The sequence below is a fragment of the Streptomyces sp. NPDC088785 genome (assembly GCF_044750685.1).
Lineage (GTDB): Bacteria > Actinomycetota > Actinomycetes > Streptomycetales > Streptomycetaceae > Streptomyces.
On record NZ_JBIVKH010000003.1, the window covers coordinates 507,977 to 553,429 of the forward strand.

The 45,453-nt window shown below is 73.6% G+C and carries 42 protein-coding genes and 1 pseudogene (1 of these 43 running past the window's edge); 24 read left to right on the plus strand and 19 right to left on the minus strand.

Annotated elements, in window-relative coordinates:
* Both ACIP5K_RS12930 and ACIP5K_RS12935 read left to right on the plus strand, forming a co-directional pair.
* Positions 1-317 carry the 3' portion of an alpha/beta hydrolase gene (locus ACIP5K_RS12930; protein ID WP_401408475.1) on the plus strand. The gene continues 748 nt to the left of window position 1, outside the view, so 317 of the gene's 1,065 nt are visible here — the last part of the coding sequence; the start codon falls outside the window, past its left edge; it ends in the stop codon at positions 315-317.
* Complete coding sequence (locus ACIP5K_RS12935; protein WP_401408477.1) at positions 310-1,506, plus strand: acyltransferase; 1,197 nt, start codon at positions 310-312, stop codon at positions 1,504-1,506. Before ACIP5K_RS12930 ends, ACIP5K_RS12935 begins: the two co-directional genes overlap by 8 nt.
* Here the strand turns inward: ACIP5K_RS12935 and ACIP5K_RS12940 are convergent.
* The gene (locus ACIP5K_RS12940; RefSeq protein WP_401408479.1) at positions 1,470-1,679 is read right to left on the minus strand and encodes a DUF397 domain-containing protein; all 210 of its coding nucleotides are present in this window, start codon (positions 1,677-1,679) and stop codon (positions 1,470-1,472) included. The genes ACIP5K_RS12935 and ACIP5K_RS12940 overlap by 37 nt on opposite strands.
* Positions 1,676-2,503: a Scr1 family TA system antitoxin-like transcriptional regulator gene (locus tag ACIP5K_RS12945; protein WP_401408481.1), complete on the minus strand. Its 828-nt coding sequence runs from the start codon at positions 2,501-2,503 to the stop codon at positions 1,676-1,678. The genes ACIP5K_RS12940 and ACIP5K_RS12945 overlap by 4 nt, the downstream gene beginning before the upstream one ends.
* A 166-nt stretch (positions 2,504-2,669) precedes the next feature.
* Between ACIP5K_RS12945 and ACIP5K_RS12950 the strand changes: the two genes are divergently transcribed.
* The 5 genes from ACIP5K_RS12950 to ACIP5K_RS12970 all read left to right on the plus strand — a co-directional run bounded on the left by ACIP5K_RS12950 (position 2,670) and on the right by ACIP5K_RS12970 (position 6,635).
* On the plus strand, positions 2,670-2,864 hold the full coding sequence (locus ACIP5K_RS12950) for a hypothetical protein (protein ID WP_401408994.1): 195 nt from the start codon (positions 2,670-2,672) through the stop codon (positions 2,862-2,864).
* Between the two features lie 8 nt (positions 2,865-2,872).
* Complete coding sequence (locus tag ACIP5K_RS12955) at positions 2,873-3,256, plus strand: hypothetical protein (protein WP_401408483.1); 384 nt, start codon at positions 2,873-2,875, stop codon at positions 3,254-3,256.
* Positions 3,257-3,361: 105 nt separating this feature from the next.
* On the plus strand, positions 3,362-4,681 hold the full coding sequence (locus tag ACIP5K_RS12960) for a sensor histidine kinase (RefSeq protein WP_401408485.1): 1,320 nt from the start codon (positions 3,362-3,364) through the stop codon (positions 4,679-4,681).
* Positions 4,678-5,352 (plus strand): response regulator, encoded by a 675-nt coding sequence (locus tag ACIP5K_RS12965; protein ID WP_401408487.1) that lies wholly within the window; start codon positions 4,678-4,680, stop codon positions 5,350-5,352. Before ACIP5K_RS12960 ends, ACIP5K_RS12965 begins: the two co-directional genes overlap by 4 nt.
* Before the next feature lie 50 nt (positions 5,353-5,402).
* Entirely contained in the window at positions 5,403-6,635 is a 1,233-nt protein-coding gene (locus tag ACIP5K_RS12970) for a cytochrome P450 (RefSeq protein ID WP_401408489.1), read from the plus strand.
* Between the two features lie 65 nt (positions 6,636-6,700).
* Here the strand turns inward: ACIP5K_RS12970 and ACIP5K_RS12975 are convergent, their stop codons facing one another.
* Together ACIP5K_RS12975 and ACIP5K_RS12980 are read right to left on the minus strand one after the other, a co-directional pair.
* Positions 6,701-8,308, minus strand: a complete 1,608-nt coding sequence (locus ACIP5K_RS12975; RefSeq protein WP_401408491.1) for an ABC transporter permease — start codon at positions 8,306-8,308, stop codon at positions 6,701-6,703.
* Positions 8,305-9,198, minus strand: a pseudogene (locus ACIP5K_RS12980) (ATP-binding cassette domain-containing protein). Before ACIP5K_RS12980 ends, ACIP5K_RS12975 begins: the two are co-directional and overlap by 4 nt.
* A gap of 103 nt (positions 9,199-9,301) precedes the next feature.
* On the opposite strand from ACIP5K_RS12980, the gene ACIP5K_RS12985 reads away from it, so the two are divergent.
* Complete coding sequence (locus ACIP5K_RS12985) at positions 9,302-9,811, plus strand: GbsR/MarR family transcriptional regulator (RefSeq protein WP_401408493.1); 510 nt, start codon at positions 9,302-9,304, stop codon at positions 9,809-9,811.
* A gap of 45 nt (positions 9,812-9,856) precedes the next feature.
* Here ACIP5K_RS12985 and ACIP5K_RS12990 read toward each other — a convergent pair whose 3' ends face one another.
* Entirely contained in the window at positions 9,857-11,314 is a 1,458-nt protein-coding gene (locus tag ACIP5K_RS12990; RefSeq protein ID WP_401408495.1) for an MFS transporter, read from the minus strand.
* A 216-nt stretch (positions 11,315-11,530) separates the two neighbouring features.
* Here ACIP5K_RS12990 and ACIP5K_RS12995 point away from each other — a divergent pair, with 216 nt between their 5' ends.
* Complete coding sequence (locus ACIP5K_RS12995) at positions 11,531-11,950, plus strand: MarR family winged helix-turn-helix transcriptional regulator (RefSeq protein WP_401408997.1); 420 nt, start codon at positions 11,531-11,533, stop codon at positions 11,948-11,950.
* Positions 11,951-12,701: 751 nt separating this feature from the next.
* Here the strand turns inward: ACIP5K_RS12995 and ACIP5K_RS13000 are convergent.
* On the minus strand, positions 12,702-13,541 hold the full coding sequence (locus tag ACIP5K_RS13000; RefSeq protein WP_401408497.1) for a diacylglycerol kinase: 840 nt from the start codon (positions 13,539-13,541) through the stop codon (positions 12,702-12,704).
* Between the two features lie 181 nt (positions 13,542-13,722).
* On the opposite strand from ACIP5K_RS13000, the gene ACIP5K_RS13005 reads away from it, so the two are divergent.
* Complete coding sequence (locus ACIP5K_RS13005) at positions 13,723-15,006, plus strand: adenylosuccinate synthase (protein ID WP_401408499.1); 1,284 nt, start codon at positions 13,723-13,725, stop codon at positions 15,004-15,006.
* 93 nt (positions 15,007-15,099) lie between these two features.
* Here the strand turns inward: ACIP5K_RS13005 and ACIP5K_RS13010 are convergent, their stop codons facing one another.
* Positions 15,100-16,938 (minus strand): serine/threonine-protein kinase, encoded by a 1,839-nt coding sequence (locus ACIP5K_RS13010; protein WP_401408999.1) that lies wholly within the window; start codon positions 16,936-16,938, stop codon positions 15,100-15,102.
* A gap of 254 nt (positions 16,939-17,192) precedes the next feature.
* On the opposite strand from ACIP5K_RS13010, the gene ACIP5K_RS13015 reads away from it, so the two are divergent.
* Complete coding sequence (locus ACIP5K_RS13015; RefSeq protein WP_401408501.1) at positions 17,193-18,548, plus strand: aspartate aminotransferase family protein; 1,356 nt, start codon at positions 17,193-17,195, stop codon at positions 18,546-18,548.
* Between the two features lie 66 nt (positions 18,549-18,614).
* Here the strand turns inward: ACIP5K_RS13015 and ACIP5K_RS13020 are convergent, their stop codons facing one another.
* The 3 genes from ACIP5K_RS13020 to ACIP5K_RS13030 all read right to left on the minus strand — a co-directional run bounded on the left by ACIP5K_RS13020 (position 18,615) and on the right by ACIP5K_RS13030 (position 20,995).
* Entirely contained in the window at positions 18,615-19,265 is a 651-nt protein-coding gene (locus ACIP5K_RS13020) for a hypothetical protein (RefSeq protein WP_401408503.1), read from the minus strand.
* Between the two features lie 116 nt (positions 19,266-19,381).
* Entirely contained in the window at positions 19,382-20,077 is a 696-nt protein-coding gene (locus ACIP5K_RS13025) for a GntR family transcriptional regulator (protein ID WP_401408505.1), read from the minus strand.
* 198 nt (positions 20,078-20,275) lie between these two features.
* On the minus strand, positions 20,276-20,995 hold the full coding sequence (locus ACIP5K_RS13030; protein WP_401408507.1) for an SLATT domain-containing protein: 720 nt from the start codon (positions 20,993-20,995) through the stop codon (positions 20,276-20,278).
* A gap of 241 nt (positions 20,996-21,236) precedes the next feature.
* On the opposite strand from ACIP5K_RS13030, the gene ACIP5K_RS13035 reads away from it, so the two are divergent.
* The 7 genes from ACIP5K_RS13035 (at position 21,237) to ACIP5K_RS13065 (ending at position 27,657) form a co-directional block, all read left to right on the plus strand.
* A complete protein-coding gene (locus ACIP5K_RS13035; protein ID WP_401408509.1) occupies positions 21,237-21,587 on the plus strand; it encodes a YbaB/EbfC family nucleoid-associated protein in 351 nt (116 codons plus the stop codon).
* Between the two features lie 57 nt (positions 21,588-21,644).
* Positions 21,645-22,244, plus strand: coding sequence for a recombination mediator RecR (gene recR, locus ACIP5K_RS13040; protein WP_116511760.1), 600 nt, complete (start codon positions 21,645-21,647; stop codon positions 22,242-22,244).
* Positions 22,237-22,902, plus strand: coding sequence for a DUF5063 domain-containing protein (locus ACIP5K_RS13045; RefSeq protein WP_401408512.1), 666 nt, complete (start codon positions 22,237-22,239; stop codon positions 22,900-22,902). Before recR ends, ACIP5K_RS13045 begins: the two co-directional genes overlap by 8 nt.
* 234 nt (positions 22,903-23,136) lie before the next feature.
* Positions 23,137-24,420, plus strand: a complete 1,284-nt coding sequence (locus ACIP5K_RS13050; RefSeq protein ID WP_401408514.1) for an aspartate kinase — start codon at positions 23,137-23,139, stop codon at positions 24,418-24,420.
* Positions 24,420-25,499: an aspartate-semialdehyde dehydrogenase gene (locus ACIP5K_RS13055; protein WP_401408516.1), complete on the plus strand. Its 1,080-nt coding sequence runs from the start codon at positions 24,420-24,422 to the stop codon at positions 25,497-25,499. Before ACIP5K_RS13050 ends, ACIP5K_RS13055 begins: the two co-directional genes overlap by 1 nt.
* Positions 25,500-25,867: 368 nt before the next feature.
* A complete protein-coding gene (locus ACIP5K_RS13060) occupies positions 25,868-26,542 on the plus strand; it encodes a SigE family RNA polymerase sigma factor (protein ID WP_401408518.1) in 675 nt (224 codons plus the stop codon).
* A complete protein-coding gene (locus ACIP5K_RS13065) occupies positions 26,539-27,657 on the plus strand; it encodes a hypothetical protein (RefSeq protein WP_401408520.1) in 1,119 nt (372 codons plus the stop codon). The genes ACIP5K_RS13060 and ACIP5K_RS13065 overlap by 4 nt, the downstream gene beginning before the upstream one ends.
* Before the next feature lie 33 nt (positions 27,658-27,690).
* Here the strand turns inward: ACIP5K_RS13065 and ACIP5K_RS13070 are convergent, their stop codons facing one another.
* Entirely contained in the window at positions 27,691-28,479 is a 789-nt protein-coding gene (locus ACIP5K_RS13070) for an SURF1 family protein (RefSeq protein WP_401408522.1), read from the minus strand.
* Between the two features lie 68 nt (positions 28,480-28,547).
* Positions 28,548-30,344: a prolyl oligopeptidase family serine peptidase gene (locus ACIP5K_RS13075; RefSeq protein WP_401408524.1), complete on the minus strand. Its 1,797-nt coding sequence runs from the start codon at positions 30,342-30,344 to the stop codon at positions 28,548-28,550.
* Positions 30,345-30,860: 516 nt separating this feature from the next.
* Here ACIP5K_RS13075 and ACIP5K_RS13080 point away from each other — a divergent pair.
* Positions 30,861-32,954 (plus strand): MMPL family transporter, encoded by a 2,094-nt coding sequence (locus ACIP5K_RS13080; protein WP_401408526.1) that lies wholly within the window; start codon positions 30,861-30,863, stop codon positions 32,952-32,954.
* A gap of 528 nt (positions 32,955-33,482) precedes the next feature.
* On the opposite strand, the gene ACIP5K_RS13085 is transcribed toward ACIP5K_RS13080, so the two are convergent.
* On the minus strand, positions 33,483-33,782 hold the full coding sequence (locus tag ACIP5K_RS13085; protein ID WP_401408528.1) for a hypothetical protein: 300 nt from the start codon (positions 33,780-33,782) through the stop codon (positions 33,483-33,485).
* Positions 33,783-33,805: 23 nt separating this feature from the next.
* Entirely contained in the window at positions 33,806-35,434 is a 1,629-nt protein-coding gene (gene ctaD, locus ACIP5K_RS13090; RefSeq protein ID WP_401408530.1) for a cytochrome c oxidase subunit I, read from the minus strand.
* 134 nt (positions 35,435-35,568) lie between these two features.
* Between ctaD and ACIP5K_RS13095 the strand changes: the two genes are divergently transcribed.
* A complete protein-coding gene (locus tag ACIP5K_RS13095) occupies positions 35,569-36,120 on the plus strand; it encodes an RNA polymerase sigma factor (RefSeq protein ID WP_401408532.1) in 552 nt (183 codons plus the stop codon).
* Complete coding sequence (locus ACIP5K_RS13100) at positions 36,110-36,436, plus strand: hypothetical protein (protein ID WP_401408534.1); 327 nt, start codon at positions 36,110-36,112, stop codon at positions 36,434-36,436. Before ACIP5K_RS13095 ends, ACIP5K_RS13100 begins: the two co-directional genes overlap by 11 nt.
* Before the next feature lie 16 nt (positions 36,437-36,452).
* Here the strand turns inward: ACIP5K_RS13100 and ACIP5K_RS13105 are convergent, their stop codons facing one another.
* The 4 genes from ACIP5K_RS13105 to ACIP5K_RS13120 form a co-directional block, all read right to left on the minus strand.
* Complete coding sequence (locus ACIP5K_RS13105) at positions 36,453-37,289, minus strand: SDR family NAD(P)-dependent oxidoreductase (protein ID WP_401408536.1); 837 nt, start codon at positions 37,287-37,289, stop codon at positions 36,453-36,455.
* Complete coding sequence (locus ACIP5K_RS13110; RefSeq protein ID WP_401408539.1) at positions 37,286-38,974, minus strand: FAD-binding dehydrogenase; 1,689 nt, start codon at positions 38,972-38,974, stop codon at positions 37,286-37,288. Before ACIP5K_RS13110 ends, ACIP5K_RS13105 begins: the two co-directional genes overlap by 4 nt.
* On the minus strand, positions 38,971-39,579 hold the full coding sequence (locus ACIP5K_RS13115; RefSeq protein WP_401408542.1) for a TetR/AcrR family transcriptional regulator: 609 nt from the start codon (positions 39,577-39,579) through the stop codon (positions 38,971-38,973). Before ACIP5K_RS13115 ends, ACIP5K_RS13110 begins: the two co-directional genes overlap by 4 nt.
* Positions 39,580-39,740: 161 nt before the next feature.
* Positions 39,741-40,325: a TMEM165/GDT1 family protein gene (locus ACIP5K_RS13120; protein ID WP_401408544.1), complete on the minus strand. Its 585-nt coding sequence runs from the start codon at positions 40,323-40,325 to the stop codon at positions 39,741-39,743.
* 364 nt (positions 40,326-40,689) lie between these two features.
* Between ACIP5K_RS13120 and ACIP5K_RS13125 the strand changes: the two genes are divergently transcribed.
* Both ACIP5K_RS13125 and ACIP5K_RS13130 read left to right on the plus strand, forming a co-directional pair.
* Positions 40,690-41,256: a LemA family protein gene (locus ACIP5K_RS13125; RefSeq protein WP_401408546.1), complete on the plus strand. Its 567-nt coding sequence runs from the start codon at positions 40,690-40,692 to the stop codon at positions 41,254-41,256.
* Positions 41,253-42,833 carry a DUF2207 family protein gene (locus tag ACIP5K_RS13130; RefSeq protein ID WP_401408549.1) on the plus strand — a complete coding sequence of 527 codons (1,581 nt, stop codon included), beginning with the start codon at positions 41,253-41,255 and terminating at the stop codon, positions 42,831-42,833. The genes ACIP5K_RS13125 and ACIP5K_RS13130 overlap by 4 nt, the downstream gene beginning before the upstream one ends.
* A 187-nt stretch (positions 42,834-43,020) precedes the next feature.
* Here the strand turns inward: ACIP5K_RS13130 and ACIP5K_RS13135 are convergent, their stop codons facing one another.
* Positions 43,021-43,302 carry a hypothetical protein gene (locus tag ACIP5K_RS13135; RefSeq protein WP_401408552.1) on the minus strand — a complete coding sequence of 94 codons (282 nt, stop codon included), beginning with the start codon at positions 43,300-43,302 and terminating at the stop codon, positions 43,021-43,023.
* Positions 43,303-43,579: 277 nt separating this feature from the next.
* Here ACIP5K_RS13135 and ACIP5K_RS13140 point away from each other — a divergent pair, with 277 nt between their 5' ends.
* Positions 43,580-45,319 carry a sulfite oxidase gene (locus ACIP5K_RS13140; protein WP_401408554.1) on the plus strand — a complete coding sequence of 580 codons (1,740 nt, stop codon included), beginning with the start codon at positions 43,580-43,582 and terminating at the stop codon, positions 45,317-45,319.
* Positions 45,320-45,453 lie beyond the last annotated feature (134 nt).

Here is a 45,453-nt window from a genome sequence, read left to right on the forward strand (position 1 = left end):
GGGCGGCGCGCGGCGCCGGAGACCGGATCGCGGACGTGCCGCACGTGCGGGCCGGGTTCCTCGGCACCACGATCGGCTTCGGCCCCGATCCGGTCTCCGCCGCCTTCGGCGCCCGGGTCTTCGCGGCGGGCGACGGCGGCCACAGCGACTACTTCCGCCCCGGCACCCGCTCCCTCGCCAACCTCACCCGGATCGTCCTGGGCCGGTACGCCGAGGTCACGGGCGGCACGGGTGGCACGGGTGGCACGGGCGGCACGGGCGGCACGGGCGGCGCGGGCCGTGCCCGCGACGCGTCGCGGGAGGCCGGCCATGGCTGAACTGCGCGCCGCCGTACGGGCGTTCACGCATCGGATCGACGCGGCGACCCCCGCGCACCGGGACCGCGCGGTGGACGCGCTGCGGGCGTTCGCCGTCTGCGGTGTCGTCCTGGGCCACTGGTGCGTCACGGCCCTGGTGCCCGGCGCCGACGGCACGCTGCACACCGCCAGCCCGCTGCGCGCGCTGCCCCGGCTCGCCCCGGTCTCCTGGCTCCTCCAGACCCTGGCGGTCTTCTTCCTGGTCGGCGGGCACGTGGCGACGAAGAGCCTCACGGCGGCCCGGGCCCGCGGCGACGGGCACGCCCGGTGGCTGCGGGCGCGGCTCGGCCGGCTCTTCCGGCCGGTCGGCGCCCTGCTCGCGCTGTGGACGGTGGCGGCGGCCGGGATGCTGCTCACCGGAGTCCCCCTCGCCACGGTCCGCACCCTGGGCAAGCTCGCGCTGTCCCCGCTGTGGTTCCTGCTGGTCCTCGCGGGGCTGACGGCGGCGACCCCGCTCGTGGCCCGGCTGCACCCGCTGTGGCCGCTCGCCGTCGTGCTGCACGTGGACCTCGTCCGGTTCGGGTTCCACGGCCCGGCCTGGACGGGCTGGATCAATGTGGCGGCGGGCTGGCTCGTCCCGTACACGCTCGGCGCCGCCTGGGCCCGCGCCGAGCCGTCCCGGCGCCACGCCCTGCTGCTGCTCGTCGGCGGGGCCGCGGCGACGGCCGGGCTGGTGCTCCGCGCGGGCTATCCGGCGTCGATGGTCGGCGTCCCCGGCGCCCCCGTGTCGAACCTGGACCCGCCGACGCTCGCCGCGGTCACCTTCGGCCTCGCCCAGTGCGGGCTCGCGCTGCTGCTGCTCGACCGGCTGCGCTCCTGGACCCGGCGTCCCGCGTTCCGGGCCGCTGTCGCCCTCGCCAACGTCTCGGCGATCACGGTCTTCCTCTGGCACCAGACGGCCCTGATGGCGGTCACCGCGACGGGCCTGCTCGCCGGGCGGCTGCCGGGGCTGCACACGGCGCCCGACTCGTGGGCCTGGGTCGCGGTGCGGACGGCCTGGCTGCCGGTGTTCGCGGCGGCGCTCGCGGTGTGCTGGGCGGCGTTCCGCATACCGGAGCCCCACCGTGCCGGGCACGATGGGGCCGCTGTGCGGGGGGCGGACGGGCCGCCGGGTCAGACGGCGCCGAGCGCGCCGGACTTGACGCTCTGAACGAAGGAGGCGAAGGAGGGGGCGGCGACGTCCAGGACCGGGCCCCCGGGGTTCTTGGAGTCACGGACAGGAACCACACCGCGCGCCCCGGCGAGGTTCGCGGCGACCTCGACGCACTGGCCGCCATTGTTGCTGTACGAGGACGTGAACCACTGCGGGTGTTCGGTCGTCACAAGGTGCCCTTTCGTAACGTGCTGATCATGGCTACCGCCTCCGCCTGGGAGCCGGATTCGGCCTGTAACTGATGGTAGGACGTCAGCAAGGGCAGCACGAACGACGATTCGCGCTCCAGATGGCCCCGCTGCGCGGACTCGGCGTAGGCCATCAGGGACCGGTCCGGCAGGGTCAGGACGGTGACGGGCAGGTCGAAGGGGCGCCGGGCGCCCAGGGCGAACGGGGCCACCTGGAGCACCGTGTGGGGGAGCTCCGCGAACTCCAGGAGCCGGTCCAGCTGGGCGTTCATGACGTCGGGTGCGCCGATGGGGCGGCGCAGGCAGCTCTCGTCGAGGACGACGAACACCAGCGGCGGTGGGGTGCGCGCGAGAGCGGCCTGCCGCTCGGCGACGAGCGTGACGCGCTCCTCCGCCTGCTCGTCGGTGATCGCGCCGCGCCGCACGGCGCCGCGGGCGAGGACCGTGGCGTACGCCGGGGTCTGGAGCAGGCCGGGCACGACGCCGACCTCGTAGAGCCGGATCTCGGCCGCCCGGCCCTCGTGCTCCACGAACTGCGGAAAGCCCTCCAGCAGGCCCGCGTTGCGCACGTTCCGGAACGCGCGCTCGAACAGGTCGTCCGTCCCCAGCGCTCCGTCAGCACCACGCGCCAGGCGCAAGGTCGGAAGTTTGCGGCCGGTTTCCACCGACGAGACATGCGTGCTGGAGTACCCGATCCGCTCCGCCAGCTCCTCCTGGGTCCAGCCGCGCTCCTCGCGTGAGCTGCGCAGACGTGCGCCGAAGGCGGCCTGGGGCGAGCTGTCGGGACGCAGGTCCTTGCGGTTCACGGGGGCCGGGCCAACCTTTCGTCCACGTCTGACAAGTTGAAGGGTTCCCCGCGCGGGTCCACGCTGAACCCTGAGAGTAGTCACAGCGCTACGGAGAGGAGCGGCGGTGTCCGCACGGAACATTCCCCCGAACGAGTCCCCCGACGTCCCCGCACCCGGCACCCTCATGGTGGACACCAGCCGGGCCGACCGGGTGGGGGAGTTCCGCGGTGTCGCCGGCCCCTACTGGTCCCTGCGCCCGGTCTGCGGCGGCACGGAGTGGGAGGCGGCCCCCGAGCACGTCCGCCCCGCGGACCCCGGCGAGCGGCTGCACGCCAACAACGCGCGGTGCAACGCGCGGAGCCGGGGCGATGTGCTGTGAGGTCACCGGTGTCCGAACCGCCCGTGCTGTTCCGCGCGGAGGTGTACGCGGGGGACGCCCGCACGACGACGTTCCTCGGCGGCCTCGACGTGCGCGGCCCGCGCCGCGCCCTGCGCTTCCTGCGCCGCCAGGCCCACCGGTTCGCCGACGCCCTGGACCCGTCCCCGTTCACCGAGTGGGTACCGGCCCAGGCACTGCGCCCGGCCGCCCCCACCGAGCGGGACGCCCCCGCCGAGCTGCGCCGCTGGGCCGAGGACCTCGCCCACCAGGACGCCGCGCTGCGTCAGCTCGTCGCCGGCGGCACGTTCGCGTTCACCGCCCGCGACGACCTGTGCTGGTACGTGCTCACCGCCCACGGGCTGCGCCGCCCGGCGCACGGCGGCGCCGGGTAGGACTGGCGCCGGGTAGGACTGGCGCCGGGTAGTACTCAAGACGGATCCCCGTGACCCCTCTCCCTGGGGACGACCGGGGCCGGGCGCGGACCGTACCGTCGTGCCATGACCGAGACGACCACCACCGCGGCTCCCCGGGAGCGCAGCCCCGAGTTCAGCTTCGTGCAGTCGGCGCTGCGCGGGCTGCGCGCGGACCTGTTCCAGGACGTGCGGGCGTACCGTCCGCTGCCCCGCGCCGCCGTCGACGGGCCGCTGGCCCAGCTGCTGCCGGAGCGCAGGCGGCGGGAGCTGGAGCTGCTGCCGCACGCCGTCGTGCTGACCCTCGCGGTGCTCAGCCTGGCCGTCGGCGCGCTCGCCCCGGTCACCGAACTCAGCATGCTGATGGCCGGCCTGCTGGCCGCGACGGCCGTCGCCCTCACCCTGGTGCGGCCGGTGCTCGCCTGGTGGATATCGCTGGCGGCCGCCCCCTGCCTCGCCGTGGCGGGCGGCGACCTCTACCCGTGGGCGGGCGGCAGCATCGTGGCGCACACGACGGTCATGGCGGTCGTCGCGGCCCGCACCCGGCCCCGCACGGCGGCCTGGATGTGGGTGCTCAGCGGGGTGTACGGGGTGTTCGTCGGGGAGGCGCTCGGCGGCTGGTACGACAGCGACGCGCTGCCGATGGCGCTGCTGTCCGGCATCGTGCTCGCCCTCGTCGTGCTGATCCAGGCCAACCGCACCACCAAGCGGCAGGTCGTCGCCGAGCGCACCGTCACCGCCGTCGAGCGCGACAGGCGCACCCTGCTGGAGGAGCGCACCACCATCGCCCGCGAGCTGCACGACGTCGTCGCCCACCACATGTCGGTGGTGGCGATCCAGGCGGAGGCGGCCCCCTACCGCGTCGAGAACCCGCCGCCGGAGCTGGCGCAGGCGTTCGCCACGATCCGGGAGAACGCGGTGGCCGCCCTCACCGAACTGCGCCGGGTCCTGGGCGTGGTCCGGGTGGACTCCGCCGCGTACGCGACCGCGCCGGACGCGCCGCAGCCCACGCTCGCCGACCTCGGCCGGCTCCTGGAGAACGTGCGGGAGGCGGGCCTGACCGTCACCAGGACCGTCACCGGAGCGGTCCGCGAACTGCCGCCCGGCGTCGAGCTGTCGGCGTACCGGATCGTGCAGGAGGCGCTGAGCAACACCCTGCGCCACGCGCCCGGCGCCGAGGCCGCCGTCGAGGTGAGCTACGTGCTCGGCGGGCTCGGCCTGCGCGTCGTCAACGGCCCGCCCACCGGCCTGGTCAAGCCGTCCCCCGGCGCCGGGCACGGCATCACCGGCATGCGCGAGCGGGTCTCCATGCTCAGCGGCGAGATGACGGCGGGCCCGAGCGCGGACGGCGGCTATGAGATCACGGTCTTCGTGCCCGTCGCCGCCGCGCCGGAGGCCGCCGCATGATCAGGGTGCTGATCGCCGACGACCAGATGATGGTCCGCGAGGGCTTCTCGGTGCTGCTCAACGCGATGCCCGACATCGAGGTCGTCGGCGAGGCGGTCAACGGCGTGGAGGCGGTCGCCCGGGTCCGCGAACTGGCCCCCGACGTCGTCCTGATGGACATCCGGATGCCCGAGATGAACGGCCTCGACGCCACCCGCGCGATCGTCGCCGCCGCACCGGCGGCGAACGGCCCCGCCGTCCTCGTCCTGACCACCTTCGACCTCGACGAGTACGTGTACGAGGCGCTGCGCGCCGGCGCCTCCGGGTTCCTGCTCAAGGACGCCTCCGCGCGCCAACTCGCCGAGGGCGTCCGGGTGGTGGCCGCCGGTGAGGCGCTGCTCGCGCCGTCCGTGACCCGCCGCCTGATCACCGAGTTCGCCAAGCTGTCCGACACCCCGGGGCTCCCGGCGGCGCGCGACCCGGGCGCGTACGGCGAGCTCACCGACCGCGAGACGGAGGTCCTGGTCCTCATCGCGCAGGGCCTGTCGAACGCGGAGATCGCCGAACGCCTCGTCGTCGCCGAGTCCACGATCAAGACCCATGTGAGCCGGATCCTGGTGAAGCTGGGCCTGCGCGACCGCACCCAGGCGGCGGTCTTCGCCTACGAGGCACGGCTGGTGACCCCGGGCTAGCCCGGGCCCGAGGCTGTCGCGGCGGCGGTGAGCAGGACTAGCGTCCCCGCATGGAAGCGACTGACACGACGCCCGCGACCGACACGCCCTTCGACCCCTGGTCCCCCGCCTTCCTCGCCGACCCCTACCCCGCGTACGCGGCGCTGCGCGCGGCCGGCCGCGTCCACCCGTACGCGCCGACGAACCAGTACCTGATCCCGCACCACGCCGACGTCTCCGCGCTCCTGCGCGACCGCCGCCTGGGCCGCACCTATCAGCACCGGTTCGCCCACGAGGAGTTCGGGCGGACGGCGCCGCCGCCGGAGCACGAGCCGTTCCACACCCTCAACGACCACGGCATGCTCGACCTGGAGCCGCCGGACCACACCCGGATCCGCCGGCTGGTCTCGAAGGCGTTCACCCCGCGCACGGTCGAGCGGCTGCGGCCGTACGTGGAGCGGCTGGCGTCCGACCTGGTGGCCGGGCTCGTCGCGGACGGCGGCGGCGACCTGCTCACCCGGGTCGCCGAACCCCTCCCGGTCGCGGTCATCGCCGAGATGCTCGGCGTGCCCGAGGCCGACCGGGCGCCGCTGCGCCCCTGGTCGGCGGCGATCTGCGGGATGTACGAGCTGAACCCGCCGCAGGACGTCGCCCGCGCCGCCGTCCGCGCCTCCGTCGAGTTCACCGCCTATCTGCGGGAGCTGATCGCCGAGCGGCGCCGGGCGCCGGGCGACGACCTGGTCTCCGGGCTGATCGCGGCGCACGACGACGGCGACCGGCTCACCGAGCAGGAGATGATCTCGACCTGCGTGCTGCTCCTGAACGCGGGCCACGAGGCGACGGTCAACGCGACGGTGAACGGCTGGGCGGCCCTGTTCCGCCACCCCGAGCAGCTCGCCGCGCTGCGCGCCGACCACTCCCTGGTGCCGTCGGCCGTCGAGGAGCTGATGCGCCACGACACCCCGCTCCAGCTCTTCGAGCGCTGGGTCCTGGAGGACATCGAGATCGCGGGCACCACCATCCCGCGCGGCGCGGAGGTGGCGCTGCTCTTCGGCTCGGCCAACCGCGACCCGGCGGTCTTCACCGATCCGGACCGCCTCGACCTGACCCGCGCCGACAACCCGCACATCTCCTTCTCGGCGGGCATCCACTACTGCATCGGCGCTCCGCTGGCCCGGCTCGAACTCGCCGCGTCCATGCGGGCGTTGCTCACCCGGGCGCCCGCCCTGCGGCTCGCCGCCGAGCCGGTGCGCAAGCCGAACTTCGTCATCCGGGGCCTGGCGGCCCTGACCGTCGAGGTCTGAGCGGCCGGCTCGCCGGGCCGCGGCGGCGCGCGGGCCCGGGACCGACGCGGTGTCCCGTGCCCGGCTCAGCCGGACAGGTCGCGCCGCCGCAGCCCGGCGAGCCCCGCCGCCACGAGCGCCGCCGCGAGCGCGCCCAGCGCCAGGACCGGGCCCCAGGCCATCGCCCCGCCCGGCATCTTCGGCAGGTGCCCGAACGGGGACAGGTCCAGCAGGGCGGGCGGCAGGTCGAGCGCCGGGCCGAGCCAGCCGAGCAGCAGCGCCGCGCCCGCCACCGCCCAGCCGCCGCCGACGGCGGCGCGCGGGGCGACGCCGTGGAGGAGGACCGCCGCCGCGCCGATCGTCCACACGGCCGGGACCTGGACCAGGCAGGCCCCCAGGAGCGGGCCGGGAGCGCCCCCGTGACCGGCGGCCAGGCCGAGCCCGCCGAGCAGCATGAGCAGCACGGCCCCAGCGAACGCGACGACGAGATGGCCCGCCGCCCAGCGCAGCCGGCCCACCGCGCCGGCCAGCACCGGCTCGGCGCGCTGCGCGCTCTCCTCGGCGCGCATCCGCAGGACGGCCTGCACGACGTAGAGCGCGGCGACCGTCCCGAGCAGGCCGGACATCCCGGCGAGGAACGCGTCGGTGAGCCCGGACCGCCCGCCCATCCGCTCGACGATCGCGCGGGTGGCGGCGCTGCCGCCGACCAGGTCCCCGGCCCCGCCGCTCACCCCGCCGAGCACCGCGCCCGCCGCGAGGAACGCCGACGACCAGCCGAGGACGGCGCCGCGCTGGAGCCGCCAGGCCAGCGCGGCCGCCGAGCCGAGCCGCCCGTGCGCCGGTCCCGGCCGGGCCGGCCACAGCCCGGCGCCGGTGTCGCGCCGCCCGGCCAGGACGTGGGCGAGGGCGCCCAGGGCGAGCGCGGCGGCGGCGAAGAGCAGCAGCACCCACCAGCGGTTCCCGGCGTAGGGGCGGGTGTTCTCCAGCCAGCCGACGGGGGAGAGCCAGGTCAGCACGGACGAGCCGGTCGGGCTGCCCGCGTCCCCGGCCGCCCGGAGCGCGAACGCGGCGCCCAGCAGGCCCGCGCTCAGCCCCCGGGCGAGCCGCGCGCTCCCGGTGCACTGGGCGACGACCGCCGCGAGCGTCGCGAACACCAGGCCCGTGCCGCCGGTCGCGAGGCCCAGGGCGAGGCCGCCCGCGAACCCCGACCCGGCGGTCAGCGCCAGGCCCGCCGTGATCAGGACGGCCACGGCCGCGGCGGCGGCGCCCGCGGCGAGCAGCGCGGCGGCCAGCGGCGCCCGGCGGCCCACCACCGCGGCGGACACCAGCTCCTGACGCCCGCTCTCCTCCTCGTCGCGGGTGTGCCGTACGACGATCAGCAGGCTCATCGCCGCCGCGAACAGCCCCGCGTACGCGCCGACCCGCCAGGTGGTGAGACCGCCGAGCGAGTCGTCGAGCGCCGGGCCGTACAGGGCGCGCAGCGAGCCGTCGGCGCGCAGCGTCGACAGCACCCCGGCGCGCTCGGCCGCCGTGCCGTACAGGCCCTTCAGGGTGCGCGGCATGGAGATCACGGTGAGCGCGACGGCGGCGACCCCCAGCGGGAGCACGATCCGGTCGCGGCGCAGGGCGAGCCGCAACAGGGCGCCGGTCCCGGCCAGGTGCCGGGCGGTCCGGCCCGGGGCGGCGGCGCTCACCGGGCGTCCCGGTAGTGGCGCAGGAACAGCTCCTCCAGGGTGGGCGGGGTGCTGGTCAGCGAGCGGACGCCCACGCCGGTGAGCGAGCGCAGCACGGCGTCGATCCTGTCGCCGTCGACCTGGAGGCTGACCCGGTGGCCCTGGACGTCGACGTCGTGGACGCCGGGCAGCGCGGCCAGTTCGGGTGGCGCGCCCGCCAGTTCGGCGCGGACGCTGGTCCGGGTCAGGTGCCGCAGTCCGGCGAGGGTGCCGCTCTCGACGGTCCGCCCGTTCCTGACGAGGGAGACCCGGTCGCACAGCGCCTCGACCTCGCCGAGGATGTGGGACGACAGCAGCACGGTCTGGCCGCGCTCGCGGACGGCCTCCGTCACGCACGACCGGAAGACCTCCTCCATCAGCGGGTCGAGGCCGGAGGTCGGTTCGTCCAGGACGAGCAGGTCGACGCCGGCCGTGGCGAGGGCGGCGACGAGGGCGACCTTCTGCCGGTTGCCCTTGGAGTACGTGCGGCCCTTCTTGGCGGGGTCCAGCTCGAACCGCTCGATCAGCTCGGCCCTGCGCGCCGTGTCGATGCCGCCGCGCAGCCGCCCGTACAGGTCGATGACCTCGCCGCCGCTGAGGTTGCGCCACAGGGTCACGTCACCGGGGACGTACGCGATCCTGCGGTGCAGCTCGACCGCGTCGGTCTAGGGGTCGCGGTCGAAGACCCGGGCGGTGCCGGAGTCCGCGCGCAGCAGCCCGAGGAGCACCCGCAGGGCGGTCGACTTGCCCGCGCCGTTCGGCCCGAGGAAGCCGTGCACCTCCCCGGCGGCGACGTCCAGGTCGAGCCCGTCCAGGGCCGGGGTCCGTCCGAACGACTTGCGCAGGCCGGTGACCGCGATTGCCTTCGTCATGCGGCTGAAATTACGCTCGTTTCACAAATTTGTGAAGTTAAGGAAGCGTATAAACTCGGCGGGGTGCGGCGGGACGGGCCCGGTCGGCGGAGAGGATCGAGCGATGGACACGGAGAGCGCCGCGGCGGAAGCGGGCGGCGGGGCGGCGCGGGCGCGGTCGCGGTTCGTCGAGCACTTCGCGGGCCAGCTCGTCGAGGCGGGCATGGCCCGGATGCCCGCGCGGATCTTCGCGGCGCTGCTCGCGTCCGACGCGGGCGCGCTGACCTCGGCCGAGCTGGGGGAGCGGCTGCGGGTGAGCCCGGCCGCCGTCTCCGGCGCGGTGCGCTATCTGACGCAGCAGCACATGGTCACCCGGGAGCGCGAGCCGGGGAGCCGGCGGGATCTGTTCCGGGTGCGGGACAACCAGTGGTACGAGGCGCTGACCAGCCGTGACAGCGTGCTCGCCCGGTGGGAGGAGGCCCTGCGCGACGGGGTCGACGCCCTCGGCGCCGACTCCCCGGCGGGCCGGCGGCTCACCGAGACGCTGGCCTTCTTCGAGTTCGTCCAGGCCGAGCTGGCCGCGATGATGGAGCGCTGGCGGGAGCACCGCGCGACGCTCGGCCTGGACGGGTAGCCCGGACGCCCTGCCCCCGGACTGCACACCGATCGACGCGGCCGGTCAGGGCTGCGGGGACGGGGCGAGGCCGGCGGGGGCCGGCTCGGCGGCGGTCACCGCCTGCGCCTTGCGGTACGGGATCGTCAGCGTGATCAGCGCGGCGACCACCGAGACGCCGCAGCCGAGGAGCATGCCGGTGCGGAAGGCGTTCTCCGACGGCAGGGTGAACGGGCCGAACCGGACCGTCATCTGGGCCAGCACGACTCCGATGACGGCCGCCGACGCCGAGGTGCCGATGGAGCGCATCAGCGTGTTGAAGCTGTTGGCCGCCGCGGTCTCCGACTGCGGCACGCTGCCCATGATGAGGGCGGGCATGGAGCCGTACGCGAGTCCGACACCGGCGGTGATGACGCACATCGCGACCATCAACTGCCAGGCGGCGCCCATCAGGAACACCGAGACGCCGTAGCCGATCGCGATGACCACCGTGCCGAGCAGCAGCGTCAGCTTCGGGCCGTGCTTGCCGGTGAGCTTTCCGCCCAGCGGCGCGACGACCATCATCATCAGACCGCCCGGCATCATCCACAGGCCCATCGCCATCATCGACTGCCCGAGCCCGTAACCGGTCTCCTTCGGCAGCTGGAGCAGCTGCGGCACCAGCAGCGACGACGCGTACATCGCGAAGCCGACGACGACCGAGGCCGCGTTGGTCAGCAGCACCGTCGGGCGGGCCGTGGTGCGCAGGTCCACCATCGGCTCGGCGGTGCGCAGCTCCCACACGCCCCAGCCGCCGAGGATCACGACGGCGGCGGCGAACAGCCCCAGCGTGGTCCCGCTGCCCCAGCCCCAGTCGGCGCCCTTGGACACGGCGAGCAGCAGGGACACGAGTCCGAGGCCGAGGCCGACGGCGCCCGCGTAGTCGAAGCCGCCGATGTTCTCCCGGCGCCGCTCGTTGTCGGGCACGATCACCTTGTAGAGCACGCCGATGACCAGGCTCAGCGCGGCCGACACCCAGAACAGCACCCGCCAGCTGCCGTAGTCCGCGATGGCGGAGGCGAAGGGCAGGCCGAGGGCGCCGCCGATGCCGAGCGAGGCGCTCATCAGGGCGATGGAGGTGCCGAGCTTCTCCGGCGGTACGAGGTCGCGCAGCAGGCTGATGCCGAGCGGGACCAGGCCGACGCCGAGGCCCTGGAGGGCGCGGCCGGTGATCATCGTCGCCAGGTTGGTGGAGAGCGCCGCGACGACCGAGCCCAGGACCAGCGGCACGGTCGAGACCAGCAGCATCCGCCGCTTGCCGTAGAGGTCGCCGAGGCGGCCCATGATGGGCGTGGCCACGGCGGCGGCGAGCAGGGTGACGGTGGCCACCCAGGTCGCGTTCGACGCGGAGGTGTCGAGGATCGTGGGCAGTTCGCCGAGCAGCGGCACGACCAGCGTCTGCATGATCGAGGCCACGATGCCGCCGAACGCGAGGACGGCGACGATGCGCCCGGAGCCCTCGGCTTCGGGCTTGCTTGCTTCCATGACTGACGGTGCTCCTTGTCGGTGGACGCCGCCGCGGACTTCCGCGCGCAGGCCTGTGCACCGTACAGCTGATATGCATGATGCACAACGTATGTATGGTGCATATCGCGCGTGATATACCTGCGGGGCGGGGCAGGTGCGAGAAAGGCGAAGGTGGACGCGGTGGGCAAGGGCACGGACAAGGACCAGACCACGCGCCGGGTCGAGTTCGAGACCATGCTGCTCGGTCGGCACGGCTACCTGTTCGGTCCGCGCGCCCGGGCCGCCGACTGGCACCTCGACCGCAGCGCCTACATCCTGCTGACCCGGATCCAGATGGTCGGGCCGATGTCGATCGGGCAGCTCAGCGAGGCGACCGGGCTCGACGCGTCCACGCTCAACCGGCAGACGGCGGCCATGATGCGGGCCGGGCTCGTCGAGCGCATCGCGGACCCCGACGGGGGGATCGCCCGCAAGTTCCGGATCACCGGGGAGGGCGGGAAGCTTCTCGATGACGACCGGGCGCGGTATCTCGCCGTGCTGGACGGGCTCATGGCGGACTGGAGCGAGGACGAGGTCGCCGATTTCGCGTCCGCCCTGCACCGTCTGAACCGGGCCATCGAAAACCTGGACGGCCGCCACTGGCCCCGCCCCTGACCACCCCCGGGGCCGTCTTCCAGACGGGCCACCGTGGTGCCGGCCCGCGCCCCTGGGTGGTCCGTCGTCCGCGGCCCGGTGGCCGCTTCTCGCGCAGTTCCCCGCGCCCCTGGGCGGTTCGTCGTCCGCGGCCCGGTGGCCGCTTCTCGCGCAGTTCCCCGAGCCCCTGAGGCATGCGCTGCGCGCAGCCTCCCCCAGAGGCAGCGCTCCGCGCGCCTCCACTGGGAGGCGGGACGGGGGGCGCGCCTCTCCGATGAGATGGCGCACGAAGTGCGCATCTCAGGGGCGCGGGGAACTGCGCGGCCAGCCACGACGGTGGTGCACCCGGACGACGACCTAGGGGCGCGGGGAACTGCGCGGCCAGCCACGACGGTGGTGCACCCGAAAGACACACCCAGGGGTGCGGGGAACTGCGCGCCCAGCCACGACGGTGGCGCACCCGAAAAACACACCCAGGGGCGCGGGGAACTGCGCGCCCAGCCACGACGGTGGCGCACCCGGACGACGACCTAGGGGCGCGGGGAACTGCGCGCCCAGCCACGACGGTGGCGCACCCGAAAGACGACCTAGGGGCGCGGGGAACTGCGCGGCCAGCCACGACGGTGGCGCACCCGAAAGACGACGGCCCAGGGGCGCGGGGAACTGCGCGGCCAGCCGCGACCGTGGCGGACCCGGAAGACCGGCCAGGCGCGACCAGACCCCGCCGAGCCGCGACGGCGGCGTCACGCCCGCCGGTCCGGCGTCGGCGCCGTCACGGCAGAGCCAGACCCCAGGCCCCCGCCCGCACCGTCCAGGTCCGCCGCCGCACCGGCCCCCCGATCGCCACCGAGTCCGAGCGATAGCGGAAGTCCTCGCCGGACACCGTGACCGTCCGGGCCCGCACACTCACCGCCGCCGCATCAGGACACCGCACCTCCACCCGCGCCAACCCCGTCCCCGTCACCGGCCCCACCCGAACCCCCTCCACCACCCGGTCCAGGTCCACCAGGGTCACCCCGTCGGCCTCCACCCGAAGCCGCGCCACCGCCCCGGCCTCCGCCGGGACGGCCCGCGCGGGCCGCGCCCCGAGCGTGCGCACCAGCGACCGGCACGTCCGCAGCCACACCCGGTCCGCCCCGCCGGCGACCGACGCCTCACCCAGCGGCGGGATCCGCAGATCACCGAGCACCACCCCGTCGCTGTCGTCGACCAGCAGATCGAGCCGCCGCTCCGCCCCGAAGAGCGCGGCGCGCGCCGCGGCGACCGCCCCCGACGGCACCCCGAGCGAGCGCGCGAGCGACACCCCGGCCCCCACCGGCACCATCGACAACACCGCCCCGGTCAGCTCCCGCTCCCGGTGCAGCAGCGACACCGCGCGCAGCAGCGCCCGGTCGTCACCGACCACCACGGGCCGCCGCGCACCCCGCCTGGCCAGCGCTTTCGCGAAATCCTCCGGGCCGTCCGGCAGGCACACCCGGGCCGTCGCGCCCGCACACAGCACATCCTTGGCGATCCGCACGGATTCCCCGTCCGAGCGCCGGGCGAACGGGTCGACGAGCACCAGCAACTGCCGGGACAGCTCCTCGCCCGTACGGTCAGATGGAAGGTCCAACGCCGCCACCTCGGCCTTGCCTCGCTTCCTCGGGTAGCATCTTTGTGCAAGAGCCCCTTGCGCTATTGCGCCAGGGGCTTCGTCTATTCCGGGGCACCCCAAGGCTCACGAAGGCCCGCCGCACCGACGCGGCGCCGGCCCCTGACCTTGGACATGCCCCGCCCGGAAGGGGTGTACGCCTGTGCCCGCACTTGTGCTGCTCGGTGCTCAGTGGGGTGACGAAGGCAAGGGAAAGGCCACCGACCTGCTCGGTGGATCCGTGGACTATGTGGTGCGCTACCAGGGCGGCAACAACGCCGGTCACACGGTCGTCGTCGGCGACCAGAAGTATGCGCTCCACCTCCTCCCTTCCGGGATCCTCTCGCCGGAGTGCACACCGGTCATCGGAAACGGTGTCGTCGTCGACCCGTCGGTCCTGCTCTCCGAGCTGAGCGGTCTGAACGAGCGCGGCGTCGACACGTCCAAGCTGCTGCTCAGCGGCAACGCGCACATCATCACGCCGTACAACGTCACGGTCGACAAGGTGACGGAACGCTTCCTCGGCAAGCGGAAGATCGGCACCACCGGCCGCGGCATCGGCCCGACCTACGCGGACAAGATCAACCGCGTCGGCATCCGCGTCCAGGACCTCTACGACGAGTCGATCCTCACCCAGAAGGTCGAGGCGGCCCTCGAGGTCAAGAACCAGCTCCTGACCAAGCTGTACAACCGCCGCGCCATCGAGGCGCAGCAGGTCGTCGAGGAGCTGCTCGGCTACGCGGAGCAGATCAAGGGCTACGTCGCCGACACCACCCTGATCCTCAACAACGCGCTGGACGAGGACAAGGTCGTGCTCTTCGAGGGCGGCCAGGGCACGCTCCTCGACATCGACCACGGCACGTACCCCTTCGTCACCTCGTCGAACCCGACCGCGGGCGGCGCCTGCACCGGCACCGGCGTGGGCCCGACGAAGATCGGCCGGGTCATCGGCATCCTCAAGGCGTACACGACGCGCGTGGGCGCCGGACCGTTCCCCACCGAGCTGTTCGACCAGGACGGCGAGGACCTGCGCCGCATCGGCGGCGAGCGCGGTGTCACCACCGGTCGCGACCGGCGCTGCGGCTGGTTCGACGCGGTGATCGCCCGCTACGCGACCCGCGTGAACGGCCTGACCGACTTCTTCCTCACCAAGCTGGACGTGCTGACCGGCTGGGAGCAGATCCCGGTCTGCGTCGCCTACGAGATCGACGGCGAGCGCGTCGAGGAACTGCCGTACAGCCAGACCGACTTCCACCACGCGAAGCCGGTGTACGAGTACCTGCCCGGCTGGTCGGAGGACATCACGAAGGCCAAGACCTTCGGCGACCTCCCGAAGAACGCGCAGGCGTACGTGAAGGCGCTGGAGGAGATGTCCGGCGCGCCGATCTCGGCCATCGGCGTCGGCCCCGGCCGCGACGAGACGATCGAGATCAACTCGTTCCTCTAGGCGTCCTCCTCCCGTGGGCACCCGCGCGGTGTCCCGCGCGCCCCGGTCCGCTGCGGCGGGCCGGGGCACCGCCTTGTCGCGGCCCGTGGCGGCTCAGCCGCTCTTGGTGTAGGTCAGCGTCTGCTTCTTGCCCGCCGCGTCGGTCATGTCGCGGCGCAGCTCGCCCGAGGGCAGGGCCGTGATGGTGCTGGGCCTGCCCGCGGCGCAGTCCGCCTTCGGCTCGGCGACCACCGCGACGGTGCCGCCGATGTGCAGGGTGGACCCGCTCGCCGAGGTCAGCTCGCCCTGGAAGACGCAGTGGTAGGCGGCGCCCGCCTTGTCGTAGCCGTCCGCCGTCAACGACATGACGGTGTCGCCGCGCTCCCCCTGCTGAATGGTGATCTGGCGCGGGTGGTGCCCCGAGGCGTTGTCGATCGCGCCGGACCACGTGCCGAGGAACCCCGCCGGTATCTCGCCCGCACCCCCGCCCGCCTGCGGCGACGGCGACTCGGCGGGCCCGCTCGACCGCGGCGGCCCCGTCGGCGACTCCTGCGCCTCGGTGGAGGCCAGGGGCGACGGCGACCCCGATCCCGCCCCCGATCCCGATCCCGATCCCGAGGCCGAGTCCGACGTCGCGGACCGGCTGCCGTCGGCCTGCGGCGACCTGCCGCCGCTGTTCCCGTCGCCCTTCATCAGCGCGTACACCGAGCCGCCCGCGCCGAGCGCCACGATCAGCGCCACCGCGACCAGCGCCGCCGACGAGCGGTTGCGGTGCGGCTCCTGCGGGGGCAGCGGCGCGGGACCGTACGGCGGGGTCTGGCCCCAGCCGCCCTGCGGATAGCCGTACGCCGGGGCCTGCGGCGGATAGCCGTACGCGGGCGGGTTCGGCGGCGCGGCGACCGGCGGGTTCGCAGGCGTCGGCGGCCGGTTGACGACCACCGTGGGCAGGTGGTTCACCGGCGCGGCGGAGCCCGGCGCGCCCGGCGGCGGCGGGGCGGGCGCCGGCACGGCCGCCGGGGCGTCGCCGCCGTCGGGGTCCTCCGAGTCGAGCAACCGCACCGCGTGCCGCCCCAGCTGGGCCACCAGCGCGCCGGGCAGCCACGGATCGACGGTGCGGCCCCCGTCGCCCAGCGTGTCCTCGGCGCCGGTGCGCTCCAGGATCTCCTCGGGCGTCGGGCGCCGGCCGGGCTCCTTGCGCAGACAGTCCCGGACCAGCTCGTGCAGCCCCTCCGGCAGGTTCGCCAGGTCCGGCTCCTCCTGGGCTATCCGGAACATCAGGGCGTGCACGCCGCTGTTGGACGTGCCGAACGGCAGCGCGCCGGTCGCCGCGTACGCCAGCACCGAGCCCAGGCAGAACACGTCGCAGGCCGGGGTGATCCGGTCGCCGCGCACCTGCTCGGGCGCCATGAAACCGGGCGAGCCGACCAGCGCCCCGGTCCGCGTCAGACCGCCGTCGGTGATCGTCTCCAGCGCGCGGGCGATGCCGAAGTCGATGACGCGCGGCCCGTCGATCGTCACCAGCACGTTCGACGGCTTCAGGTCGCGGTGGACGATCCCCGCCGCGTGCACGTCCTTGATCGCGTGCGCCAGGCCGGCCGCCAGGATCCGCACGGAACGCTCCGGCAGCGCGCCGTGGTCGTGCGAGACGACCTGCTGGAGCGAGGGGCCCGCCACATAGGCGGTCGCCACCCACGGCACCCGCGCCCCGGTGTCCGCGTCGAGCACGCTCGCCGTCCAGGCGCCGCCCACCTGCCGGGCCGCCTGCACCTCCTGCCGGAACCGGTCCCGGAACTCGTCCTGCTCCGCCAGCTCCTCGCGCACCAGCTTCACGGCGACGGTGCGCCCGCGCTCCGAGCGCGCCAGATACACCTGACCCATGCCCCCCGCGCCGAGCCGGCCGAGCAGCCGGTACGCCCCGATGCGCTGCGGATCCCCGGGCCCCAGGGCTTCCAGTCCGTCCATGTCGCGCCACCCTCCCCCGTACGTGAGCAACAAACCGAGAATAGTGCCGACCTACGACAGAGAGACCCGTACTGGCTTCTACGGTTCCGTAACGGACCTGTCCGGATAAGCGACCCGAATACCGGGCCCGGACCCGGGAGCCGGCGGACCCGGCGCCGCCGGGCGACAGACTGTCGTGTTCCCCGGCGTCCCGCAGACAGGACGCCGATGGCACCCGGGACCGGCGCCCCCTTACCCTCGGCCCCATGACCCCTCAGCCGAATCCCCAGGTCGGCGCAGCCGTCAAGGCCGCGGACCGCAACCACGTGTTCCACTCCTGGTCCGCACAGGAGCTCATCGATCCGCTCGCCGTCGCCGGTGCCGAAGGCTCGTACTTCTGGGACTACGACGGCAACCGCTACCTCGACTTCACCTCCGGGCTCGTCTACACGAACATCGGGTACCAGCACCCGAAGGTCGTCGCCGCGATCCAGGAGCAGGCGGCGACGATGACGACCTTCGCGCCCGCCTTCGCCATCGAGTCGCGCTCCGAGGCCGCACGCCTCATCGCCGAGCGCACCCCCGGCGACCTCGACAAGATCTTCTTCACCAACGGCGGCGCCGACGCCGTCGAGCACGCCCTGCGGATGGCCCGGCTGCACACCGGCCGTCCGAAGGTGCTCGCCGCCTACCGCTCGTACCACGGCGGCACCCAGCAGGCGATCAACGTGACGGGCGACCCGCGCCGCTGGGCCAACGACAGCGCCACCGCGGGCGTCGTCCACTTCTGGGCGCCGTTCCTGTACCGCTCGCGCTTCTACGCCGAGACCGAGGAGCAGGAGTGCGCCCGCGCTCTGGAGCACCTGGAGACGACCATCCGGTTCGAGGGTCCGGCGACCGTCGCCGCGATCATCCTGGAGACCGTCCCGGGCACGGCCGGCATCATGCTGCCGCCCGAGGGCTACCTCGCGGGCGTGCGCGAGCTGTGCGACAAGTACGGCATCGTCTTCGTCCTCGACGAGGTCATGGCGGGCTTCGGCCGCACCGGCAAGTGGTTCGCCGCCGACCTGTACGACGTCGTGCCGGACCTGATGACCTTCGCCAAGGGCGTGAACTCGGGCTACGTGCCGCTGGGCGGCGTCGCCATCTCGGGGGCCGTCGCCGAGACCTTCGCCAAGCGCCCCTACCCGGGCGGCCTGACCTACTCCGGGCACCCGCTGGCCTGCGCCGCCGCCGTCGCCACCATCAACGTGATGGAGGAGGAGGGCATCATCGACCACGCCGCCCGGCTGGGCGCCGAGGTCGTCGGGCCCGCGCTGCGCGCGCTCGCCGAGCGCCACCCGTCGGTGGGCGAGGTGCGCGGCGTCGGCATGTTCTGGGCGCTCGAACTCGTCCGGGACCGGGCCACGCACGAGCCGCTGGTGCCGTACAACGCGGCGGGCGAGGCGAACGCGCCGATGGCGGCGTTCGGCGCCGCCGCCAAGAAGAACGGCCTGTGGCCCTTCGTCAACATGAACCGCACGCACGTCGTGCCGCCGCTGAACGTCTCCGAGGCCGAGGTCAAGGAGGGGCTCGCCGCCCTGGACGCGGCGCTGTCCGTCGCGGACGAGCACGTGGCGTAGGCCGCGCCGGGCGCGGGGCGGGCGCCACGAGCGCGCTCGCCCCGCCGCCCGGCCGGCCCGGCCCGCTCAGCTGAAAATGATCATCGAGCCCTGGGCGAGGCTCCGGGTCGCCGCCTGGTGCAGCCCGAGCCACACATGGCGCTCCCGCGCGAACGGGCTGTCGTCGAGCGGCACCGCCGCCGCGGGCTCCTCCAGCGCGGTGGGGCCGGGGGGCGGCGCGGGCGCCGTCGGCGGGTTCGCCGGGTCGATGCCGATGGCCGGCGCCACGTACTCCAGTTCGCGCAGCAGCGCGTGCGAGGAGCCCAGCGGGCCGCCGCCGGCCAGCAGCTCGTCGTTGGACAGCGGCGTCGGGAAGTCCACGGGCACGTACGCGCCCGCGTGGTCGTAGTGCCACACCAGGTGCGAACCCTGCGCCGTCGGCTCGAACATCTCCAGCAACTGCTCGTAGTCGCCGCCCAGCTCGTCGACCGGGGTCACCGCGAGCCCGCACAGCTGGAGCAGGTACGCGCGGCGCAGGAAGTGCAGCGCGTCGTAGTCGAAACCCGCCACCGGGGCCACGTCGCCCGAGAGCCCCGGCATGTACGCGTAGACCGGCACCGGCGGCAGTCCTGCCTCGTGCAACGCCTTGTCGTAGAGCGCGAGTTCTTCGGCGAAGGGATTGTCGGGGCTGTGGCACAGCACGTCGACGAGGGGGACGAGCCACAGGTCACAGGCCAAGGGGGCTCCTTAGAGTCGAACGTCCTGGCGTCAGCGCCAGGGTAGTGCGCGGCGGGCCGGGGCAGACCTGTCTTGCAGGTTCCCGCTGCAACCGCCGTACCCCGCCGGACCGCGCTTCAGGGGGTGGGCCCGGCGGTGATCCGCTCGATCAGCGCCAGCGAGTCCGCGTTGTACGCGGCGATGATCGCGTGCGCGGCCCCGGGGTCCCGGGCGGAGAGGGCGTCGACCAGGTCGCAGTGCCCGGCCCACAGGCGGCCCCGCAGCTCCCCGGCGCGGCGCAGGTGCGGCACCGTGTACATCCAGGACTGCACGCGCAGCCGGTGGAAGAAGTCGGACAGGTACTGATTGCCGAAGAGCGCCGACAGCTCCCGCCAGAACCGCAGGTCGTAGCCGATCAGCACGTTCAGGTCGCCGGCGCTCGCGGCGCGGGCCGCCTCCTCGCCGCGGCGGCGCACACCGGCCAGGGACTCGTGGGCGGCCGGGTCGGTGGGGGCGCCGTCGGCGAGCCCGCGGAAGATGCCGTCGGCGACCAGGCTGCGGGCCTCGATCATGGCGCGGTGGTCGGCGAGGGAGTACTCGTGGACGCGGAAGCCGCGGTGCTGGGCGGAGTCCAGGAGGCCCTGGGCCGTGAGGTCGACCAGGGCCTCGCGGACCGGGGTGGCCGAGACGCCATAGCCGTCCGCGATCTCCTTGACCGTGAATTCCTGGCCCGGGGTGAGGCGGCCGCTCAGGATCTCGTCGCGCAGGGCGTCCGCTATCTGCTGGCGCAGGGTGGAGCGGGTGACGGTGGGGCCGTCGGATGCGGGCGACACGGGTCCCCTCCGGGGGGCAGCTGGGCTATGTGCTCGGGTCAGCCTAGCCGCGGGGGTGGTTTTCCACGGGTGCGGGGCGGTGGGGGCCTCTCGTGCGGGGCCCCTCGGTCCTGGGTGGGTTTTCGGGTGCGGGTTGGTGGGGGCTGGTCGCGCAGTTCCTCGCGCCCCTGGCGGGGCCGCATAGGTCGGTGTGGCGGCTCATCTTGGTTCTGGGGGGCGTTGGCGGGGCATGTTGGGGCGGGTGCCCGGGGGGAGGGGGAAGCGGGGGAAGCCGTTGGTGTCCGGGGAGCGGGGGGCGGCGGCGGGGATCGAGGACTGCATGACCAGCGGGGCCGGGCCGGAGCGGAACTCCACCATCCAGTCCGCCGTCTCGGCCCGCACCAGCTCCGTCACGTCCTCGCAGAACCGCCGCAGCACCCCCAGACACCGCTCGGCGGCCTCGCTCGCCGTCCCCTCGGCCGGCCCGAGCACCTCGCGCACGCTCTCCGACGCCCAGTCGAACTGGAGCACCAGCAGTCGCCGCTGCACCGCCTGTGCCGTGGCGACATCCCTTATCCAGCCCGAGGTCAGCCCGAAGTACCGGTCGCCCCCGACGCACGCCACGGCGAGCAGCAGGGCCACGTACCCCCACGGCACCGTCCCCGAGACGGCCTGCGTCAGGGCGAGCAGCGGCAGCGCCCCCGCGCACACGGCCCCGAGGACCGCGCCCGCCCGCAGCGCCCGCGCCCCCCGCCGCTTCCAGGCCCGGTCGGCGAGATAGCGGTCCGCGGTCAGCAGGGCGCCCCGCTCGACCCACCGGTACAGCTCGTCGAGCCGCTCGGCGGGCTCGCCCCAGTCGCCGAGCGGGAACGACCGCCCGGTGAGGTCGCCGGCACCCTCCTGGGGCGGTCCTTCGGGCTGCATCTCCGGCTGACTCACCCGGCACTCCCTCGACTGGTCACGGCTGGGGCTCGATGTGCAGCATCTTCCTACCGCCCAATGGGTGGCCAAGGTCCCGTTTTCGCGGGTTTTACCCCTAGACGTGGGCCTTGATCAGGTATAGGGCCGTCGGCGCTCTCACTCGAAAGAGTGCTGTCCAAGGTGCCAGGGCGGTGGCCCCCGGGACCACGTAGGCTCGGTACTACTCAGACCGCACGCACCCGGACCCCAGGAGCTGATCGTGATCCCCGGTGGTGGCCAGCCCAACATGCAGCAGCTGCTTCAGCAGGCCCAGAAGATGCAGCAGGACCTCGCCAATGCCCAGGAGGAGCTGGGCCGGACCGAGGTCGAGGGCCAGGCGGGCGGCGGCCTCGTCAAGGCGACGGTGACGGGCTCGGGCGAGCTGCGGGCCTTGACGATCGACCCGAAGGCGGTCGACCCCGAGGACACCGAGACCCTCGCCGACCTGGTCGTCGCGGCGGTCGCGGCGGCCAACGAGAACGCGCAGACGCTCCAGCAGCAGAAGCTCGGCCCGCTGGCCCAGGGCCTCGGCGGCGGCAGCGGCAGCGGTATCCCGGGCCTCCCCTTCTAGCCCGGGGGCCGACTACCGTACGTATCGAGCGACACCCCACCGGAAGGCGACTGATCCGTGTACGAAGGCGTGGTCCAGGACCTCATCGACGAGTTGGGCAGGCTGCCCGGCGTCGGTCCCAAGAGCGCGCAGCGGATCGCCTTCCACATCCTCCAGGCGGAGCCGACGGACGTGCGGCGCCTCGCGCAGGCCCTGATGGAGGTCAAGGCGAAGGTCCGCTTCTGCGCCACCTGCGGGAACGTGGCGCAGGAAGAGCTGTGCAACATCTGCCGCGACCCGCGCCGCGACCTCACGGTCATCTGCGTGGTCGAGGAGCCCAAGGACGTCGTCGCGATCGAGCGCACCCGTGAGTTCCGCGGGAAGTACCACGTCCTGGGCGGGGCGATCAGCCCCATCGAGGGCGTCGGCCCGGACGATCTGCGGATAAGGGAGCTGCTCGCCCGCCTGGCGGACGGCACGGTCACCGAGCTGATCCTGGCGACCGACCCGAACCTGGAGGGCGAGGCCACGGCGACGTACCTCGCCCGCATGATCAAGCCCATGGGCCTGAAGGTCACCCGCCTGGCCAGCGGCCTCCCCGTCGGGGGCGACCTGGAGTACGCGGACGAGGTCACCCTCGGCCGGGCTTTCGAGGGGAGACGACTCCTAGATGTCTGATGCCAGCCTGCACGCCACCAGCCAGGACCCGAACGACTTCGCGGTCCAGATCTCCGACCAGATCGCGTCGTTCATCGTCGCGGTCACCGAGATCGCCAAGGGCGACGAGCCGGACTCCGCCGTGCCGTTCCTCCTCCTGGAGGTCTCCCAGCTGATGCTGGCGGGCGGCCGGCTCGGCGCGCACGAGGACATCCTCCCGGACGAGCGCTACGAGCCCGACCTCGGCCCCGAGGCCGACGTCGACGAGCTGCGCGAGCGGCTGGCCCGGATGCTCGACCCGATCGACGTCTACTCCGAGGTCTTCGACCCCTACGAGCCCCGCAAGGCGCCCGTCGCGGCCCGGATCTCCGACGACCTCGCCGACGTCGTCACCGACCTGCGGCACGGCATGGCCCACTACCGCGCGGGCCGGGTCACCGAAGCCCTGTGGTGGTGGCAGTTCTCGTACTTCTCCAACTGGGGCTCGACCGCCTCCGCCACCCTGCGCGCCCTCCAGTCCCTGGTGGCGCACGTCCGGCTGAACCAGCCGCTGCCCGAGCTCGACGGCCTGGACACCGACGAGGACCTCGCCGGCGCCGAGGACGCCCTGGAGGAGGAGGCGGGCCGGGTCATGGCCGAGGAGATCGGGGCCCCGCTGGGCCTGCGCACGGTCAAGTAGGACGCCCGTACCGATGTGACCCGCCCCACGATTCCGGTTGATCCCCGGAGGGGCTGGGCATGCGCTTGTCCGGAGCGGCCGGACGCCCGACGGGCTGATGGCCCGGTGATCACTTCGTGGGCGGGACATCTCACGATGCGATATAGCCGGGGCGGAATTCGGCCGCTCGTTAAACTGAGCCGACCGCCATGCACGCGCATGCGCGGTGACAGACGGACTGAGCGAGGAGCGCACGTGGGCCTTGTCGTGCAGAAGTACGGAGGCTCCTCCGTTGCAGATGCCGAGGGCATCAAGCGGGTCGCCAAGCGCATCGTGGACGCCAAGAAGAACGGCAACCAGGTGGTTGTCGTGGTGTCCGCGATGGGCGACACGACGGATGAGTTGATCGATCTCGCCGAGCAGGTATCGCCGATCCCTGCCGGGCGGGAGTTCGACATGCTGCTGACCGCCGGGGAGCGGATCTCCATGGCCCTGCTGGCCATGGCGATCAAAAACCTGGGCCACGAGGCCCAGTCGTTCACGGGCAGCCAGGCCGGTGTCATCACCGACTCGGTCCACAACAAGGCCCGGATCATCGACGTCACGCCGGGGCGCATCAAGGAGTCCCTGGACGACGGCAACATCGCCATCGTCGCCGGGTTCCAGGGTGTCTCGCAGGACAAGAAGGACATCACCACGCTGGGCCGCGGTGGCTCCGACACGACCGCGGTCGCCCTGGCCGCCGCGCTCGACGCGGAGGTCTGCGAGATCTACACGGACGTCGACGGCGTGTTCACCGCCGACCCGCGCGTCGTGAAGAAGGCGCGGAAGATCGACTGGATCTCCTTCGAGGACATGCTGGAGCTCGCCAGCTCCGGTTCGAAGGTGCTGCTCCACCGCTGCGTGGAGTACGCCCGCCGGTACAACATCCCGATCCACGTGCGGTCCAGCTTCAGCGGGCTCCAGGGCACGTGGGTCAGCAACGAACCGCTCGTGAAGAAGCAAGGGGCAGAGGCCGTGGAGCAGGCGATCATCTCCGGTGTCGCGCACGACACCTCCGAGGCGAAGGTCACCGTCGTCGGCGTTCCGGACAAGCCGGGCGAGGCCGCGAAGATCTTCCGGGCCGTCGCGGACGCCGAGATCAACCTCGACATGATCGTGCAGAACGTGTCGGCGGCGTCGACCGGTCTGACGGACATCTCCTTCACGCTGCCCAAGACCGAGGGCCGCAAGGCCATCGACGCCCTGGAGAAGCAGCGGGCCAACGTCGGCTTCGACTCGCTGCGCTACGACGACCAGATCGCCAAGATCTCCCTGGTCGGCGCCGGTATGAAGACCAACCCGGGTGTCACGGCCGGCTTCTTCGAGGCGCTGACCGACGCGGGCGTCAACATCGAGCTGATCTCCACCTCCGAGATCCGCATCTCGGTCGTCACGCGGGCCGACGACGTGAACGAGGCCGTGCGCGCCGTGCACTCCGCCTTCGGGCTCGACTCGGACTCCGACGAGGCCGTGGTCTACGGAGGCACCGGCCGCTGATGGCGGAGAACGCCGGGAACGCCGTACGGCGTCCGACGCTCGCGGTCGTGGGTGCGACCGGGAGCGTCGGCGCCGTTCTGCTCCAGATCCTGTCGCAGCACGCGGACATCTGGGGGGAGATCCGGCTGGTCGCCTCGCCGCGCTCGGCCGGGCGCAAGCTCTCCGTGCGCGGCGTGGAGGTCGAGGTCGTCGCCCTGGAGGAGGCGGTCTTCGACGGGGTCGACGTCGCCATGTTCGACGTGCCCGACGACGTGGCCGCCCGGTGGGCGCCGGTCGCCGCCGCCAAGGGCGCGGTCGTCGTCGACAACTCGGCCGCCTTCCGGATGGACGCCGACGTGCCGCTCGTCGTCCCCGAGGTCAATCCGCACGCCGCGCGCGTGCGGCCGCGCGGCATCGTCGCCAACCCGAACTGCACGACGCTGTCGATGATCGTGGCCGTCGGCGCGCTGCACGCCGAGTTCGGCCTGCGCGAGCTGGTCGTCTCCTCGTACCAGGCGGTGAGCGGGGCGGGCCGCTCCGGCGTCGAGACGCTGCGCGCCCAGCTGTCGCTCGTCGCCGGTACGGAGCTGGGGACCAGCCCCGGCGACGTACGGCGGGCCGTCGGCGACGCCACCGGGCCCTTCCCGGAGCCGGTCGCGCTGAACGTCGTCCCGTGGGCCGGCTCGCTCGCGGAGGACGGCTACTCCTCCGAGGAGATGAAGGTGCGCAACGAGACCCGCAAGATCCTCGGGCTGCCGCACCTGCCCGTCGCCGTCACGTGCGTGCGGGTGCCGGTCGTCACGACGCACTCCCTGACCGTCCACGCCCGCTTCCAGCGGGAGGTCACCGTCGACAAGGCGCGGGAGATCATCGCCACGGCGCCCGGCGTCGTGCTGTTCGACAACCCGGCCGCGGGGGAGTTCCCCACCCCCGCCGACGTGGTGGGCACCGACCCGACCTGGGTCGGCCGGGTGCGCCGTTCGCTCGACGACCCGACCGGACTCGAACTGTTCGTGTGCGGGGACAACCTGCGCAAGGGAGCCGCGCTGAACACCGCGCAGATCGCCGAGTTGGTGGCCGCCGAAATCCGCGTGGGCTGATCCCCGCCCCTATGTCGGGATATGGCGGCCCAGCCGGCGTCCGGTCTGCGGGCCGCCCCTTCCCATATGCGGATCCGTTCATAAGATCTGTGTAGGTTCTGTGTCTGGCTATGGTCTGGACCACCCGCTGACGGGCCGTCGAACGTTCGAAGATTTCCGCCCCGCCCCGCAACCGCACGCGGAGTGGGGGGCGTCTTTAGCGAGCGCCCTCCGAGGTGTTGTCCCGCAGGGCGCAATAGGGGCATAGGGGAAGAGCAGGTACGCATGTCGGCTTGGAGCGCGGCGCCACCGGTGACGGTGTCGAGGTGTGTCGCAAAGGGGGCGCCTGACGCGTACAACCCTGAGGGGGGTAAGCGTGTCCAACAGGCGTGGCAGAGGTTCTCGACTTCACAGCGGTACAAGCGAGAGGCGCGGCGGTGCTCCGTCCGCCCCTCGCACCCCTCGGCGTTCGTCGTGCGCGCGGGCGGGCGCCCGGCGGCATGCCGGTGATCGCCCCCATGCCCGCGCGCATTCCGACGCACGTGCAGGGCGCTGACGACACGATGGCGGCCGGCACCACAGTCGATCACCTCACCGAGACGTACCGCGCCCACTACCGCTCCCTGCTCGGCCTCGCGGCGCTGCTCCTCGACGACACCGCCTCCTGCGAGGACGTCGTGCAGGAGGCGTTCATCCGGGTCCACTCGGCGCGCAAGCGCGTCCGCGACCCCGAGAAGACGCTCGCGTACCTGCGCCAGACGGTGGTGAACCTGTCGCGGTCCACGCTGCGCCGGCGCATCCTCGGCCTGAAGCTGCTCACCAAGCCGATGCCCGACATGGCGAGCGCGGAGGAGGGCGCGTACGACCTCCTGGAGCGCGACGCCCTGAAGAAGGCGCTCAAGGGGCTCCAGCGGCGCCAGCGCGAGGTCCTCGTCCTGCGCTACTTCGCGGACATGACCGAGGCGCAGGTCGCCACGGCGCTCGGGATATCCCTCGGTTCGGTGAAGGCCTACGGCTCGCGCGGCATCGCCGCCCTGCGCATCGCCATGGAGGCGCCGGTATGAGCGCCCCGGAACGCCCCGAGGACCCCTCGGACGAGCGCGACGAGCGCGACGAGCACCACACGCACGACCGACACGCTGGGAACCCGACTGTGAACGACGCACCCCGTCGTCCGGCCGACGCGGAGGCCGACGACGAGCTGGCGCTGCGGCGCATGATGCGGCAGGTCGTCGAGGAGATCGAGCCGTCGGAGGCCGCGCTGGAGAAGCTGCGCCGCGCGGTTCCCGCCCGGCGGGCCCGCAAGCGGCAGGCCGCGGTCGGCGCGGTCGCCGCGGGCGTCTTCGTCGCCATGGCGGTCCCCGCGGTGCTGCACGTGACGCACGCGCGCTCGGCCGGCGACCACCCCTCCATCGCGGGCAACAGCACGGCCACGCACAAGGGCACGTCCCGGGGGCCCGGCGACAAGGACCCGGGCGGCTCGCCCCGGGCGTCCGAGAAGCACGGCAAGGACGGGAAGAAGGACACGAAGGGCGACGGGGGCAGGAGCGCGGGCGGCGCCGCCACCGCGGGCACCGACCCCGCGTCGACCGCCGCCGCGTCCTCCCCGGCCTGTGACGCCGCCGAGCTGGGCACCCCGGTGGCGACGGTCGGCCAGCCCGACGCCGGCGGCGCGGTCTACGGCTCCTTCCGGGTCACCAACACCTCGGCCGCGAACTGCACGGTCGACAGCCCCGGCAGCATCGTCACCCTCGCGCAGGGCGCGGCCAACCCGTCCGCGGTGACCGTCGTCGACCACACCTCGGGCGACCGCGCGAGCGGACTGCCCGACCCGGCGTCCCAGCCGGCCCAGCTGGTCCTGGAGCCCGGCAAGGCGTACGAGGTGCGGTTCGCCTGGGTGCCGTCCGCGCCGTGCTCGACCGGCGGCGACGGCGGGGCGACCGGCGGCACCGGGGGCGGGGAGGCGTCCCCGTCACCGTCGACGAGCCAGGACACGACGCCCACCACGGGCGACGGCTCCGACTCCGCGCAGCTCGCCCCGCAGCTGGGATCGGACGGGGACGCCGGCAGCGTGGTCGTGTCGCACACCCCGGAGCCCGGCGCGCCCACGGCCGCCACGACGATCCCGGACGCCTGCTCCGGGACGGTGTACAAGACGGGGCTGCTGCCCGCGTCCTGACCCGTCCCCGGGCCGGCGGCCCGCAGCCAGGTCCTAGGCCCGCGCGGCGTCCTGTCCGTCGGGGGTGCCCAGGCCCAGCTCGGCGTCCCTGAGGGTCTCGGCCTCGCGGCGAACCAGGCGGAACCACATGAACACCACGAACCCGGCGAAGACGAACCACTCGCCGGTGTAGCCGAGGTTCTGGAACGCCTTCAGGTCCAGGCCGCTGCCCTGCGCGGTCGTGGCCGGGACCGGCGTCATCGACCCGTCGGCCCTGTCGAGCGTGACCCAGGCGTCGTACACGTCGTACGGCACCAGGTTCACCAGCGACGCGGCGCTGATCATGCCGACCTGGCCGGCGGGCAGGCCGCCGGCGGCCGTCACCCCGTTCGACCCCTGGGACTCCGAGGCCTGGAGCGGGCCGGTCACCGTGACCTCGCCCCGGGGCGGGGCGGGCGCCTCGGCGGCCGAGGCGCGGCCCGGCAGCCAGCCGCGGACGACCGGGAGCGCCTTGCCGGTGCCGTCGACCTTGAGCAGCGTCACGACGTAGAAGCCGGTCCGGCCGCCGACGTCGCGGTTCGGGACGAGGAGCTGCTTGCCGTACCGGCCGGTCGCGGTGGCGCGCTTGCCGGAGGTGTCGGTGGAGACCGGCAGCAGCGCGGCGAGCGGCTCGGCCGCCGCCGTCCGGTTCGTCCGCGTCTGCTCCTGCGCGGTCCGGTGGTTGTCCATCCGGCCCTCGAAGCGGCCGAGCTGCCACGAGCCCATGTACAGGCAGAACGGGATGGCGAGCAGCACGAAGAGGTGGATGCCCAGCCAGCGGGGGGTCAGCAGGAACCGGTACACGCCTTCTACGGTACGGGTCCGATGTAAAGGCACGTCCCGCGGCCCCCGCACCGGCCGGGCCGGGCGGCTCAGCCCGGCAAGTGGCGCCTCGCGAAGTCCAGTTCGAGCGCGACCTGCTTGATGCGCTCGTCGACGACCAGCGAGCCGTGCCCGGCGTCGTACCGGTACACCTCGTGCACGGCGTCGCGGGCCGCGAGCCGGTCCACGTAGCGGTCGATCTGGCGGATGGGGCAGCGCGGGTCGTTGAGCCCGGCCGAGAGGTAGACCGGGGCCCGCACCTCGTCGACGTACGTGATCGGGGACGACGCCGTGAAACGCTCCGGGACCTCGTCGGGCGCCCCGCCGAAGAGGGTCCGGTCGAGGGCCTTGAGGGCCTCCATCTCGTCCTCGTACGCCGTGACGTAGTCGGCGACCGGGACCGCCGCGAGGCCCACCGTCCAGGCGCCCGGCTGGGTGCCGAGGCCGAGCAGGGTCAGATAGCCGCCCCAGGAGCCGCCGGCCAGGACGAGCCGGTCGGGGTCGGCGAGCCCGGAGCCGACCGCCCACGCGCGCACGGCCGCGATGTCCTCCAGCTCGATCAGGCCGACCCGGTGCTTGAGGGCGTCGGTCCACTCCCGGCCGTAACCGGTCGAGCCGCGGTAGTTGACCCGGACCACCGCGTACCCGTGGTCGACCCAGGCCGCCGGGCCCGCCGCGAAGGAGTCCGAGTCGTGCCAGGTGGGGCCGCCGTGGATCTCGAAGACGGTGGGCAGCGGCCCGCTCGCCCCGGCCGGCTTCTGCACGAGGGCGTGGATGCGGCCCGCGGGGCCCTCCACCCAGACGTCCTCGACGGGGACGGAGGCGGGGGCGCGCATGCCGGGCGGGTCGAGGACGACCGCGCCCGTCGTGGAGCGGACCACCGGCGGTTCGGCGGCCGACGACCACAGGTACTCGACGCTGTCGTCGGGCCGGACGGTGGCGCCGGAGACGGTGCCGGGCGGGGTGTCGACCTTCGTCAGCCCGCCCGTCGCGAACGCGTACCGCCACAGGTCGCCGCGGGCCTCGAACTCGTGGGCGATCAGCAGGGCCGAGCCGTCCGGGTACCACTCCGCCGACACGTCGCCCGGCAGGTCGAGGGCGAGGTCGGTCTGGGTGCCGGCGGCGATGTCCCACACCATCGGCTCCCAGCGGCCGCGCCGCTGGTGCCCGACGAGCAGCCGGGTGTCGCCCGCGACGGGGGCGAAGCCGAGCACTTCGAGGCCCAGCTCCTCCGCGCCGCCCCGGGTGTCGTCCAGCTCCGCGACGGTCGAGCCGTCGAGCCGGACGACGCGCAGCGCGGAGTGCATCGCGTCGCCGTGCTCGGTGTGCTCGATCGCGATGAGCGTGCCGTCGTGGCTCAGGTCGCCGACGCCCGCCGACTCGCGGTGGCGGTAGATCTCGACCGGCTCGTCGGACGCGGGCCCGACGACGTGGATGGTCGTGCCGTCCTCGTCCGTGGACCGGCCGACGACCGCCGTGCGCCCGTCGCGGCCGAGGGCGAGCCCCGCCGGGTACGAGGGGGCGAGGCCCGGTACGGCCTCGGTGTCCGGGCCGCCGCCGAAGCGCTGGCGCAGCCAGCGGCCGAACTCGTCGCCGTCCTTGTCGCTGAACCACCAGATCCACTCGCCGTCGGGGGAGAGCACCCCGTCCGTCGTCCCGTTCGCCCGGTCCGTCGCCTGGCGCTGGGTGTCCGTGGCTCTGTCCCAGGCGTACAGCTCGTACGTCCCCGTCGCGTTCGACACGAACAGGGAGCGGTCCGGGGCGTCCTCGGCCCAGTCGGGCAGGGACACGCGCGGCGCCCGGAAGCGCTTCTCCCAGTCGGGCATGGTCCCGTTGCTGTCACTCATGGCCCCATAGTGCCCGCCCGCACCGACATGGCGCCGACGGGCCCCACAGCCTGTGGACAACGCCGGGGCGGCCCCTCGTCCGCGGAGAAGCAGAGAAGGGGAGCGGCCCTTGGGGCGCCCGGCGAGGCGCGGGCGGGTCCCGTCGGCTCGGTCGTGCGGCTGGACGCGTCGTGCGGCTGGACATGTCGTGCGACAGAGGCGGCGAGACCCGGCCGGATGGTGCGTCCGAGGGGAGCGGCCGGGTCCGCCTCGCAGGTGGCCCCCTGTGCTGCACGCCTGCCGTCCGTCGGCCGGACACGGGAGGGGGAGAGGATGAACAGCGCCGACGCAGTTCATCCGCTTGTCCCATGGAGGACGACGTTGAGGGGAATCTACGCCTTTGCGCCGCATCGCGGAATACCTCGCGCATATATCTGTCCGACGGACCTTTGGGCGCCGTCCCCGAGTGGCAGGCCCGGCCCGTCCGGGTGAGGCTGACGGGGCATCCGGGGGCGGCGTGACGGGAGACGGTGAGCGATGTTCGCAGCTCTGGGACGGTTCGTGGTCCGCAGGCCCTGGTGGGTCATCCTCGGCTGGGTCGTGGTCGCGGCGGCGGTGATCTCACTGGCGCCGAAGCTGACCTCCAGCTCGGACGAGGCGAGCTTCCTGCCCGGCTCCTACGAGTCGATCAAGGCGGCCGACGTCCAGGAGACGGAGTTCCCCAAGCAGCAGAACATCGGGGCCGTCATCGTCTTCCGGCGCTCCGACGGCGAGCGGCTGACCGCCGCCGACTCCGCCGACATCGTCCGCGTGTCCCGGCGGCTGGCCGCCGAGGACATCCCCGAGGTCGACGCCGTCGTCCCCGGCAAGCCCTCCCCGAACGGGCTCGTGCAGACCTCCGTGGTCGCCATGCCGAAGATCACCGACCCGTCGGACACGTCCGAGCAGGACGCCGTGAAAACCCTGCGCGGCGACCTCCGGCAGCAGATCGACGGCACCGACCTGCGCGCCGGGATCACCGGGTCGGCCGCCACCGCGCTCGACGAGTCCGAGGCGTCCGAGCGGGCGGGCCTGCTGGTCGGCGTCGGCACCGTCGTCATCATCGTCGTGCTGCTCCTGCTGATCTTCCGCAGCCCGATCATCGCGCTGCTCCCGGTCGTCCTGATCGGCCTCATCTCGCCGCTCGCGACCGGCCTGATCGCCTCCGCCAACAAGGCGTTCGACATGAAGGCGGACTCCTCCATCCAGGAGTTGCTCACCGTCGTCCTGTTCGGCGTCGGCACCGACTACATCCTGTTCCTGCTGTTCCGCTACCGGGAGGCGCTGCGCGCGGGCGAGGACCCGAGATCGGGCATGGTGCACGCCGTGGAACGGGTCGGCGAGGCCATCACCTCGGCCGCCGGAGCGGTCATCGTCGCCTTCGCCGCGCTCTCCCTGTCCACCCTCGGCATGCTCAAGTCGATGGGCCCGGCGCTCGCCATCGCCGTCTTCGTCACGCTGTGCGCGGGCCTGACGCTGGTCCCCGCGGTCGTCTCGCTGCTCGGTACGAAGGTGTTCTGGCCGTCCACGTCGTGGCGGCGGGAGCCGACCGGTACGGGCTTCGCGAAGCTCGGCGCGGCGATCGGGCGGCGGCCCGCCGTGTGGGCGCTGGGCTCCGCGCTCGTCATGGCCGTCCTGGCGCTCGGCGCCCTCGGCTACCGGGCCAACTTCGACCTCTCCACGTCGTCGCTGCCCAAGACCAAGGAGTCCATGGTCGCCCTGAAGGACCTGGAGAAGGGCTTCCCCGCGGGCACCACCGACCCCACCAGCGTCTATCTGACGTCGGACACGGACCGGCCGCTCACGGCGGCGCAGACCGCCGCCTTCCGCGAGCGCCTGTCCACCGTCGACGGCGTCGGCACCGTGGGCGCCGCCGCCCGCAGCACCGACGGCACCGCCGCGTCCTACAGCGTGATCCTCGACGACCCGCCGGCCTCCGACGCCGCCATGGCCACTCTCCGGGACGACCTGCGGCCCGCCGCCCACGCGAGCGCGCCGGCCGGGACCCGGGCCCTGGTCGGCGGCATCACCGCCGTGTATGTCGACATCAACAAGGCCGTCGACCGGGACTACTCCGTGGTCTTCCCCGTCGCCGCGCTCTGCATCATGGTCATCCTCGGGCTGCTGCTGCGCAGCCTCGTCGCACCGTGGTACCTGATGCTGTCGGTGGCGCTCGGGTTCGGCGCGACGCTGGGTGCCACGTCGTTCCTGTTCACGCAGATCGGCAGTCAGCCCGGGCTGATGTTCATGCTCCCCGTGATCATGTACTTGTTCGTGGTGGCGCTCGGCACCGACTACAACATCCTGATGGTGTCGCGGCTGCGGGAGGAGGCCCGTGAGGGGCGGGGGCCGCATGACGCCGCCGGTACCGCCGTGCGGCATTCCGGGCCGACGATCGCCTCGGCGGGCGTCATCCTGGCCGGTACCTTCGCCACGCTGATGCTGGCCGGGAACTCGACGCTCTCCCAGATGGGGTTCGCGCTGTCGTTCGGCATCGTCATCGCCGCGTTCGTGATGGCCATGGTGTTCACTCCGGCCCTGACGGCGCTGATCGGCCGCGCGGCCTGGTGGCCGGGCCACAGCAACCGCTGACCCGCCGCCGCCCCGGTGGGGGCTGATCGCGCGGTTCCCCGCGCCCCTGGGCGGTTCGTCGTCCGCGGCCCGGCGGTGGCTGGCCGCGCGCAGTTCCCCGCGCCCCTGGGTCGTATGTCGTCCGCGGGCGGGTGGGGCCTGGTCGCGCAGTTCCCCGCGCCCCTGAGGCATGCGCTGCGCGCAGCCTCCCCCTGAGGCTGAGCTCCGCGCGCCTCTACTGCCTGAGGCTGCGCTCCGTGGGCTTCTCCTGCCTGAGGCTGCGCTCTGTGCGCCTCTCCTGGCTGAGGCTGCGCGCTCGCGTGCGCCTCTCCTTTGGGGGGGCGGGCCGGTGGGCCGCTCTTGATGAGATGCCGCACGCAGTGCGCATCTCAGGGGCGCGGGGAACTGCGCGAGAAGCGGCCACCGGCCGTCAGTGGGCGACGGTCCTAGGGGCGCGGGGAACTGCGCGACCAGCCACGACGGTGGCGCGCGTAAACGACGGCCCAGGGGCGCGGGAACTGCGCGGTCAGCCGTCACTCGGCTCAGGCGTCACGAGGGGGTGCTGCTCAGGATTTTGATCACTATGCCCGTGACGCCGGCGGAGCCGACCCCGATGAACCAGGCGGCGGCCACCAACCGCCCCCGCAACACCCGGTACCGCTCCGCGTACTCGTCCCGCAACACCCCGGCCCGCCCCACGGCATCCCGCCACACCTCCTCCCGCAACCCCACATACGCCTCGGCATAGACCCCCCGTACCTCCTCGGCCTGCGTCTCCGTCAGCCACGGCACCCGCTCGGTGAAGCGCCGCGCGGCCACCCGCCCCTCGGCCCGCGCGGCCTCCACCATCAAGAACCCCTCGATCTCCCGGATCACACCGCACCCCGCACCAGCGCGCCCCGCGCCTCCTCGGCGGCGTCGAACGCCGGCGACTCCGACCGGATCCGCGGCAGCGCGACGAAGTTGTGCCGCGGCGGCGGGCACGACGTCGCCCACTCCAGCGAACGCCCGTACCCCCACGGATCGTCGACCCCGACCGGCTCCCCGTACTGCGCGGTCCGCCACACGTTGTAGAGGAACGGCAGGAAGGAGAGGCCCAGCACGAACGAGAAGATCGTCGAGACGGTGTTCAGCCCGGTCAGCCCCTCCACCGCCAGATAGTCCGGCACCCGCCGCAGCATCCCCCGCGCCCCCAGCCAGTGCTGCACCAGGAACGTCCCGTGGAAGCCCACGAACAGCGTCCAGAACGTCACCTTCCCGAGCCGCTCGTCGAGCATCTTCCCGGTGAACTTCGGCCACCAGAAGTGGAATCCGGCGAACATCGCGAAGACGACGGTGCCGAAGACGACGTAGTGGAAGTGGGCCACCACGAAGTACGTCTCGCCGACGTGGAAGTCCAGCGGCGGCGCCGCCAGGACCACCCCGGTCAGGCCGCCGAACGCGAAGGTGATCAGGAACCCCATCGCGTAGAGCATCGGCGTCTCGAACGACAGCGAGCCCTGCCACATGGTGCCGATCCAGTTGAAGAACTTCACGCCCGTCGGCACGGCGATCAGGAACGTCATGAAGGAGAAGAAGGGGAGCAGCACCCCACCGGTCACGTACATGTGGTGCGCCCACACCGTCACCGACAGACCGGCGATCGCGATGGTGGCGCCCACCAGGCCCTGGTAGCCGAATATCGGCTTGCGGCTGAACACCGGGATCACCTCCGAGATGATCCCGAAGAACGGCAGGGCGATGATGTACACCTCCGGATGCCCGAAGAACCAGAACAGGTGCTGCCACAGCAGCGCGCCCCCGTTCGCCGCGTCGAAGACGTGCCCGCCGAACTTCCGGTCGGCCTCCAGGGCGAACAGCGCGGCCGCGAGGACCGGGAAGGCGAGCAGGACGAGGACGCCCGTCAGCAGCACGTTCCAGGTGAAGACCGGCAGCCGGAACATCGTCATGCCGGGCGCGCGCAGGCACACGATCGTCGTGATGAAGTTGACCGCGCCGAGGATCGTGCCGAAGCCGGACAGGGCGAGCCCCATGATCCACAGGTCGGCGCCGACGCCCGGCGAGCGCACCGCGTCGGACAGCGGCGCGTACGCGAACCACCCGAAGTCCGCCGCCCCCTGAGGCGTCAGGAACCCGCCCACCGCGACCAGCGAACCCAGCAGGTACAGCCAGTACGCGAACATGTTCAGCCGCGGGAACGCCACGTCGGCCGCCCCGATCTGCAACGGCATGATCCAGTTCGCGAACCCGGCGAACAGCGGCGTCGCGAACATCAGCAGCATGATCGTGCCGTGCATCGTGAACGCCTGGTTGAACTGCTCGTTCGACATGATCTGGGTGCCGGGCCTGGCCAGTTCGGCCCGCATGAACAGCGCGAGCACCCCGGCCAGGCAGAAGAACCCGAACGCCGTGCCGAGGTACAGCGTGCCGATGGTCTTGTGGTCCGTGGTGGTGAGCCACCGCACCGCGGTGAACCCCTTCGTCCCTCTCCTGCGTCTCATGCCCGGTACGTGTCCGGACCGGCCCCGCACATCACCGCGCACCCCGCCCGGAAGATCACACACCGCGCCTGTGAACATCGGGGCGGAGCCGGACACCTACGGTTCATGAGCACGGACGCACCACGGGTACGGACATGAGCGGCAGCACGACGGACGACGCCTTCGCGGCGGCCTACCGCGCGCACTACTGGGCGGTCAGCCGCTTCGTCGCGCGCCGCCTGGACCCGGGGGCCGCGCACGAGGTCGAGGAGGTCGTCGCCGACGTCTTCTCCATAGCGTGGCGGCGCCGCGCGGAGCTGCCGCCCGAGACGCCGCTGCCCTGGCTGTACGCCGTCGCCCGCAACTGCCTCGCCAACACCGTGCGCGGGCTGGGCCGCAGACGCCGCCTCCTCGACCGCATCGGCCACCACGAACGGGCCCAGCACCGGCAGGTCGTCGCGGGCCCCGACGCCGACGAGCCCGGCGCCTGGGTCCACGAGGCCCTGGCCCGGCTGAACCCCGCCGACCAGGAGACCCTGCGCCTGACGACCTGGGAGGAGCTGGGCGTCGACGAACTCGCCGTCGCCCTGGAGTGCGGCCGGGGCGCCGCCGCGATGCGGCTGCACCGCGCGCGCCGTCGGCTGCGCGCGGAAATCGACCGGATGAACATGACCGTGACCGCGGGAGACCACCCCCATGACCGATGAACTGGCCCTGCTGCGCGCCGCCAATCCGGTGCCCGCCGACGACCCGCGCTACGCCGACGCCCGCCCGCTGCACCACACCGCCGAACGCTCCCTGAACCGGCTGCTGCACCGCGGCCGCAGCGTGCGGCGCAGCCTCGTGCTGCGCGCCGAGGCCGCCGTGTGCGCCGTCGCCGCGCTGCTCGTCCTGGGTTTCTCCTGCGCGGCCGCGGCGGAGGCATCGGCGGCCCCGGCGGCCCCGGCGACCCCGGCGGCCCCGGCGACGACGTCCCCCGGCAGCGCGGTGGAGGGCGGGCCGCACGGCTCCCCGCGCCCCTGAGCGGGGGCCGGGGGTGTCAGGTCAGGCCGTGCCGCCGCGCCACCATCCGCTCGGACACCCCGCGCGGCAGCACCCTGCGCAGCGCGAAGACGACGGGCGCGTTGCTGCCCACCGCGTACAGCGGCCGGGGCCGTGCCGACTCCACGGCGGCGACGACCTTCGCGGCGACCTTCGCGGCCGGGATCCCGTTCGCCTCGTTGCGGTCGAGCGCGGCCAGCATGGTGTCGTAGGCGCCCCGGAACGGCGAGTCCGCCGCCACGTACTGGGTGCGCCGCGCACTGATCCCGGTGGCGATCGACCCGGGTTCGACGGTCGTGACGCCGACCCCGTACGGCGCGTACTCCCGCCGCGCGGCGAGCGCGAACCCCTTGATCGCGGCCTTCGACGCGACGTACGACGACCGGTACGCCAGCGGGAAGCTGGCCAGCATCGAACCGACCATCACCACCCGCCCGCGCCGCCGCTCCCGCATCCCGGGCAGCACCAGCTGGCTGAGCCGCACGGCCCCGAACACGTTCAGCTCGAACAGCCGCCGCACCGCGTCCATGGGCAGTTCCTCGAACGGGCCGCTCTGCGATTCACCGGCGTTGTTCACGAGGACGTCCACCTCACCGGCGGCCGCCGCGCACGCCTCGACGCCCGCCTCGTCCGAGAGGTCGAGCGCGAGGTAGGTGACCCCGGGGACGGGCGAGGCGACCCGCTCCGGGTCCCGGCTGGTGCCGTACACCCGGTACCCGCGGGCGACCAGCGCCGCCGCGACGGCCGCCCCGATCCCCGACGAGGCGCCCGTCACGAGCGCCGTGCCCTTCCCCGGCACGTCCCCCGGCACGTTCCCCGTCGCGTTCCCCGTCACGCGAGGCTCCGGGCCAGCGCCCGCCCGGCGGCCCGCCCGGAGAAGATGCAGCCGCCGAGGAAGGTGCCTTCGAGCGCGTTGTACCCGTGCACGCCGCCGCCGCCGAACCCGGCGACCTCCCCGGCCGCGTACAGCCCCTCGAACACGGAGCCGTCCCCGCGCACGACCTGCGAATCGAGGTTCGTCTCCAGGCCGCCCAGCGTCTTGCGGGTCAGCACGTGCAGCCGTACGGCGATCAGCGGGCCCTGCACCGGGTCGAGCAGCCGGTGCGGCTTCGCGACGCGCGTGATGCGGTCGGGCAGGTAGGAGCGGGCGTTGCGGACGGCCATCAGCTGGAGGTCCTTGCTGTACCCGTTGCGGACCTCCCGGTCGCGGGCCACGATCTCCCGTTCGACCTGCTCGTGGTCGACGGGCGTGTCCGGTGTCAGCTCGTTCATCCCGGCGACCAGGTCCTTGAGGTTGCGGCGGACGACGAAGTCCTCGCCCTTGTCGAGGAACGCCTGGACGGGGCCGGGCGCGCCCTTCTTCACCCGCTGGAGGACCAGCTTCATGTCCTTGCCGGTGAGGTCCGGGTTCTGCTCGCTGCCGGAGAGCGCGAACTCCTTCTCGACGATGGCGCGGGTGAGGATGAACCACGTGTGGTCGTAGCCGGTCGCGGTGATGTGCCGGAGCGTGGCGAGCGTGTCGTGTCCGGGGAACAGCGGTGCGGGCAGCCGCTTGCCGGTGGCGTCGAGCCACAGCGACGACGGGCCGGGAATGATCCGGATGCCGTGGCCGGGCCAGACCGGGTCCCAGTTCTTCAGGCCCTCCGTGTAGTGCCACATGCGGTCGCGGTTGACGACGGAGGCCCCGGCCTCCTCGGTGATGCCGATCATCCGTCCGTCGACGTACGCGGGCACGCCGGTGACCATCGACGCGGGCGCCGGGCCGACCCGGTCGGCCGGCCAGTTCTCGCGGACCAGGTCGTGGTTGCCGCCGATGCCGCCCGAGGTGACGACGACGGCGCGGGCCCGCAGCTCGAAGTCGCCGACGCTCTCCCGGGAGGAGGCGACGCCGCGCGGCTCGTCGGACGGCGCGAGCAGCGATCCGCGCACGCCGACGGCCGCGCCGTCCTCGACGATCAACCCGTCCACCCGGTGCCGGTGCCGGAAGGTGACCAGACCGCGCGCGGCCGCCGCCAGGACCGGCTCCCGGAACACCCGGACGACCTCGGGGCCCGTGCCCCACGTGAGGTGGAAGCGGGGCACGGAGTTGCCGTGCCCGGTCGCGGTGCCGGAACCGCGCTCGGCCCAGCCGACGTTCGGGGTGACCTTCAGGCCGAGCCCGTACAGGTACTCCCGCTTCTCCCCGGCCGCGAACCGCACGTACGCCTCGGCCCACTTGCGCGGCCACCGGTCCTCGGTCTCCCGGTCGAAGCCGGCCGAGCCCAGCCAGTCGGCGAGGGCCAGCTCATAGGAGTCCTTGATGCCCATGCGCCGCTGCTCGGGGCTGTCCACGAGGAACAGCCCGCCCAGCGACCAGAAGGCCTGCCCGCCCAGGTTGGCGGCGTTCTCCTGGTCGACGAGCACGACGCGCTTGCCCGCGCGGGTGAGTTCGTACGTGGCGACGAGCCCGGCGAGCCCGGCTCCCACGACGATGACATCGGCGTCGGTGTCACTCGTGCGCTCACTCGTGCGCTCACTCATGCGCTCTCCAAGGGGGTGCTGTAGGCGGTCAGTACGTTCATGAACAGGGCGTGCCTGCGGTCGCGCACGGCGTCGTCGCCGGGGTGCAGCAGCACCTGCACGGCGGTCCCGTCGTGCACGGCGACGAGCGCGTCGCCCAGGGCCCGCCGGTCGGTGACCCGGCGTCCCAGCTGGGCGAGCGCGGCCACGAGCACCGGCAGCACGGCCTCCCGGATGGCCTCCTCGCGGGCGGCCATCACCCGCCGCAGGCCCGGATTGCGCAGGGCGTGCGCCGTGAACTCGGCGGTGATCCGGTACCAGGCGTCGTCCACCGGGGTCGCCTCGATGGCCGCGCGCACGGCCGCCTCGGGATCGGCCGGGTCGAGGCCGGCGAGCGCGGCCCGTACGTCGTCGAGCATCCGCGCCGACCGTTCCTCCCACAGGGCCAGGAACAGTTCGTCGAGGGACGAGAAGTTCGAGTAGAAGGCGCCGCGCGTGAAGCCGGCCCGCTCACAGACCTGCTCGACCGTGGAGCGGCCGAAGCCCTCCTCGGCGAACACCTCGAACGCGGCCGCGAGCAGGCGCTGCCGCGTGCGCGCGCGGCGCCTGGTCACTGTGCCGTCCACGGCCACCTCGCTCCGCGCGCCCGCGCGACGGCCCGTGCCGGGACGCGGAACGCCGCTCGAAACACCACTCGAAACACCATTCGAAAACACCAATGGATACAGGAACGTATTCGATACGTTCCTGTATCCACAAGGGTCGGACGCCCGCGCGGGCGCCGGGCTCAGGCGAAGATCTCCACGAAGGACCACACGGCGAGGACGAGCATGCAGACGCCGCCCACGCGCTGCACCGTCTTCAGCGGCACCCGCTTGGCGATGAACCGGCCCGCGATCAGCGCGAGACCGGAGACCGAGATCAGCGCGAGGAACGAGCCGATGGCGGTCGGCAGGGTGCCGTTCGTGGCGGCCAGGTTGGCGGTGGTGATCTGGGTCAGGTCGCCCCACTCGCCGATGAACACGGCCATGAACGCGGTGCCGAACACCGGCCAGAAACCGGTGACGGTCTTCGCGCCCGCCTCGTCCTCCCCGTCCTCGTCGTCCCCGCCGCGCAGCAGCATGAAGGCGCCGAACAGGAACATCAGGCCGGAGACCAGCTTCACGCTCCAGCCGGGCAGCAGGCCCAGCAGCGAACCGGCGCCGACCGCGATGGCGACGTGCACGGCGAACGCCGCGGAGGTGCCGAACCACACGTAGATCGGCTTCATCCGGGTGCCCATGGCCAGCGAGGCGAACATGGTCTTGTCCGGGAGCTCGGCCAGGAAGATCAGGCCGAAGGCGGTGATGAGCGCCAGGGGATCGAGATGCATCGGGGTCTCTCTGTACGAGCCGCGGCCGGACCCGTGAACCCACCCGCTGCGGGGGACCACTCGACCCGGCGACGGCGTAAACGGATTCGGATACGCGTCAGCCTGATCGAAGGTCTCGCCCACCCGGCCGTGTCGGCGCGGGCCCGGCCACCGGGAACCCGGGGGTTCCAGTGTGTCGACGACCGGTTCGCGGGGCTACTCCCCTTCGCTTGCTCCCACCAGGGTACATGCGCCCGCGCCGGGGTGCGGGCGCATGCGGCCCGGCCCGGCCCGATAAAAGGAACTGGTATTCGCACTTTCCGATTAAGATGCGCGTCGATCGGCCAGGGGGGCCGGACTTTTCAGGGGTATGGGGGAGACGCCGATGGGTGTCATCGCAGGTGCTGTCGTGGTGGTACTGGTCGTGGTGGCCGTGTGGTGGGTCGTACGGACCTACAACCGGCTGATCCGGCTGCGCAACCAGACACAGGCGTCATGGGCGCAGATCGACGTGCAGCTGAAGCGGCGGCACGAGCTGATCCCGAACCTCGTCGAGGGGGCCCGCGGATACGCCGCCCACGAGAGGGCCACCTTCGAGGCGGTCACCGCCGCGCGCGGAGCCGCCGTGAGCGGCGGCCTCGGGGTCACCGACCGGGCGGCCGCCGAGGACGCGCTCACCGCGTCGCTCGGCCGGCTCCTCGCGCTCGGCGAGAGCTACCCCGACCTGAAGGCGGACCAGCACTTCGCCACCGTGCAGGCCGAGTTGAGGACCGCCGAGGACAAGATCGCCTACGCCCGGCAGTTCTACAACAGCGCCGTGCAGAGCTACCACACCGCCCTGGAGGGCTTCCCCGGCAACATCGTGTCGGGCCTCGGCGGCGGCCACGGCCGGCGCGAGTACTTCGAGGCCGCCGGCGCACCCCAGGAAGCCGTCCAGGTGCGCTTCGCATGAGCCACATCGAACAGCTCTACTGGGGCGGCGCCGCCCTGATCGCGCTCTGGCTGGCCCTCTTCGGCCTCTCGCTGCTCGTCACCCGCAACGGCACGGTCACCCCGGGCCCCGCGACCCAGGAGTTCGGGCCCGACCCGGAGCCGCCGGCCGTCGTCAGCCTCCTCGCCGGCAACTGGCGGGGCGTCGAGTACGCCGCCGCGGCCACCCTGCTCGACCTGGCCGCCCGCGGCCTCCTGGAGCTGCGCCAGCCCGCCGACGACCCGCTGGCGACCACCGTGCACGTCACGGAGGCCGGCCGCACCGCGCAGGACCTGCCGTCCTACGAGCGGCGCGTCCTGGAGCGCGTGGTCAGCCGCACCACCGAGGGCGGCGCCCCCATCGGGGCCATCGCCTTCCGCGACGCCAAGCGCGCCGCCGCCTTCCACACCGAACTGCGCAAGGACATCGTCGCCGAGGCCCGGCTGCGCGGCCTGTCCCGCTCCCGGTTCGCGCCGTGGCTCGCCTCGCTGCTGCTGCTCCTCGCCTTCGTCCCCGGCGCCCTGTTCTCGCTGGCCGCGATCATGGGCGAGCACGGCGTGCGCGCCGCGTTCGTGGTCGGCGCGGCCCCCGTCTCCGCGCTGTGCTGGCTGCTCGCCAAGGCGCTGGGGGAGCGCGCGACACCGCGCGGCCTGGAGCGGGCCGGACACTGGGCCGGACTGCGCGCCTGGCTGGCCGGGCACGAGGACTTCGGCCGGCTGCCGCCCGCCGCCGTCACCGTCTGGGACCGCTACCTCGCGTTCGGCACCGCGCTCGGCGTCACCAGCCTCGCCGGCCGCCTCCTCGGCTTCGACGCCGGTGACCGGCGCCGCGTCTGGTCCTCGTACGGCGGGACCTGGCGCCCGGTGCGGATCCGCTATCCGCGGCTGCGCCCCGGCTTCGGCGCCTCGGCGGGCCGGCTGCTCCACCTGGCGGCCGCCGCGGCGCTGGTCGCCGCCGCGCTGGGCGCCTTCGCGGTGCTGCGCCAGCCCGACTGGGTGCTCACGGCCGACGCGCACAGCGGCTCCACGCTGCGCCGCCCCGGCCTGGTGCTGAGCGCCGGCTGGGTGGGCAGCCTGCTGCTCGGCGTGATCGTGGCCGGGAAGTTCCGGCGCTGGACGCTGTTCCTGGTGTTCCTCGCGATGATGCCCGGCAACTTCGCGAGCGACTCCGACGGCTGGTTCGTCGACGCGGCGGCGCAGGACGGCCCGCTCGCCGTCGAGTGGGCGGCGATCGCCGTCTTCGCCGTGCTGGCCGGGTACCTGCTGGTCCTGGCCTGCCTGGAGCGGCGCGAGCCCGACACGATCGAGGGCGAGGTGCTGCGGGTGGAGTGGCGCAAGGACCGGAAGGCGGCACGCTTCCTGGCGCTGGACGAGGGCGTCACGGACCTGACCCGCGCCTGGGCGCTGCCCGCCGCCTCGCGCGGCATCGCGACCGGCGCCCAGGTCCGCCTGACGGTCTCCCGCGGCACCCGCACCATCCGCTCCGCGGAACTGATCCGGGCCGCCCTGTGGGAGGGCGACCGCCCGGAGCCCGCGACGGCGGGACCGCACTCCTCGTAGGCACCCGGGCGGCACCCCGGCACCCCGGCACCCCGGCACCCCGGGGTGCCGGGCCCCGGCGCGGTCGGCGCGAGCGCCGGGCGCCGCCGAACACCGGCGGCAGGGCCCGGCCGAGGGCTGGACCCGTACCCGTACCCGTACCTGGACCCGGGCCTGACGACCGGACCCGGACCCGGGCCCGGCGCGCTCAGCCCTCCGCGCGCTCCTGCGGGGTCTCGCGGACCGCGGCGAGGACCGCCGCGCGCAGGCCGGGCGGCGGATCGGCGTGCGAGGCCGGGTACGGGGAGGTGCGCGGGCCGTCGTGCGGCCGGTCGGGGGGCTGGTCCGGGGGATGGCCGTGGGCACCGGCGGGCGGCGCCCCGGGCGCGCCGCCGATCGTGTCGCCGAGCGCGCCGCCGAGGGTGTCGCGGGGGGTGCGGCGCAGCCGGGGCCAGGCGCGGGTGGGGCGGGGCGCAGGGTGTGGTTTCACGGTGTCTCTCTCGCGTGGGACGCCGAGGCGAAGCCCCCCGGACCGGGTAATCCGGTGATCCGGGCCGCCGGGATTGGTCACCGGGCGCGCCGTCACTCCAACGACCGGCCGCGGCGGCCGTGCGCGGCGCGGGTGCGTCCGATCGGCGGAACGGGGCCGTCCGGCGGGGCGTTCCGGCCGCCCGGCGCGGTCGGGCCGCCACCGCTCCGGGAAGACCGTTCCTGCCCCGTTGGCGTGAACGACCAATCCGGGGGGCCCGGCAGGACGGATTCCGCGCATGGACCATGACGCAGCACACCAACCACCGCGCGGCATCAAGCGCCTCTCCCTGGGCGCGCTGAGCGGCCTCCTCGCGGGCTATGCGGCGATCGCCGTCGCCGAACTGGTCTCGGCGGCCGTGCGGCCCGAGTCCGGTCCGGTCATCGCGGTCGGCGGCGCGGCGATCGACCGTACGCCGCCGGCCGTGAAGGACTGGGCGATCCAGCACTTCGGCACCAACGACAAACTCGTCCTCCAGCTTGGGATCCTGGCCGTCCTGACCGTGCTCGCGCTGGTCCTGGGGGCGTTCGCCACGCGCCGGCGGCTGCTCGGCTCGCTGGGTGTGCTCGCGTTCGGCGTGGTCGGCGCGCTGGCCGCCACCGGCCGGCCCGACTCGACGGGCGTCAGCGACGCCTGGCCGTCCGTCGTCGGCTCCCTCGCCGGCGCGGGGCTGCTGTACTGGCTCGTCGGCCGGCTCGGCCCCCGCCCGGCCCCGCCCGCCCCCGCGACGGCCCCCGGCACGGCCACGACCACGACCACGGCCACCGGCACGACCACGACCACGGCCACGGACGTCGAGGAAGCCCCCGGCGCGCATCCCGCGACAACGCCCGGTGCGAACTCCGCGACAACGCCCGGGACGGGCTCCGCGGCGGACGGCGGACAGGGCTGGGACCGGCGGGGGTTCATCCTCGCCGCGACCGCCGCCGCGGCGGCCTCGACCGGCGCCGGACTCGGGGGCCGCGCGCTGAACAGCTCCCAGGGCCGGGGCGCGGTGGCCTCGCGCGACGCCGTGGTGATCCCCGCGCCGACGTCGGCGGCGGCCCCGGTCCCGCGCGGCGCCGCGCTGCGGGTCAAGGACATCAGCCCGTTCATGACGCCCAACGGCGACTTCTACCGCGTGGACACCGCGCTGGTCGTCCCGAAGGTCGACGCGACCGACTGGCGGCTGCGCATCCACGGCGACGGGGTCGACCGCGAACTCACCGTCTCCTACGCCGACTTGCTGAAGATGCCGCTCATCGAGCGGAACATCACCCTCACCTGCGTGTCGAACGAGGTCGGCGGCCCCTACGTCGGCAACGCCCGCTGGATCGGCGTCCGCCTGGCCGACCTGCTCAAGCGCTGCGGAGTGCGGCCGCCGTCCCGGGGCGGGCCGGCCGACCAGCTCGTGGCGCGTTCGGTGGACGGCATGACCATCGGCAGCCCCGTCGAGGACGTGATGGACGGCCGCGACGCGATGCTCGCCCTCGGCATGAACGGCAAGCCGCTGCCCTTCGAGCACGGCTTCCCCGTCCGCATGGTCGTGCCCGGCCTCTACGGCTATGTGTCGGCCTGCAAGTGGATCCAGGACATCGAGCTGACCACCTTCGACGCCTACGACTCGTACTGGGTCAAGCGGGACTGGGCCCGCCGCGCGCCCATCAAGACCGAGTCGCGCATCGACACCCCGAAGCCGTTCGGCCGCCCGAAGTCCGGCACCGTGATGGTCGCCGGAGTGGCCTGGGCCCAACACCGCGGCATCGACAAGGTCGAGGTGCGCGTCGACGACGGCCCGTGGGAGGAGGCCAGGCTCGCCACCGAGGACACCCGGGACACCTGGCGCCAGTGGTCCTACCCCTGGCAGGCGGCCAAGGGCGGGCACACCCTGACCGTGCGGGCGACCGACCGGACGGGGCGCACCCAGACCGAGAAGCGCACCCCGACCATCCCCGACGGCGCCTCCGGCTGGCACTCCGTCGTCGTCACCGTCGACTGATCCGGCCCGCCGGGCCGGCGCGCACGTGCGAGGGGTGGGGGGGGGGCGCGGGCCCCCCCCCCCCCCCCCGCCCCCCCCCCCCCCGCGGGCCCCCCCGGGGGGGGGTGATGTGGTGGGGGGGGGGGGGCGGAGGG

What these genes read in the sequence shown, in the direction of transcription:
- ACIP5K_RS12935 (WP_401408477.1), top strand. Translation starts at nt 310, where the DNA reads ATGGCTGAACTGCGCGCCGCCGTACGGGCGTTCACGCATCGGATCGAC.
- ACIP5K_RS12950 (WP_401408994.1), top strand. Translation starts at nt 2,670, where the DNA reads ATGGTGGACACCAGCCGGGCCGACCGGGTGGGGGAGTTCCGCGGTGTC.
- ACIP5K_RS12960 (WP_401408485.1), top strand. Translation starts at nt 3,362, where the DNA reads ATGACCGAGACGACCACCACCGCGGCTCCCCGGGAGCGCAGCCCCGAG.
- ACIP5K_RS12965 (WP_401408487.1), top strand. Translation starts at nt 4,678, where the DNA reads ATGATCAGGGTGCTGATCGCCGACGACCAGATGATGGTCCGCGAGGGC.
- ACIP5K_RS12970 (WP_401408489.1), top strand. Translation starts at nt 5,403, where the DNA reads ATGGAAGCGACTGACACGACGCCCGCGACCGACACGCCCTTCGACCCC.
- ACIP5K_RS12985 (WP_401408493.1), top strand. Translation starts at nt 9,302, where the DNA reads ATGGACACGGAGAGCGCCGCGGCGGAAGCGGGCGGCGGGGCGGCGCGG.
- ACIP5K_RS12990 (WP_401408495.1), bottom strand. Translation starts at nt 11,314, where the DNA reads ATGGAAGCAAGCAAGCCCGAAGCCGAGGGCTCCGGGCGCATCGTCGCC.
- ACIP5K_RS12995 (WP_401408997.1), top strand. Translation starts at nt 11,531, where the DNA reads ATGCTGCTCGGTCGGCACGGCTACCTGTTCGGTCCGCGCGCCCGGGCC.
- ACIP5K_RS13015 (WP_401408501.1), top strand. Translation starts at nt 17,193, where the DNA reads ATGACCCCTCAGCCGAATCCCCAGGTCGGCGCAGCCGTCAAGGCCGCG.
- ACIP5K_RS13045 (WP_401408512.1), top strand. Translation starts at nt 22,237, where the DNA reads ATGTCTGATGCCAGCCTGCACGCCACCAGCCAGGACCCGAACGACTTC.
- ACIP5K_RS13055 (WP_401408516.1), top strand. Translation starts at nt 24,420, where the DNA reads ATGGCGGAGAACGCCGGGAACGCCGTACGGCGTCCGACGCTCGCGGTC.
- ACIP5K_RS13065 (WP_401408520.1), top strand. Translation starts at nt 26,539, where the DNA reads ATGAGCGCCCCGGAACGCCCCGAGGACCCCTCGGACGAGCGCGACGAG.
- ACIP5K_RS13075 (WP_401408524.1), bottom strand. Translation starts at nt 30,344, where the DNA reads ATGAGTGACAGCAACGGGACCATGCCCGACTGGGAGAAGCGCTTCCGG.
- ACIP5K_RS13080 (WP_401408526.1), top strand. Translation starts at nt 30,861, where the DNA reads ATGTTCGCAGCTCTGGGACGGTTCGTGGTCCGCAGGCCCTGGTGGGTC.
- ACIP5K_RS13085 (WP_401408528.1), bottom strand. Translation starts at nt 33,782, where the DNA reads ATGGTGGAGGCCGCGCGGGCCGAGGGGCGGGTGGCCGCGCGGCGCTTC.
- ctaD (WP_401408530.1), bottom strand. Translation starts at nt 35,434, where the DNA reads ATGAGACGCAGGAGAGGGACGAAGGGGTTCACCGCGGTGCGGTGGCTC.
- ACIP5K_RS13095 (WP_401408532.1), top strand. Translation starts at nt 35,569, where the DNA reads ATGAGCGGCAGCACGACGGACGACGCCTTCGCGGCGGCCTACCGCGCG.
- ACIP5K_RS13100 (WP_401408534.1), top strand. Translation starts at nt 36,110, where the DNA reads ATGACCGATGAACTGGCCCTGCTGCGCGCCGCCAATCCGGTGCCCGCC.
- ACIP5K_RS13110 (WP_401408539.1), bottom strand. Translation starts at nt 38,974, where the DNA reads ATGAGTGAGCGCACGAGTGAGCGCACGAGTGACACCGACGCCGATGTC.
- ACIP5K_RS13120 (WP_401408544.1), bottom strand. Translation starts at nt 40,325, where the DNA reads ATGCATCTCGATCCCCTGGCGCTCATCACCGCCTTCGGCCTGATCTTC.
- ACIP5K_RS13125 (WP_401408546.1), top strand. Translation starts at nt 40,690, where the DNA reads ATGGGTGTCATCGCAGGTGCTGTCGTGGTGGTACTGGTCGTGGTGGCC.
- ACIP5K_RS13130 (WP_401408549.1), top strand. Translation starts at nt 41,253, where the DNA reads ATGAGCCACATCGAACAGCTCTACTGGGGCGGCGCCGCCCTGATCGCG.
- ACIP5K_RS13140 (WP_401408554.1), top strand. Translation starts at nt 43,580, where the DNA reads ATGGACCATGACGCAGCACACCAACCACCGCGCGGCATCAAGCGCCTC.